This window comes from Escherichia sp. MOD1-EC5950 (assembly GCF_002965345.1).
GTDB lineage: Bacteria > Pseudomonadota > Gammaproteobacteria > Enterobacterales > Enterobacteriaceae > Escherichia > Escherichia marmotae.
On record NZ_PTSR01000003.1, the window covers coordinates 338154 to 383210 of the forward strand.

The following is a 45057-nucleotide window of genomic DNA, read 5'->3' on the forward strand; positions in this document are numbered from 1 at the left end:
CCGGAAAGCTACGAGCAGAAGCGCGGCAATTACAAAGTGAAAGCGTGGCCTGCGCTGGTGGATGAACGTGACAGCGTGGCGATCAAATTGTTTGATAATCCACTGGAGCAGAAGCAAGCAATGTGGAACGGTCTGCGCCGTCTACTGTTGCTGAATATTCCTTCACCGATCAAATATCTGCATGAGAAGTTGCCGAATAAAGCCAAGCTGGGGCTGTACTTTAACCCGTATGGCAAAGTGCTGGAGCTGATCGATGACTGTATCTCCTGCGGTGTGGATAAATTAATCGACGCCAACGGTGGCCCGGTCTGGACGGAAGAGGGTTTTGCTGCGCTACATGAAAAAGTGCGTGCCGAACTGAACGATACCGTGGTGGATATTGCGAAGCAGGTCGAGCAAATCCTCACGGCAGTGTTCAACATCAACAAACGTCTGAAAGGGCGTGTTGATATGACGATGGCGCTGGGGCTTTCTGACATCAAAGCACAAATGGGCGGTCTGGTGTATCGCGGTTTTGTCACCGGTAACGGCTTCAAACGGCTGGGCGATACGCTGCGCTATTTGCAGGCGATTGAAAAACGCCTGGAGAAACTGGCGGTTGATCCGCATCGTGATCGTGCCCAAATGCTGAAAGTCGAAAACGTCCAGCAGGCATGGCAACAATGGTTCAACAAACTGCCGCCAGCGCGTCGTGAGGATGAAGACGTGAAAGAGATCCGTTGGATGATTGAAGAACTGCGCGTCAGTTACTTCGCCCAACAACTTGGTACGCCGTATCCGATATCGGATAAGCGTATTTTGCAGGCGATGGAGCAGATTAGCGGTTAACGGCTGTTATTTGGCTGATGAATCTAAAACCCGGTAAGCGTGTGCTGCCGGGTTTTTTCTTTATAAGATCTGAAGGATTCACTCTATCGCAACATTGAACGATTTTGCTGAATTTTTATCAACAGTCTTTCCTCAAATACAGTATGAGTAAAACAAATATCAGGCTTACGAAGGAGGATAGAGAAAATACAACGTCTTCCTTTCAGAGTGCTCCGCTTCTCATTATTATCTCACGCAGTATTCTTAAGGGAACGAGAAGGAGGGACCATGAACATTAACCCGTTTCCGACGCTTTCAGCGACAACTATAGATGCCATAAACGTTATTGGTCGATGGCTGGCGCAGGATGATTTCTCTGGTGAGATGCCGTATCAGGCTGATTGCGTGATCCTCGCAGGTAACGCTGTTATTCCCACTATCGACGCTGCATGCAAGATTGCCCGCGATCAGCAAATTCCATTACTGATCAGCGGTGGTATCGGTCACTCGACAACCTTTTTATATAGTGCTGTCGCACAGCATCCACATTACAACACCATTCGTACCACGGGCAGGGCAGAAGCCACCATCCTTGCAGATATTGCCCATCAGTTCTGGCATATTCCCCATGAAAAAATCTGGATTGAAGACCAGTCAACGAACTGCGGTGAAAACGCCCGCTTCAGCGTCGCGTTATTGAATCAGGCCACAGAGCGCATTCACACGGCTATCGTTGTGCAGGATCCCACCATGCAGCGGCGCACGATGGCGACGTTCCGCCGTATTACTGCTGATAATCCCGATGCACCTCGCTGGTTAAGTTATCCAGGATTCGTACCACAAGTGGGGAATAACGCAGACAGTGTCGCATTTGTTAATCAACTGGAAGGATTATGGCCAGTTGAACGTTATTTATCGCTACTTACTGGTGAGCTACCACGTTTGCGTGATGATAGCGACGGTTATGGCCCCCGCGGACGTGATTTTATCGTTCACGTTGATTTTCCTGTAGAAGTCGCCCAGGCATGGCAGACGCTGAAACACGACGCTGTACTTATTGAAGCGATGGAAAGTCGTTCGCTACGTTAAAAATTGCCCGTTTGTGAAAAACCGTTGGCAAACGGGCATGATTCTTTACTTTTACTTCTGCCTTTTATTCCTTTCACACCTGTTTTTATGAAGCCCTTCACAGATTCGTCCTTCCACGATGCCGTTTCCGCAATGATTGATGTTTATTAACAATATATTTACCAAATAAAAACACAGTAATCACAGGAGTCGCCCATGTCAGTACCCGTTCAACATCCTATGTATATCGATGGACAGTTTGTTACCTGGCATGGAGATGCATGGATTGATGTTGTAAACCCTGCAACAGAGACGGTTATTTCCCGTATTCCTGATGGCCAGGCTGAGGATGCCCGTAAGGCAATCGATGCTGCAGAACGCGCCCAACCAGAATGGGAAGCATTGCCTGCCATTGAGCGCGCCAGTTGGTTACGCAAAATCGCTGCCGGGATCCGCGAACGCGCCAGTGAAATTAGTGCACTGATTGTCGAGGAAGGGGGCAAAGTCCAGCAACTGGCTGAAGTCGAAGTGGCTTTCACGGCGGACTATATTGATTATATGGCGGAGTGGGCGCGGCGCTACGAGGGTGAGATTATTCAAAGCGATCGCCCGGGAGAGAATATTCTTCTTTTTAAACGTGCGCTTGGCGTGACCACCGGTATTCTGCCGTGGAATTTCCCGTTCTTCCTGATTGCCCGCAAAATGGCACCCGCTCTGCTCACCGGCAATACCATCGTCATTAAACCGAGCGAATTTACACCAAATAACGCAATTGCTTTCGCCAAAATCGTCGATGAAATTGGCCTTCCACGCGGCGTGTTTAACCTTGTGCTGGGGCGCGGTGAAACAGTGGGTCAGGAACTGGCGGGTAACCCGAAGGTCGCAATGGTCAGTATGACGGGCAGCGTCGCCGCCGGGGAGAAAATCATGGCAACTGCGGCGAAAAATATCACCAAAGTGTGTCTGGAACTGGGCGGCAAAGCGCCCGCTATTGTGATGGATGACGCTGATATTGAACTGGCAGTCAAAGCCATCGTTGATTCACGAGTCATTAATAGTGGGCAAGTGTGCAACTGTGCTGAACGTGTTTATGTACAGAAAGGCATTTATGACCAGTTTGTTAACCGACTTGGTGAAGCGATGCAGGCGGTGCAGTTTGGCAATCCTTCTGAACGCAACGACATTGCAATGGGGCCGTTGATTAACGCCGCGGCGTTGGAAAAGGTTGAGCAGAAAGTGGCTCGTGCTGTAGAAGAGGGCGCGAGAGTGGCGCTTGGTGGCAAAGCGGTAGCGGGGAAAGGGTACTATTATCCGCCGACAATATTGCTGGATGTTCGCCAGGAAATGTCAATTATGCACGAAGAAACCTTTGGCCCGGTGCTGCCTGTTGTCGCTTTCGATACGCTGGAACACGCTATCGCCATGGCTAACGACAGCGATTACGGCCTGACCTCGTCGATTTATACTCAAAATCTGAACGTCGCGATGAAAGCCATCAAAGGGTTGAAGTTCGGTGAAACCTACATCAATCGTGAAAACTTTGAAGCGATGCAAGGTTTCCACGCCGGATGGCGTAAGTCGGGTATTGGCGGTGCGGATGGTAAACATGGTTTGCATGAATACCTGCAAACCCAGGTCGTTTATTTACAGTCGTAATGTGTAAAACAGGCGGAGGCATTTCCCTCCGCCTGTATCTGTCAGAGTTTGGCGAATTTTTCCAGGGTGCGAATAAGCTGGGTGACAAAGCCATATTCGTTGTCGTACCAGGCGACTGTTTTTACCAGTTGCAAATCGCCCATGGCGGTAATTTCCGTTTGGGTGGCATCAAACACCGAACCAAAATGGCTACCAATGATATCGGAAGAGACTATTTCTTCATCGGTATAACCAAATGATTCGTTATTGTTTGTCGCCTTTTTAAGTGCATTGTTCACTTCTTCGGCAGTCACTTTTTTACCGAGAATAGACACCAACTCGGTGACAGAACCCGTTTTTACCGGTACACGCTGTGCATGGCCTTTCAGTTTACCGCTCAGTTCCGGGATCACCAGACCAATAGCTTTTGCTGCGCCCGTTGTATGGGGAATAATATTTTCTGCCGCCGCACGTGAAGCGCGTAGATCTTTACCACGCGGACCATCCACCAGTGACTGGGTGCCGGTATAGGCATGAATCGTCGTCATCGTGCCGACTTCTATTCCAAAATTGTCATGGAGTGCTTTGGCCATCGGCGCAAGACAGTTGGTGGTGCAGGACGCCACGGAAACAATGGTGTCGTTGCCATCCAGCGTGTTGTCATTGACGTTATAAACGATGGTTTTCATTTCACCGGCAGGGGCGGAAATTAACACCTTCTTCGCGCCAGCATCCAGATGTGCCTGCGATTTCTCTGCGGATGTATAAAAGCCGGTACATTCAACAATGATTTCTGCACCTTTCGCTTTCCACGGAATATTTTTCGCCTCTTTTTCGGCGTAAACCGCAATACTTTTGCCATCGACAATAAGTGAATCTTCAGTGAAATCAACGCTCCAGGGGAACGGGCCGTAGTTTGAATCGTGTTTTAGCAAGTAGGCGAGAATTTTCGGGGATGTGAGATCATTAATGGCGACAACGTCTATATTGCTTTTGACCTCCAGTAATCGACGCAATACCAGTCGACCGATACGACCAAAACCGTTAATACCAACTTTACTCATGGTTTTCTCCTGTCAGGAACTCGTGGGTGAAAATTAATCCTTTCCAGGCTTAGACCAGGATGGTGGGATGAGCAATCTACATTCTCGCAGTGAAACGTAACCTACTGAAAATGGGTGAACAATATTTAATGAAATTTTGAGAAAAGCTGGTTATGTTAACAATAAATTGTTTTAAATCAGGAAATGTTATGGAAAATAAATACTCAAAGTTACAAATCGGTATTCACTGGCTGGTCTTTTTACTGGTTATCGCAGCTTACTGTGCGATGGAGTTTCGTGGATTTTTCCCGCGAGCCGATCGACCGGTTATTAACATGATCCATGTTTCCTGTGGCATTTCGATTTTCGTACTGATGGTGCTTCGTCTCGTGCTAAGACTGAAATATCCAACGCCACCAATTGTGCCTAAACCAAAGCCAATGATGACGGGGCTTGCGCATCTCGGGCATCTGGTCATTTACTTGCTGTTTATCGCACTGCCGATAATTGGCATGGTGATGATGTATAACCGTGGCAATCCGTGGTTTGCGTTTGGTGTGATGATGCCTCATGCCTCAGAGGCCAATTTCGATCTGGTAGATACCTTAAAATCGTGGCATGAAACGCTGGCAAATCTGGGGTATTTCGTTATTGGGTTGCATGCCGCTGCTGCATTGGCGCACCACTATTTCTGGAAGGACAATACGCTTCTGCGCATGATGCCGCGTAAGCGTTCCTGACAACAGTAAAAGAAAACGCCTGTACTAAACCAGACCCGTGGTACAGGCGAAGAATACGGGTCTACATCGGAAGCACCTATTATATTTATTTGTATGACAAATAAAACCAGAATTCGTGTTTATATGTTTGCCTGGCCAATATTTAATCAAATTATCTTTCTATTAAGAGCGTTACTCAATTTCCCCCAATCCAATCTTTGATCTCCCTAAGTGAAATAAAAACTGTCCGGCGTATAACTTTTGTACCGAACATAAGATTCAGCAAACCATGGAGGTTATATGAAGAAGTTGTCATTTATTTTACTGATAGGATTACTGATGTCTTTTTATGCTGATGCAGGGCGAAAACCTTGTTCCGGTTCGAAAGGGGGGATCTCTCACTGCACTGCTGGCGGCAAATTTGTCTGTAACGATGGTTCTATCAGCGCATCGAAAAAAACGTGCACTAACTGAAAAGTAAAAAGGGGTGCCATGAGAAAATGAACCTGCCAGCCAGATACGCGGGGAAAACTCCCTGCGCTGCCCTTACCTGGACGTGCAGGCCATGAGGGCTGCCACCTCCTTTTCACCGTCCCGGAACCGCAGTTCATAGAGCGTTTGTCGGGTCAGGAGTGTGAATGCCAGTATTGTGAAACAAATAATGAGCAGACACGCCACCAGGGGGCGCTTCATAGCCTTTCTCTTTGCCGGATGGCGGGTAAGAGGCTAACATCCGAATTGTGTGGTTCATTCGTTGGCCTCGGTTGATAGCATTATCGATCGGGGCCTTCGTCCTTCTGATTCCCGGTTTCTTCATTCCGGCGGTAATAATCTCTCATCGCAATAATTGTTGTAAAAATGTGATATGAACAGGTTTTTGGCAGTAAGCAATTACCGTCAATTGCCGATGACCCTCTATCGGGAGTAAACCTGGAAGAGAGACCACGGTCATGAATACAACATCCTCACACCGCTCAGGCTTTTTACATCACATCAGATTGGTTCCGTTATTTGCCTGCATTCTTGGCGGCATATTATTTCTTTTTGCTTTGAGTTCAGCCCTGGCTGGATATTTTCTCTGGCAGGCTGACCGCGATCAGCGAGATGTCACCGCCGAGATCCAGATTCGCACGGGGTTAGCAAATAGCTCTGATTTTTTGCGTTCAGCCCGAATCAATATGATTCAGGCCGGGGCGGCGAGTCGGATCGCAGAAATGGAAGAGATGAAAAAAAATATTGCACAAGCAGAATTGCAGATTAAACAGTCGCAGCAAGGTTATCGCGCTTACCAGAATCGCCGTGTGAAAACACGTGATGATGAAGCTCTGGATGCTGAATTAAATCAACGTTTTCAGGCTTATATAACAGGTCTGCAACCCATGTTGAAATATGCCAAAAATGGCATGTTCGAAGCGATTATTAATCATGAAAGTGAGCAGATCCGATCGCTGGATAATGTTTATAGCCAGATTTTAAACAACGCTGTTGAAATACGTAGCGCCAGAGCAAATCATCTGACGGAGCAGGCGCATCAGCGCACTCGACTGGGGGTGATGTTTATGATTGGTGCGTTTGTGCTTGCCCTGGTCATGACGCTGATGACCTTTATGGTTTTGCGTCGGATAGTGATTCGACCTCTGCAGCATGCTGCGCAACGCATTGAACAAATTGCCAGCGGCAATCTGACAATGGCTGACGAACCTTCTGGGCGCAGTGAAATTGGCCGTTTAAGCCGTTATTTGCAGCAAATGCAGCATTCGCTGGTGATGACTGTCGGGACGGTACGTCAGGGGGCGGAGGAGATTTATCGCGGCACCAGCGAAATTTCCGCTGGCAATGCCGACCTTTCTTCGCGCACTGAAGAACAGGCCGCGGCGATTGAACAAACCGCTGCCAGCATGGAGCAACTCACTGTGACAGTGAAACAGAATGCGGATAATGCCCACTACGCAAGCCGTCTGGCGCAAGAGGCTTCCATTAAAGCCAGCGATGGTGGGCAGACGGTCTCCGGCGTGGTGAAAACGATGGGGGATATCTCCAGCAGTTCAAAGAAAATTTCCGAAATTACCGCCGTGATCAACAGTATTGCCTTCCAGACAAATATTCTGGCGCTCAATGCAGCCGTTGAAGCCGCGCGGGCCGGTGAGCAAGGGCGCGGATTTGCTGTCGTTGCCAGTGAAGTGCGTACACTCGCCAGCCGTAGCGCTCAGGCAGCGAAAGAAATTGAAGGCCTGATCAGTGAATCAGTCAGATTAATTGGGCAAGGAGCTAATGAGGTGACGACAGCAGGGAAAACCATGAGTGCCATAATGGACGCTGTGGCGAGCGTCACGCATATCATGCAGGAAATAGCTGCTGCGTCGGATGAGCAAAGCAGGGGCATAACGCAAGTCAGTCAGGCGATTTCTGAAATGGATAAAGTGACGCAACAGAATGCCTCACTGGTGGAAGAGGCTTCTGCGGCGGCGGTATCCCTTGAAGAGCAGGCGGCGCGATTAACTGAAGCGGTAGATGTATTCCGTCTGACGAAACAATCTGCGCCGGCAGCTCAACGAGTGGCGGGGGATTCAGTTAGTCTGGTAACGGCGTGAAAAGATTAAAGAAGGGATCTCAAGATCCCTTTACCTTTCAGAACGGCATTGATTTCCGAATGGCGTTAATCATTAGCTGACAGCCGGAAGAGAGCGTCGCATCTACGCGTGTTAGTATTCCAATAGGTTCGCCAGCACCCTGTCCCGAAACAGGCAGCGCCACCAGCGTGGCATGACGCAGATCGTCTTTTACTGCGCCAGAAGGGACAAACCATACATAGTCATATTCAACCGTAAGCTGACGTGAAAGAGAGGCTGAAAGCGTTTCGATACAACCCGAAGGAATTTTACAACCCTGGCTCTGTACTAGCGCATCTGAATGTTGGCGTGGTGCAGTGCCTTCCGGTGATACGACAACAGGCCATTCCAGTACCCGACTTAGCGTCACGTTTTCCTGCAGGAGTGGGTGATTAGGCCGGACAACCAGTTTCAGTGATTCGAGAAACAGCAATTCATAATTAAGCCCGGTCATCAGTTCAGGATCTGACATCCGGCCAACACCGATATCGATTTCTCCTGTTTTTAATCCGGCCAGAATCATGGTGTTACTCATGGTGGCGACTTGCAGAGTGGTCTCTTTTTGTTGTTGATGAAACTGACCGATAACGGAAGGCAAGATCCCCAGCGCAGCAGTAGGTAATGCACCAACTCTTACAACATCATTGTTAAGTCCTTCTTTACGATTAAGCGCCTGACCAGCGGTGTTGATGGCGTCAAGCACTCTGACTGCATGGGTTAAAAATTGCTCGCCGGGTAAGGTAAGTTGTGCGCCCTGACGTCCACGGTCAAATAAGCGAGCGCCCGTCAATTGCTCCAGTTCATTCAGTGTCTTAGAGAGCGCAGGTTGGCTCAGATTAAGGGTTTCAGCCGCGCGCCCCAAAGTTCCTTGTTGTGCGACAGCTACGAATGTATGAAGGTGGCGCAAACGGATGCGCTGACTAAACAGACTATTTTTTTCCATAAGCGATGTTAAAAACGAAGCGGTGCCGCTGACAAGTGAAGTTGTTTAATTATGATAACCTGATTGCAAAATATTATTAACATTTAAAGCAATTTTGTTACCTTGGAATGTCCAGCTTTGCTGATTTCGCGGGGAGATCACAGTTTGTAAATTCTTCACACCAGAGTGAATGCAGTTACCTACACTCCAGATTATCGACCACTGGAGGCAGATATTATGGCGAACAGCATCACGGCGGATGAGATTCGGGAACAGTTTTCGCAGGCAATGTCTGCCATGTATCAGCAAGAAGTTCCACAGTACGGTACGTTGCTGGAACTGGTAGCTGATGTAAATCTGGCTGTGCTGGAAAACAATCCCCAATTGCATGAAAAAATGGTTAATGCGGATGAGCTGGCGCGACTTAACGTTGAACGTCATGGCGCGATACGTGTGGGAACTGCGCAGGAGCTTGCTACATTACGGCGGATATTCGCCATTATGGGGATGTATCCGGTGAGCTATTACGATCTCTCGCAGGCGGGCGTGCCGGTACATTCCACGGCATTTCGTCCTATCGATGATGCCTCGCTGGCGCGTAATCCTTTCCGGGTTTTTACCTCATTACTTCGCCTTGAGCTTATCGAAAACGAAACCTTACGCCAGAAGGCGGCGGAGATTTTGCATCAGCGCGATATCTTTACCCCGCGTTGTCGACAACTGTTAGATGAATATGATCAGGAAGGTGGCTTTAGCGAAGCACAGGCGCGGGAGTTTGTGCAGGAAGCTCTGGAGACGTTTCGCTGGCATCAGTCGGCAACGGTGGATGAAGAAACATATCGCGCATTGCATAACGAACATCGACTAATTGCTGATGTGGTCTGTTTTCTCGGCTGCCATATTAACCACCTGACGCCACGTACCCTGGATATCGACAGAGTTCAGTCGATGATGCCCGAATGCGGTATCGAACCCAAAATTCTGATCGAAGGACCGCCGCGCCGCGAGGTGCCGATTTTACTGCGCCAGACCAGCTTTAAGGCGCTGGAAGAGTCGGTCATGTTTGCAGGGCAAAAGCAGGGGACGCATACCGCGCGCTTTGGCGAGATAGAGCAACGCGGTGTGGCGTTAACGCCGAAAGGACGGCAACTGTATGATGTACTTCTGCGTAATGCCGGAACAGGACAGGATAATCTCACTCACCAACTTCATCTGCAGGAAACCTTTAGTGCCTTTCCGGACAGTGAATTTCTGATGCGACAGCATGGATTGGCATGGTTTCGTTATCGCCTGACGCCGTCGGGTGAGGCACATCGTCGGGCGATTCATCCCGGTGATGATCCTCAACCTTTGATCGAACGTGGTTGGGTCGTAGCGCAACCTATTACTTATGAGGATTTTCTGCCGGTTAGTGCTGCGGGGATCTTCCAGTCGAATCTGGGCAATGAAACGCAAATGCGCAGTCGCGGCAATGCCAGCCGGGAAGCTTTTGAACAGGCGCTGGGGTGTCCGGTGTTTGATGAGTTTCAGCTCTATCAGGAAGCGGAAGAACGCAGTAAACGCCGCTGTGGTTTGCTTTAAAATTCGGTGCATCCGACTTTGCAAAAATTTGCCTGATTTTACAAACGAATCAGGCTCTTCCCATCGACAGAAAAAAAATGCCAATTTGTGCAGATTCTCTGTGTCTAACAATTGGATTATTAATAAATATTGTCTAGAGTGAGCGGTTATAAACAAGCATTTTCTTGCCGCTGAATACGACCAGCGCGGGACCATTCACTACACCAGAAGGACTCACTTTCAGGTATGGATCGTAGACGATTTATTAAAGGTTCAATGGCTATGGCCGCCGTGTGCGGGACTAGCGGCATTGCTTCTCTTTTTTCTCAGGCTGCGTTCGCAGCAGAATCGGACATTGCCGACGGGCAAACCCAGCGTTTTGACTTCTCTATTTTACAGTCAATGGCGCATGATTTAGCGCAAAAAACGTGGCGAGGCGCGCCGCGTCCGTTACCCGATACGCTGGCGACAATGACGCCTCAGGCCTATAACAGCATTCAATACGACGCCGAAAAATCGTTATGGCATAACGTTGAAAATCGCCAGCTTGACGCTCAGTTCTTCCATATGGGAATGGGATTCCGTCGCCGCGTGCGCATGTTCTCTGTCGATCCGGCAACTCATCAGGCGCGCGAAATTCACTTCCGCCCGGAGTTATTCAAATACAACGATGCGGGTGTCGATACCAAACAACTGGAAGGGCAAAGCGATCTCGGCTTTGCGGGGTTCCGAGTGTTTAAAGCGCCAGAATTGGCGCGCCGCGACGTAGTTTCTTTCCTCGGTGCCAGTTATTTCCGTGCTGTTGATGACACTTATCAATATGGTTTGTCGGCGCGTGGTCTTGCGATCGACACTTATACCGACAGCAAAGAAGAGTTCCCCGACTTTACCGCTTTCTGGTTCGATACGGTAAAACCGGGTGCAACCACCTTTACCGTTTATGCGTTGCTCGATAGTGCCAGCATTACCGGTGCCTATAAGTTCACCATCCATTGTGAGAAGAGCCAGGTGATTATGGATGTTGAGAATCACCTGTATGCGCGCAAAGACATTAAACAACTGGGCATTGCGCCGATGACCAGCATGTTCAGTTGTGGTACTAACGAACGTCGGATGTGTGACACCATCCATCCGCAAATCCATGACTCCGACCGTCTTTCCATGTGGCGGGGTAATGGTGAGTGGATCTGCCGTCCGCTGAATAACCCGCAAAAATTGCAGTTCAATGCCTATACCGACAACAACCCCAAAGGGTTTGGTTTATTGCAACTGGATCGCGACTTCTCCCATTATCAGGACATCATGGGCTGGTACAACAAACGCCCAAGTCTGTGGGTGGAGCCACGTAACCAGTGGGGGAAAGGCACTATCGGTTTGATGGAGATCCCGACAACAGGGGAAACGCTGGATAACATTGTCTGTTTCTGGCAACCGGAGAAAGCAATTAAAGCGGGCGACGAACTGGCGTTCCAGTATCGTCTGTACTGGAGTGCGCAACCTCCTGTTCATTGTCCATTAGCGCGAGTTATGGCGACGCGTACCGGCATGGGTGGTTTTCCGGAAGGCTGGGCACCAGGTGAACACTATCCGGAAAAATGGGCGCGTCGTTTCGCCGTCGATTTTGTCGGTGGTGATCTGAAAGCAGCAGCGCCGAAAGGGATTGAACCGGTCATCACGCTTTCCAGTGGTGAAGCGAAGCAAATCGAAATTCTCTACATTGAACCAATAGATGGTTACCGTATTCAGTTTGACTGGTATCCGACCTCGGACTCTACCGAACCGGTTGATATGCGGATGTATCTACGTTGTCAGGGCGATGCCATCAGTGAAACATGGCTGTATCAATATTTCCCACCAGCACCGGATAAACGTCAGTATGTTGACGATCGCGTGATGAATTAATCGTCTTTTCTTCGGCACCTTCTTCCGGAGGGTGTCGTCTGGTTAAACACGATCCTGCTCGCATTTTTCCTTACGTTAAATGAGTAATCTGATGGTGTGTATTTCAGATACACCTTGTCAGCCACTAACAGGGAGTGCGTATGTTTCCAGAATACCGAGATTTAATATCCCGTCTGAAAAACGAAAATCCTCGCTTTATGTCCTTGTTCGATAAACACAATAAACTTGATCATGAAATTGCCAGAAAGGAAGGTTCTGACGGTCGAGGGTACAATGCGGAAGTGGTTCGCATGAAAAAACAAAAGTTACAGTTAAAGGATGAGATGCTTAAAATCCTGCAGCAGGAGAGCGTCAAAGAGATGTAAACTTTCTAAGCCGCCAGCAAGGCGGCTTTTTAAACTGATGTAAGGATTATGACCGAGACGATTAAAGTGAGTGAATCACTTGAATTACGTGCCGTTGAAGAAAGGCACGTCACACCGCTGTATCAATTAACCTGTAAAAACAAAACCTGGTTACAACAATCGTTAAACTGGCCGCAGTTTGTGCACAGCGAAGAGGACACGCGAAAAACGGTGCAGGGCAATATGATGTTGCATCAACGCGGCTATGCCAAAATGTTCATGATTTTCAAAGAAGATGAACTCGTCGGCGTTATCTCATTTAATCGTATAGAACCGCTGAATAAAACGGCGGAAATCGGCTACTGGCTGGACGAGTCCCATCAGGGACAGGGGATTATTTCTCAGGCGCTGCAGGCGTTTATTCATCATTATGCCCGGATCGGTGAGCTACGACGCTTCGTGATCAAATGTCGGGTGGACAATCCGCAAAGCAACAAGGTAGCCGTGCGTAATGGTTTTACACTGGAAGGTTGTCTGAAACAGGCTGAATTCCTTAACGATGCTTACGATGATGTGAATATATACGCGCGCATTATCGATTCACAATAATCCCGCCAGAGGCGTTCGTGTAATACGTTCCTCGCCGTTAATAACTTTTGGACCACGTACATGAATAGCGTCGCCATCAAAGGCTTCGACGACGGCGTGGTCGGTTATCTCCACATGGTTTTCAATCATTACCGCGCCTGTAATGCAACTGTCACCTTGTATGATAACGTGCTCGTCGAGCAGAATCGGACCACCACGCACAATGGCGTTACCACCAACCAGAACATGATGCTTTAACACACAATTACCTTCTACCGTGGCATGTTCCGCTACCTGGGAACTGTAGTGAAGGGTGGGAATGGCATCTTCTCCTGTCCCGGCAATCACACGTGCATGACCGTAGACTTTCGCACAGTCGCACAGCCAGACGTTGTTTTCTTCATTGCCTTCAATACGGGCAAAATCAAAAACTTCGGCGCGATGCTCAATAAATGCATACCGGACGACGGCATCGCCATAAATTTGCGCCTGATGGACAACACGCGAGGTGCTAACCCTGGCGCGATCATAAATTTGCAGCAGAAGATGGTGGTCGGGCGTTAGCCCTTGCGTGGCGACGATCATTGAATGTTGATCGATACAGGCATGACCAAAAATTCTACACTGACCACATATTAATGAGTCTTTAATCGTGACGTTGTCACTTATATGTGCACCCTGGCTGATTTCACTATTATCGATCCAGGTGTTATCCGTTGCGTAGACCTCCCCCCGCAGCACGCAACTACCGGTGATACGTGTATTACCGGAAACAACCGTTCCGCCGAAAGCAATGGTATTCTGGTCGTAAATCCAGCAATTTCCCTCCTGTGCCAGCGCCGTTTCGCTATCGATCCAGCCGCCAGCGGTTCCCGTTATCACATCGTTAAAATCGGCTACGGCAATAATCTGCCGTAATAACACACTCTTTTTATCGCCATCTTCCTGATAACTAAAGGCTCGCTGTTCTTCACTGAGACGATATTTGCGCATAGCGTTTTCCCGCAGGTGACTTACTATAACCGTAGCAAATTCTGCGACTCTGGCTATGTTTGAGAAATTTCCATAAAATGCATTTCAAATATACTTTATAAATTAAACAAAATGAGTAAGAAGATACAGAGCGATAAAGTGCTCAATTTACCGGCTGGCTACTTTGGCATTGTGTTGGGAACGATAGGGATGGGGTTTGCCTGGCGCTATGCCAGCCAGGTTTGGCAGGTCAGTCACTGGTTAGGTGATGGTCTGGTGATCCTGGCGATGATCATTTGGGGATTACTGACCACGGCATTTATCACCCGGCTGGTGCGCTTTCCGCACAGTGTGCTGGCAGAAGTGCGCCATCCGGTGATGAGCAGTTTTGTTAGTTTGTTTCCGGCAACGACGATGCTGGTAGCAATTGGTTTCGTGCCGTGGTATCGCCCGTTGGCAGTGTGTCTGTTCAGCGTTGGCGTAGTGATTCAACTGGTTTACGCCGCCTGGCAAACTGCCGGATTATGGCGCGGTTCTCACCCTGAAGAAGCGACGACACCGGGGCTTTATTTGCCGACTGTTGCCAATAACTTTATCAGCGCAATGGCCTGTGGTGCGTTAGGTTACACTGATGCCGGTCTGGTTTTTTTAGGCGCTGGCGTCTTCTCCTGGTTGAGTCTTGAACCGGTGATCCTTCAACGGCTGCGTAGTTCGGGTGAGTTACCCACGGCGCTGCGGACATCGCTCGGTATTCAGCTTGCCCCTGCGCTGGTCGCTTGTAGCGCCTGGTTAAGCGTTAACGGTGGCGAGGGTGACACACTGGCGAAAATGCTTTTCGGTTATGGGCTGCTGCAACTACTGTTCATGTTGCGCCTGATGCCGTGGTATCTCTCGCAACCGTTTAATGCCTCATTCTGGAGTTTCTCGTTCGGCGTATCCGCGTTGGCAACCACCGGTTTGCATCTGGGTAGCGGCAGCGATAATGGTTTTTTCCATACGCTGGCAGTGCCGCTATTTATCTTTACCAATTTTATTATCGCATTACTGCTCATCCGTACTTTCGCGCTTCTGATGCAGGGGAAATTATTAATCAGAACTGAGCGCGCCGTTTTAATGAAATCCGAGGACAAAGAATGATCATTCGTGATGAAAACTACTTTACTGATAAATATGAATTAACCCGCACACATTCCGAAGTTCTGGAAGCCGTGAAAGTGGTTAAACCGGGTAAAACGCTGGATCTGGGCTGTGGCAATGGTCGTAATAGCCTTTACCTTGCAGCTAATGGTTTTGATGTTGACGCATGGGATAAAAATGCTATGAGCATTGCCAACGTTGAGCGCATTAAAACCATTGAAAATCTGGAAAATTTACGTACTCAGGTTGTCGATCTGAATAGCCTCACGTTTGATGGACAATACGATTTTATTCTTTCTACTGTGGTGCTGATGTTCCTGGAGGCGAAAACCATCCCAGGGCTGATTGCGAATATGCAGCGCTGCACAAAACCCGGCGGTTACAACCTGATTGTGGCGGCAATGGATACCGCTGATTTCCCATGTACTGTCGGCTTCCCATTTGCCTTCAAAGAGGGGGAGTTGCGTCGATATTACGAAGGCTGGGAGATGCTGAAATACAATGAAGACGTTGGTGAACTACACCGAACCGACGCCAACGGTAATCGTATTAAACTACGTTTTACTACTATGTTGGCGCGCAAAAAATAATCAGAAAAGGACAATGCGTATGGAAATGCTTCGCGTAGAGATGATTAACGGCTGTTCTTTTCGGTAGGCATGTTTTTTATCAATATGGTGTGAAATAAATCACAAGAAGCGAAGTTTTTTATTAGCTTAACATCCTGAAGATTAACAACTGATGATTGACTCAGCCCCCTTTTCGTCATTGACTATATTGTCAGAAAAGGGGCTGGAAAATTTATTTTCAACAACACTTTTTTTGCCACAACACGAAGCGGCGCTTTTTGCTATAACTTAAAAAGTAATATAATTATCTCAGGAAATTATTCATGCGTACCACATCGATTGCGAAAGTTGCGGCTTTATGCGGTTTGTTGGCTCTGTCTGGTTGTGCCTCTAAAATCACCCAGCCGGATAAATATTCTGGTTTTTTAAACAATTACTCCAACCTTCAAGAAACAACGTCAGCAACGGGCAAACCGGTATTGCGCTGGGTTGATCCAAATTTTGATCAAAGCAAATATGACAGCATTGTCTGGAATCCGATCACCTATTACCCAGTGCCAAAAGCCTCTACCCAGGTAGGGCAGAAAGTTCTGGATAAAATTTTGAGCTATACCAACACCGAAATGAAAGAAGCGATTGCGCAGCGTAAACCACTGGTGACTACCGCTGGCCCACGTAGTCTGATTTTCCGTGGTGCTATTACCGGTGTTGATACCAGCAAAGAAGGGTTACAGTTCTATGAAGTTGTTCCTGTCGCATTAGTTGTTGCGGGGACGCAAATGGCGACGGGTCACCGTACCATGGATACCCGCTTGTACTTTGAAGGCGAGCTGATTGACGCGGCTACCAACAAACCGGTGATTAAAGTGGTTCGCCAGGGCGAAGGTAAAGACCTGAATAACGAAAGTACACCAATGGCTTTCGAAAACATTAAGCAAGTTATTGATGACATGGCGACTGATGCCACCATGTTTGACGTTAACAAAAAGTAATACCAGTCGCGCCATCGTAAGATGGCGCTTCTTATTATCGGTTTCTACCAGCCATTAAATTCAACATCACGTAACAGACGCCACCGGCAATTAATCCCCAAAACGCTGAACCAATCCCAACCAATGTCAGTCCGCTCGCTGTTACCAGAAATGCTACCACAGCAGCGTCGCGCTCACGTTCATTATGCAACGCCTGATACAAACTGCCGCCAATGGTACTTAACAGCGCCAGACCCGCCAGCATCTGGATCCAACTTACGGGCAGGGTAGCCATCATGCCCGTAATGGCACTGCCAAATAAACCCGCCAGTAAATAAAAGACGCCAGCCGCGGCGGCGGCCAGCCAACGGTGATCTTTGTCCGGGTGCGCTTCCGGGCTTTGGCAAATAGCAGCAGTAATTGCCGCAATCCCTACGGAATAAACGCCAAACGGAGAAAATAGAAGTGCCAGTAGTCCAGTAAAGACAATCAGCGGCGAAACGGGAACCGAATATCCAGCCGCTTTCATCGCTGCAATCCCCGGCGCGTTTTGCGACGCCATCGTCACCAGAAAAAGTGGTAGCGCAACACTTAAACTGTGAGAAAACGAAAATTCTGGATCGATATAAGCAGGAAGAACGGGTTTAAAAACAACATTTTTTGTGACAACGTCACCTTGCAGTATTACCACCAAAATTCCGACAACCATAGCCGCGATTACGGCATAACGTGGCGCAAAAGCCTTCGTCGCCAGCCAGACCAGCAACATACTTCCGCACAACGTAAACTGACCATCCAGGCTGGCAAACGCCTGTAAACCAAAGCGTAATAAAATCCCGGCCAGCATCGCTGCTGCAAGAGAATGCGGAATAATGCGCATCAGGCGGGCAAATAATCCCGTCACACCACAGAGGACAATCAACGCGTTCGTGACCATAAAAACGCCGATGGCTTCGTTAAGCGTGAGTCCCTGCAATCCTGTTACTAACAAAGCCGCGCCAGGCGTTGACCATGCGGTCAGAACCGGCACGCGATACCACAATGTCAGGGCAAGAGTACTGAACCCCATTGCCAGTCCCAGTGCCGTCATCCAACCGGAGATTTGCGCAGTGGTGGCACCCGCGACAATCGCTGCCTGCCATATTATTGCCGCCGAACTGGCGTAGCCGATCAATACCGCCAGAAATCCCGCCAGTAATGTAGGTGGAGGAACAGAAAACAGACGCATAATCACCTCGTGCGTTATAGCGGACAGGCACCGTAGCATTTGTCCGTTATAACGCACAAGTGATAAACTCCTGTTTTGCAAGAGGAGTCGCATGGAAAATCTCGCTCACTATTTATCCGCCACGCTTAAATATCTTCGTCAGCAACGAGGCTGGAGTCTTTCTCGACTGGCAGAAGTTACGGGCGTTTCTAAAGCGATGTTAGGGCAGATTGAACGTAATGAATCCAGCCCGACGGTCGCGACATTATGGAAAATCGCCACCGGAATGAACGTGCCGTTTTCGACGTTTATTTCGCCGCCACAGAACGCTATACCATCAGTTTATGATCCACAACAGCAGGCGATGGTGATCACCTCGTTGTTTCCTTATGATCCACAACTCTGCTTTGAACACTTTTCGATCCTGATGGCTCCTGGCGCAATAAGTGAATCGACGCCACACGAAAAGGGGGTGATTGAACATGTCGTCGTCATCGAAGGGCAGCTTGAACTGTGCGTTGATGGCGCGTGGCATAGTCTTAATCGTGGAGAAGGCATCCGTTTTGCCGCCGATGTCGCTCATGCCTATTGCAACCGTGACGAGCAAAGCGTGCATTTTCATTCCCTCATTCATTACCCACGTAGTTAAACAGGAAAACTATTTCGCAACGTCACGCTTGTGGCTAAAATAGCCGCCATTTTTCAGCTACTGGATAAGAAAGTGACCGTATCTTCTCATCGCCTTGAACTGTTAAGCCCGGCACGCGATGCCGCCATTGCCCGCGAAGCTATTTTGCACGGTGCCGATGCTGTTTACATCGGTGGCCCTGGTTTTGGTGCCCGTCATAACGCCAGTAATAGCCTGAAAGATATTGCCGAACTGGTGCCATTTGCTCATCGTTATGGCGCAAAAATTTTCGTCACCCTTAATACCATTTTGCATGACGAAGAACTGGAACCGGCGCAGCGGTTGATTACCGATCTTTATCAGACCGGCGTTGATGCACTGATTGTGCAGGATATGGGGATTCTGGAACTTGATATTCCACCGATTGAACTGCACGCCAGCACGCAGTGTGATATTCGCACGGTGGAAAAAGCGAAGTTCCTCTCTGACGTTGGCTTTACGCAGATCGTGTTGGCGCGTGAGCTTAACCTGGAACAGATCCGCGCGATTCATCAGGCCACAGACGCGACCATTGAGTTCTTTATTCATGGTGCACTGTGCGTGGCATATTCCGGTCAGTGCTACATTTCTCATGCACAAACGGGGCGTAGCGCCAACCGTGGCGATTGCTCACAGGCGTGCCGTTTACCATACACGTTGAAAGACGATCAGGGGCGGGTGGTTTCCTATGAAAAACATCTGCTGTCGATGAAAGATAATGATCAGACTGCCAATCTTGGCGCTCTGATTGATGCTGGTGTGCGCTCCTTCAAGATTGAAGGGCGTTACAAAGATATGAGCTACGTGAAGAATATCACCGCGCATTATCGCCAGAAGCTGGATGCCATTATTGAAGAACGTGGCGATCTGGCACGTGCTTCATCTGGTCGTACCGAGCACTTTTTTGTACCTTCGACGGAAAAAACCTTCCATCGTGGCAGTACAGACTACTTTGTTAACGCGCGTAAAGGCGACATTGGCGCGTTCGATTCCCCGAAATTTATTGGCCTGCCAGTGGGTGAAGTATTGAACGTTGCTAAAGATCATCTCGATGTTGAGGTCACCGAACCGCTGGCTAACGGCGATGGTCTGAACGTAATGATTAAACGTGAAGTCGTCGGCTTTCGTGCCAACACGGTAGAGAAAACGGGGAAAAACCAGTACCGCGTCTGGCCAAATGAGATGCCAGCAGAGCTGCATAAAATTCGTCCACATCATCCGCTTAACCGTAACCTTGACCATAACTGGCAACAGGCGCTGACCAAAACCTCCAGTGAGCGCCGGGTCGCTGTAGATATTGAACTTGGCGGCTGGCAGGAACAACTCATTCTGACGTTAACCAGCGAAGAGGGCGTCAGCATCACTCATACCCTGGATGGGCAATTCGACGAAGCGAATAACGCCGAAAAAGCACTCACCAATCTGAAAGAGGGATTGTCGAAGCTGGGGCAGACTATCTATTACGCTCGTGATGTACAAATTAACTTGCCGGGGGCGCTGTTTGTGCCAAACAGCCTGTTAAATCAGTTCCGTCGTGAAGCCGCCGAAATGCTGGATGCCGCGCGTCTTGCCAGTTACCAGCGCGGCAGTCGTAAACCGGTTGCTGATCCTGCGCCGGTTTATCCGCAAACGCATCTGAGTTTCCTCGCGAATGTTTACAACCAGAAAGCGCGTGAATTTTATCATCGCTATGGTGTGCAACTGATTGATGCGGCGTATGAGGCACATGAAGAGAAGGGCGAGGTTCCGGTGATGATCACCAAGCATTGTCTGCGCTTTGCTTTCAATCTGTGTCCGAAGCAGGCGAAAGGCAATATCAAAAGCTGGAAGGCAACACCAATGCAACTAGTTAACGGCGATGAAGTGTTAACGCTGAAGTTTGATTGCCGTCCATGTGAGATGCACGTCATCGGCAAAATCAAAAATCACATTCTGAAAATGCCGTTACCGGGAAGCGTTGTTGCATCCGTAAGCCCGGATGATCTGCTGAAAACATTGCCGAAGCGGAAAGGATAAACCGCAAGTTTTCAGGGTTATTCACAGCTCATTGAATCTGCATGATATTGTTGGCCGGATAAGGCGTTCACGCCGCATCCGGCAACAAACGACTCAACTCTGACCCGCTTCTGGTTTACGTGATTTTTGCCAGTAAAAATGCTCGCGTAAGCCTTCTGCCGATTCTTCCGCAACGGCGCGCAATTCATCGCTGTCCGCTTCATGGCGCAGTTGATGATCCACATTTTTCACCCATAAAAACTCATGTCCTTTGTGTCCTGCCATTAGTTGCCCGGAGAACAGCGCGCAGGTTAATAAGACTACCGATAACGCCTTCGTAAACATCCCGCCACCTTTTTCTTACCTTTTGCCGCTATGATGCCGACAGTTTCTTGAGGTTATTATTCTGTTTTGCAAATTAGCGCAAAGAAATTCTGGAATCTGCCTTCCTGATTTTGCATTGCATTCTGCCGTTGCGGCGATTAAGTGCTATTTTCGAGCAAATTACACACGGAGGTAAACACTAATGTTTACTTTGTTGATATACTCAGCGGCAGGGAGGCGATGTGAAACAAAGCGAGTTCAGACGTTGGCTCGAATCTCAGGGCGTCGATGTAGCGAATGGCAGCAACCATTTAAAACTCAGGTTTCACGGGAGGCGCAGTGTCATGCCGCGTCACCCCAGCGAAGAGATTAAAGAACCATTGCGTAAAGCAATTCTGAAACAACTCGGTTTGAGTTAATCGCCAATTAAAAAGGTTAATGACATGCGAGAGACAGTCGAAATTATGCGTTATCCCGTCACTCTTACACCCGCGCCGGAAGGTGGTTATATGGTTTCTTTTGTGGATATCCCCGAAGCGTTGACGCAGGGAGAAACGGTCGCTGAAGCGATGGAAGCAGCAAAAGATGCCTTACTGACCGCATTTGATTTTTATTTTGAAGATAACGAACTCATCCCGTTACCTTCGCCATTGAATAACAACGATCACTTTATTGAAGTACCTTTAAGTGTTGCTTCTAAGGTATTGCTGCTAAATGCTTTTTTACAGTCAGAAATCACTCAGCAAGAGTTAGCCAGACGAATTGGCAAACCTAAACAGGAGATTACTCGCCTGTTTAATTTGCACCATGCGACAAAAATCGACGCCGTCCAGCTCGCGGCTAAGGCGCTTGGCAAAGAGTTATCGCTGGTGATGGTTTAATTACAGTTAACACAAAGTTGTCATTTTTAACAACTGATATAGACTGCCGGATCACCTGCACACTATAACGATTCAAAAATGAAAAAATACCAGCAACTGGCGGAACAATTACGCGAGCAAATTGCGTCAGGCATCTGGCAGCCCGGCGATCGTCTGCCTTCGTTACGTGAACAGGTGGCGCTTTCTGGCGTGAGCTTTATGACCGTCAGCCATGCCTACCAGTTGCTCGAAAGTCAGGGACATATTATTGCGCGGCCGCAGTCGGGTTATTACGTTGCGCCACAGACAATAAAAATGCAGAAAGCGCCAGTCATTCCGGTCACACGTGATGAAGCTGTCGATATTAATACCTATATTTTTGACATGTTGCAGGCCAGTCGCGATCCGTCGGTAGTGCCGTTTGCCTCAGCCTTTCCCGATCCGCGGCTTTTCCCACTGCAACAATTGAACCGCTCGCTGGCGCAAGTAAGCAAAACCGCCACGGCAATGAGCGTGATCGAAAACCTACCGCCAGGGAATGCCGAGCTTCGCCAGGCTATTGCTCGCCGCTATGCCTTACAGGGTATCACCATTTCGCCTGATGAAATCGTCATTACCGCCGGTGCATTAGAGGCATTAAATCTCGGTTTGCAAGCAGTCACAGAACCGGGCGATTGGGTGATAGTAGAGAATCCTTGTTTCTACGGCGCGTTGCAGGCGCTGGAACGATTACGGCTGAAAGCGTTATCGGTGGCGACGGATGTTAACGAAGGGATTGACCTTCAGGCGCTGGAACTGGCGTTACAGGAGTATCCGGTGAAAGCGTGTTGGTTAATGACTAACAGCCAGAATCCGCTCGGTTTTACCTTAACGCCGCAGAAAAAAGCGCGGTTGGTAGAGTTGCTCAACCAGTACAACGTGATGCTGATTGAAGATGATGTCTACAGCGAGTTGTACTTTGGGCGGGAAAAACCGCTGCCTGCAAAAGCCTGGGATCAATATGATCGTGTGCTGCATTGCTCATCATTCTCTAAATGCCTGGTGCCAGGTTTTCGTATCGGCTGGGTCGCCGCAGGAAAACATGCGCGTAAAATCCAACGCTTGCAATTGATGAGTACGCTTTCCACCAGCTCACCGATGCAACTTGCGCTGGTGGATTACCTTTCGACACGCCGCTACGATGCCCATCTGCGTCGTCTACGTCGACAGCTTGCGGAACGTAAACAACGCGCCTGGCAGGCGCTGCTGCGTTATCTGCCTGTGGAAGTCAAAATACACCATAACGACAGTGGTTATTTTCTCTGGCTGGAACTTCCCGAACCGTTAGATGCGGGAGAATTAAGTGTTCAGGCACAGGCACATCACATCAGTATTGCGCCTGGTAAAATGTTTTCTACTGGCGAAAACTGGTCACGTTTTTTTCGTTTTAATACTGCATGGCAGTGGGGAGAACGCGAAGAACAAGCGGTAAAACAATTAGGCAAACTTATTCAAGAGCAGTTGAAATAGATTCCAATTTAATTTCCCTCCGGTTGAGCAATAGGAAATTCGAATAGCTCCAGTATTCCTTAACCCCTTGTCTATACTCCAGAAGATAGCCTCTAAAATTGCGTAATGCGCGTTAGCTCACAACCTGACTAAATATTTTCAGGGGCGAAGGTACGCCTGCAATGCGCCGTCTATGGTTAAACAGGGAGATATTTTTACGGCACGGCTGCTGACAATAATGACAACAGGAGTAAGACCTATGAGCAAGACATTTGCCCGCAGCAGCCTGTGTGCGCTAACCATGACTTTAATGACCGCCCACGCCGCCGAACCCCTCACTAATTTAGATAAACCGGAAGGACGACTGGATATTATCGCCTGGCCGGGATACATCGAACGTGGACAAACCGATAAACAATACGACTGGGTTACGCAATTCGAAAAAGAAACAGGTTGCGCGGTAAATGTGAAAACCGCCGCCACTTCCGATGAAATGGTCAGCCTGATGACCAAAGGTGGTTACGATCTGGTCACGGCGTCCGGTGATGCTTCACTGCGTTTGATTATGGGTAAACGTGTGCAGCCGATTAATACCGCACTGATCCCCAACTGGAAAACACTCGACCCACGCGTAGTAAAGGGCGACTGGTTTAACGTTGGCGGCAAAGTTTATGGCACGCCGTATCAGTGGGGGCCGAACCTGCTGATGTACAACACCAAAACCTTTCCGACGCCACCGGATAGCTGGCAGGTTGTCTTTGTGGAACAGGAACTGCCGGACGGTAAGAGCAATAAAGGCCGCGTACAGGCTTATGACGGCCCTATCTATATTGCCGATGCCGCGCTGTTCGTCAAAGCGACTCAGCCGCAGTTGGGCATCAGCGATCCGTACCAACTGACCGAAGATCAATATCAGGCGGTGCTGAAAGTACTTCGCGATCAACATGGTTTGATCCATCGCTACTGGCATGACACCTCTGTACAAATGAGCGATTTCAAAAATGAAGGCGTGGTAGCTTCCAGCGCATGGCCATATCAGGCCAACGCATTGAAAGGCGAAGGACAACCGATCGCCACCGTCTTCCCTAAAGAGGGCGTCACCGGCTGGGCTGATACCACTATGCTGCATAGCGAAGCAAAACATCCGGTTTGTGCCTACAAATGGATGAACTGGTCATTAACACCAAAAGTGCAGGGTGATGTGGCAGCCTGGTTTGGCTCACTGCCTGTGGTGCCGGAAGGCTGTAAAGCCAGTCCGTTGCTGGGCGATAAAGGCTGTGAAACTAATGGATTTAACTATTTCGACAAAATCGCCTTCTGGAAAACGCCCATCGCAGAAGGGGGAAAATTTGTCCCATATAGCCGCTGGACGCAGGATTACATTGCCATTATGGGCGGCCGCTAACTTCGCTGGGGTGTTTTATGACGTACGCAGTGGAGTTTGACAACGTTTCTCGGTTGTACGGTGACGTGCGCGCGGTAGATGGCGTCAGTATTGCGATAAAAGATGGTGAGTTCTTTTCAATGCTGGGGCCGTCCGGCTCCGGAAAAACCACCTGTCTGCGGCTAATCGCTGGATTCGAACAGCTTTCTGGCGGGGCAATTACTATTTTTGGTAAACCCGCCAGCAATCTGCCACCGTGGGAGCGGGATGTTAATACCGTTTTCCAGGACTACGCGCTGTTTCCCCATATGTCGATTCTCGATAACGTGGCCTACGGGTTGATGGTCAAAGGCGTTGAGAAAAAACAGCGTTACATCATGGCGCAAGAGGCGCTGGAAAAAGTGGCGCTTGGTTTCGTGCTGCAACGTAAGCCGTCACAGCTTTCCGGTGGTCAACGCCAGAGGGTCGCCATCGCCAGAGCGTTAGTGAACGAACCGCGCGTGTTGCTACTGGATGAGCCGCTCGGCGCACTGGATCTTAAGCTGCGCGAGCAGATGCAACTGGAGCTGAAAAAGCTGCAACAATCCCTCGGAATCACTTTTATCTTTGTCACCCACGATCAGGGCGAAGCATTATCGATGTCCGATCGCGTGGCGGTTTTCAATAATGGACGTATTGAGCAGGTTGATTCACCGCGCGATCTCTATATGCGTCCGCGTACGCCATTTGTCGCGGGATTTGTCGGGACATCCAACGTTTTTGCGCCGCTGATTGCGGAGAAACTTTGCGGCATGATGGGGAGCTTCGCATTGCGCCCGGAACATATCCGTCTCAATACACCTGGCGAAGTGCAGGCCAATGGCACGATCCAGGCGGTGCAATATCAGGGGGCGACGACTCGTTTTGAACTGAAACTTAGCGGCGGTGAAAAACTGCTGGTCAGTCTGGGCAACATGACGGGCGAAGAACTACCCGCCACGCTCACGCCTGGTCAACAGGTGATGGTTTCCTGGTCCCGCGATGTGATGGTGCCTCTGGTTGAGGAGAGGTGAATGGCGATGAACGTATTGCAGTCACCTGCGCGCCCCGGCATGGGGAAGATGTCGGGTTTTTTCTGGCGTAAACCGGGGCTTGGATTGTTTTTACTGCTGCTTGGCCCGTTGATGTGGTTTGGCATCGTCTATTTCGGCTCGCTGCTGACACTGTTATGGCAGGGGTTTTATACCTTTGATGATTTCACTATGTCGGTAACGCCGGAACTGACGCTGGCGAATATACGCGCACTGTTTAACCCGGCTAATTACGACATCATCATCCGCACACTGACGATGGCAGTGGCGGTGACCATCGCCAGCGCTATTCTGGCCTTTCCGATGGCGTGGTACATGGCGCGCTACACCAGCGGCAAAATGAAAGCGTTTTTTTATATTGCGGTGATGTTACCGATGTGGGCGAGCTACATTGTTAAAGCCTATGCCTGGACGTTATTGCTGGCGAAAGATGGCGTAGCGCAGTGGTTTTTGCAACATCTGGGGCTGGAGCCACTGCTGACAGCGTTCCTGACACTTCCGGCTGTGGGCGGCAATACACTGTCTACTTCCGGGCTGGGGCGTTTTCTGGTGTTTCTTTATATCTGGCTGCCGTTCATGATCCTGCCTGTGCAGGCAGCGCTGGAGCGTTTACCCCCGTCACTGCTGCAGGCATCGGCAGATCTCGGCGCGCGCCCACGGCAAACTTTCCGCTATGTGGTGTTACCGCTGGCGATCCCGGGTATTGCCGCAGGTTCTATCTTTACCTTCTCGCTAACGCTGGGCGACTTTATCGTTCCGCAATTGGTGGGGCCGCCGGGGTATTTTATCGGCAACATGGTCTACTCCCAGCAAGGGGCGATTGGCAATATGCCGATGGCTGCAGCTTTCACTCTGGTGCCGATTGTTCTTATCGCACTGTATCTGGCGTTCGTGAAACGCATGGGGGCGTTCGATGCACTCTGAACGCGCACCGTTGTTCCTCAAACTGGCGGCCTGGGGCGGCGTGCTTTTTCTCCATTTTCCCATCTTGATTATCGCCGCCTATGCGTTTAACACCGAGGAAGCCGCATTTAGTTTTCCACCACAAGGCTTGACGCTGCGCTGGTTCAGCATAGCAGCACAGCGTAGCGATATTCTTGATGCCGTGACACTGTCACTTAAAGTGGCGACGCTGGCGACATTCATCGCGCTGGTGTTAGGAACACTGGCGGCCGCGGCGCTCTGGCGGCGTGACTTTTTCGGCAAAAGCGCCATTTCACTGTTACTGCTGTTACCCATTGCATTGCCTGGCATTGTCACTGGTCTCGCACTATTAACAGCCTTTAAAACGATCAATCTGGAGCCAGGCTTTTTCACTATCGTGGTTGGTCATGCGACTTTTTGCGTGGTGGTCGTCTTCAACAATGTCATCGCCCGTTTTCGCCGTACCTCGTGGAGTCTGGTGGAAGCGTCAATGGATCTTGGAGCCAATGGCTGGCAAACCTTCCGCTACGTGGTGTTGCCGAATCTCAGTTCGGCGTTACTGGCGGGGGGAATGCTGGCGTTTGCCTTGTCGTTCGATGAAATCATCGTGACGACTTTTACCGCGGGTCACGAACGGACGTTACCACTGTGGTTGCTCAATCAGCTTGGGCGACCGCGTGATGTACCGGTAACCAACGTTGTGGCACTGCTGGTTATGTTGGTAACAACCTTGCCGATCCTGGGGGCCTGGTGGCTAACCCGTGAAGGCGACAAGGGTCAATAACCACTGAAATGGGAATATGCTATGCAACATAAGTTACTGATTAACGGAGAACTGGTCAGCGGCGAAGGGGAAAAACAGCCTGTCTATAATCCGGCAACGGGAGAAGTATTACTGGAGATTGCCGAGGCAACCGCAGAGCAGGTTGATGCCGCTGTTCGCGCGGCAGATGCCGCATTTGTCGGGTGGGGGCAAACCACGCCGAAAATGCGTGCGGAATGCCTGCTGAAACTGGCGGATGTTATCGAAGAGAACGGTCAGTTTTTTGCCGAACTGGAGTCCCGTAACTGTGGCAAACCGCTGCATAGTGCTTTTAATGATGAGATTCCGGCGATTGTCGATGTCTTTCGCTTTTTCGCCGGCGCTGCGCGCTGCCTGAATGGTCTGGCGGCGGGTGAATATCTTGAAGGTCATACATCAATGATTCGCCGCGATCCATTAGGTGTTGTGGCCTCTATCGCCCCCTGGAACTACCCTTTGATGATGGCAGCGTGGAAACTGGCTCCGGCGCTGGCGGCGGGGAACTGCGTAGTGCTTAAACCATCAGAAATTACACCGCTGACTGCGTTGAAACTGGCAGAACTGGCGAAAGATATCTTCCCGCCAGGCGTGATCAACGTACTGTTTGGCAGAGGTAAAACGGTGGGTGATCCGCTGACCGGACATCCAAAAGTGCGCATGGTGTCGCTGACGGGGTCTATCGCTACCGGTGAGCACATCATCAGCCATACAGCACCATCCATAAAGCGCACCCACATGGAACTGGGCGGTAAAGCACCAGTGATTGTCTTTGATGATGCAGATATTGAAGCAGTGGTCGAAGGTGTGCGCACCTTTGGCTATTACAATGCCGGACAAGATTGCACTGCTGCCTGTCGTATCTACGCGCAAAAAGGTATTTACGACGCGCTGGTGGAAAAACTCGGTGCCGCAGTGGCAACGTTAAAATCTGGCGCACCGGATGATGGGGCCACAGAGCTGGGGCCGTTAAGCTCACTGGCACATCTCGAACGCGTCAGCAGGGCGGTGGAAGAGGCGAAGGCGACGGGACACATTAAGGTGATCACCGGCGGTGAAAAACGGCAGGGTAACGGTTATTATTATGCGCCTACACTGCTGGCCGGTGCGTTACAAGAAGATGCCATCGTTCAAAGAGAGGTATTTGGCCCGGTAGTGAGCGTGACGGCCTTCGACAACGAAGAGCAAGTGGTTAACTGGGCGAATGACAGTCAGTACGGGTTGGCCTCTTCGGTGTGGACGAAAGATGTCGGTCGGGCGCATCGTGTGAGCGCTCGTCTGCAATATGGCTGCACCTGGGTCAATACCCACTTCATGCTGGTCAGTGAAATGCCGCACGGCGGGCAGAAACTTTCAGGTTATGGCAAAGATATGTCACTTTATGGGCTGGAAGATTACACCGTAGTACGCCACGTAATGGTTAAGCATTAAGGATAGTGTTGTAAATCTGGAGAGTGTGAGAGGATCTAACCTACTGTCAGAGAGTTGATTTCTCTCTGACAGTACGTGCTGCGTGCAATATCGCTACATCAAATAAACCAACCAAATCTCATAGAGATAAGAGTAAACAACCCAACAGCAGCAAAGAGATTTATCAGCACTACAGTTTTACTGGAAACGTTCATTTTTGCCACCTTTTGTCATAGCCCCTATGTGTATAGTACGGGTTGGGAAAATCCGCAATCATACACATTCTGAAGATGGACAAGAGCATGCCGTAGGTTATTGAATTTATCTTAAATGGATTGAAAACTTGATGCGCATCAAGAAATGACGCATATTTGCGCGCGTTTTATTCACCTGGCTGGATGCCTGTACATGTCTCTTTTTCAATGTTTGCTTGTTTTTTATGCTGTTATGGCAGTAATCGCCTTTCTTATTACCTGGTTTCTTTCCCACGATAAGAAGAGCATTCGCTTTCTGAGCGCCTTTCTGGTGGGGATCACATGGCCGATGAGTTTTCCAGTGGCGCTACTGTTTTCACTGTTTTAAATCTTACTCGCTGGCTTGACGGCACAACGCAGACTTATATCATTTGAGTGAATCGATAAATTTCACAAGTGGCTAAGGAGAAAGTATGTCGCACCTGGATGAGGTCATCGCGCGCGTGGATGCCGCGATTGAGGAGAGCGTCATTGCCCATATGAACGAATTGTTAATCGCCCTGAGCGATGACGCAGAGTTAAGCCGGGAAGATCGCTACACCCAGCAACAGCGTTTGCGCACAGCAATCGCCCATCACGGACGCAAGCATAAAGAAGATATGGAAGCGCGCCACGAACAGTTAACGAAAGGTGGCACCATCCTCTGATTAAAACGTGCGTCTGGCCACCAACCAGGCGCCAACTACCAATAAAACCGCTCCGCAAATTGGACCAATCAACGCCCGAAGTGGCACGCCATGACTGCGGAAAATATCCAGTACCAGACCTCCAATAAGTTGGCTGGCGACCAGTACTGCAATGGTCGTTGCCGCCCCCACATTTTGATACCCGCTGATACTGGCGAAGACAAAAAATGATCCCAGCAAACCAGGGATTAGAGTCCACCAACGCACGCTGGACACCAGTTCGCCAAACCCTGCCATCCCTTGTTTAAACCACAAAATAGACACGAACAGCACAATTCCCACCAGTGAGTTCAGTAGCATGGCGATGAGAATGGTGGAGGAGGTCTGAGTGATGCGCACCATCAATGTGTTTTGCACCACCAGGCCAATCCCGGCGGCGATCAAAAAGGCAAGGGTAAGCGACTGATTCATCCGATAGCGTCCGGTTCACTGCGTTCGTCGAGTTGCAACTGCATAAAGGTGAGATCCAGCCAGCGACCAAATTTAGTGCCTACCTGCGGCATTTGTGCGGTGACGACAAATCCCAGCGACTGGTGTAGATGCAGCGAGGCCTGATTTTGCGACTCGATCCCGGCAACCATGACATGCTTCCCGCAATCCCGCGCTTCATCAATCAACCGGCTTAACAATTTGCGCCCAAGACCTTTGCCCTGATGATCCGGATGAACATATACCGAATGTTCCACTGTATGGCGAAAACCGTCGAAACTACGCCAGTCACCAAATGAGGCATACCCCGTGACAACGCCATTTTCTTCGCTCACCAGCACCGGATAACCGGATAATGTTCGCGCTTCAAACCAGGCGATTCGGTTATCTGCATCCACCGTTTGGTCGTTCCAGATAGCCGCCGTATACAACACGGCGTGGTTATAAATTTCTGCAATTGCAGCACAATCGGCTTTGCGGGCAAAACGGATGGACATGTCGAGCCTCTATAAAACATCGAATAGTAATGATGCTATCAATACTATCGAAAACAGCCGGAAGCAACGCAATCTATAATGAAATTATTGTGTGTTGCTGGACGAATGTGATGCATACAAACACATCTCACCACGTGAGCCTGCTACCATTGATGGATTCATGCCAAAAGCACAGGAGATCATTATGGGGCAACAAAAGCAGCGTAACCGCCGTTGGGTTCTGGCCTCGCGTCCGCATGGAGCGCCGGTTCCGGAGAATTTCCGTCTGGAAGAAGATGACGTTGCCACGCCAGGTGAAGGTCAGGTGTTACTGCGCACAGTTTATCTGTCGCTGGACCCGTATATGCGCGGGCGCATGAGCGATGAGCCATCCTATTCACCACCGGTTGATATTGGTGGCGTGATGGTTGGCGGCACGGTGAGCCGGGTGGTGGAATCAAATCATCCGGACTACCAGCCTGGCGACTGGGTGCTGGGCTACAGCGGCTGGCAGGACTACGACATATCCAGTGGTGATGAACTGGTGAAACTTGGCGATCAGCCACAAAACCCTTCGTGGTCGCTGGGTGTGCTGGGGATGCCTGGTTTTACCGCTTATATGGGCTTGCTGGATATCGGTCAACCTAAAAAGGGGGAAACGCTGGTGGTTGCTGCTGCAACCGGCCCTGTTGGCGCAACGGTGGGGCAAATCGGCAAACTGAAAGGCTGTCGGGTGGTGGGTGTTGCCGGTGGCGCTGAAAAATGCCGCCATGCTACTGATGTACTGGGTTTCGATGTTTGCCTTGATCACCATGCGGATGATTTTGCTGAGCAACTGACGAAGGCGTGTCCGAAAGGTGTTGATATCTATTATGAAAATGTGGGCGGTAAAGTGTTTGATGCCGTGTTGCCGTTGCTCAATACATCCGCGCGCATTCCTGTCTGCGGCTTAGTGAGCGGCTATAATGCGACGGAATTGCCATCTGGTCCGGATCGTTTACCGTTGCTGATGGCCACGGTGCTGAAAAAACGTATTCGTCTGCAAGGCTTTATTATCAGCCAGGATTATGGGCACCGGATCCATGAGTTCCAGCAGGAGATGGGGCAATGGGTGAAAGAGGGGAAAATCCATTATCGCGAGCAAATGACCGACGGTTTAGAAAATGCCCCACAGACTTTTATTGGCCTGTTAGAAGGTAAAAACTTCGGCAAAGTCGTTATTCGTGTGGCGGATGACAATTAACAAAACAGGTGGCGGTGTTATACCGCCACCACGTAATATTATTCAAACCGCCATGCGAGATTTACGCCAATACCATAATTCCGTCCAGGTGCTGGCTCGTAATATCGGCCATTGGATTCATTAACAATCACCGATCCGACATATTCTTTATCGAATAAATTATCGACCCGGCCAAATAAATCCACCGTCATATTGCGGTAATTATATTTATAGCCGGTAAACAAACCAACGAGAGTATAAGAGGGCGCTTTTGCCGTGTTTTCGTCATCAGCCATAATATCGCCCATATATCGCGCTTCTGTACCGGCATACCAGCCTTCTTCTGGTACGTAACCTAAAGACGCAAAGCCCATATTGCGGGCGATCCCTGGCATCCGGTTACCATTACAGTTCTGATCGTTACAAACGTTGCTGCGATATGTTGCATCAAGCCAGGTCCACGACGCTTTTACGCGGAAATCTCCGGCGAAACGTTGATCCCACGCCAGCTCGGCTCCCTGACGACGCGTCTTCCCGGCATTTTTATAAGTGGTACGCCCACCGCTACTGCTATCGACAACGATTTCATCATGAGTATCGGTCTGGAACACTGCGAGGCTAAACAGACCATCGCCAATACGCGTTTTACTGCCGATTTCGATTGTATCGTTGGTGGACGGTTTTAAACCAAAGTTCATCCCGCTTTGCCCATCGGCACGGTATGAAAGTTCATTAATGGTCGGCGTTTCAAAGCCGCGTCCCGCTGCCAGATAGATATTCCAGGCATCGGTGATGGCGTATTTTAACGATCCGGCTGGCAGCCATTTGTGATAACTGGCATCTCCGCTGTCATCGCCGTTACCGGGAGTAATGTAATAATCGTTGGAATCAAACCATACTGAGCTATAGCGCACGCCAGCATCCAGTGACAGTTTGTCAGTCAGTTGCCACTGGGTCTGTAAATAGGGATCGACGTTCCACATCAGATTACGCTCGTCGCGGCGCAAATCACCTTTTTGCCCGTATTCTGGTATGCCGTAACTCAAGCGGAAGTTATTGTAGCCCTTGCGGTTTTCACTCATGTTTTCATAGTTTAAACCGGTGGTTAAAGTGAACGGAACACCCAGTTCGCCGCGGTGTGTCCAGCGACTGTCTATTCCCTGATAATGGCGTTGCAGCGTAATCACGCCGCCTGCGTGTGACGGGGTAAGTTGTGGTGCCATCGGGATTGACTGGTACTGGGTCGTTTCACGCTCACCCGCGTACATCATCACGCTCATCTCATCGCTGGCGCTAAGACTACGCTCATAACGCACTCCAGCCTGAGTTTGCTTGATGGTTTTCCGTGTATCGTACTGTTCAGCGCGAGGAGCTTGTTGCGGATCCGCTTTCCATTCTGCTTCGGTCAACCCACCGGGGTCGTTTGCTTTGATATCCACACTATTAAAAATCAGGCTTAATTTGCTGGCATCATCAATACGTACGCCCAATTTGGCATTGGCTAAATTTTTCTGTGCACCACTATGGTCACGGTAGCCGTGGGTCGTAAAACGTGTGGTCGAAACGGTGTAATCGACATCGCCAGCCTGTGTGCCGTCACCCATTGCTCCCGTTGCCTTCAACCCGTAACGCCAGCTACCAAAACTGCCATAGTAACTGCTGGCTTCAATGCCTGACGGTTGTTGCCCCGTTTGTGTGGTGACATTCATCACCCCACCGGAAGCGTTGCCATAGAGGGCGGAAAAGGGGCCACGCAGTACTTCCACGTTTTGCACGCTACTTAAATCGATATTAGACGTTTGTCCTTGCCCGTCGGGCATGGTGGCGGGAATGCCGTCCACATACAGGCGAATCCCGCGGATCCCGTAAGTAGAGCGGGAACCAAATCCACGAATCGACAACTGTAAATCCTGCGCATAGTTCTGCCGGTTTTGTACCTGTAAACCAGGCACGCTGGTCAGTGATTCAGACAAGTTAATGCGCGGTGTTGCCAGGCGCATCTCTTCGCCATCAACCACACTGACCGCCGCTGGGGTATCCAGCTCTGAAACCACCTGTGGTGTGGCACTCACAATCATGGTTTGTTCATTAGCGGCAAAAACGGATGGGGAAAGGACAATCAGCGCAGATAAAACAGTCTGTCGGACGGAAAAAATCTTCATGAAAAAAGCCAGGTTAAGAATGGAAAAACATCGCTATGGTAATGAATTTGTAAATTCATAGAAAACAAAACGGCACGATACGTTAACCAATTGAGAAAATTGTAGTCGTAACAGCAAGAAATACTCCACATTTGAGAAAATAATGATTACCATTCCCATTTATAACAAGGGTGTAACGAAGATTACGCTCAGCGAAGCATTGTGAAGCAGCAAAAATATCGGTTCATCAAAGGGAGTCGTCATGCATTTACGTCATCTGTTCTCATCGCGTCTGCGTGGTTCATTACTGTTAGGTTCATTGCTCGTTGCTTCATCGTTCAGCACGCAGGCAGCGGAAGAAATGCTGCGTAAAGCGGTAGGTAAAGGCGCTTACGAAATGGCTTATAGCCAGCAGGAAAATGCGCTGTGGCTCGCTACATCGCAAAGCCGCAAACTGGATAAAGGCGGGGTGGTTTATCGTCTCGATCCGGTCACTCTGGAAGTGACTCAGGTGATTCATAATGATCTCAAACCGTTTGGCGCCACCATTAACAATGCCACCCAGACGTTGTGGTTTGGTAACACCGTAAACAGCGCGGTCACGGCGATCGATGCCAAAACGGGCGAAGTGAAAGGGCGTCTGGTGCTGGATGATCGTAAGCGCACGGAAGAGGTGCGCCCGCTGCAGCCGCGTGAACTGGTAGCAGATGATGCCACGAATACCGTTTACATCAGCGGTATTGGGAAGGAGAGCGTGATCTGGGTGATTGACGGTGAGAATATCAAACTGAAAACTGCCATCCAGAACACCGGTAAAATGAGCACTGGCCTGGCGTTGGATAGCAAAGGCAAACGTCTCTATACCACCAACGCTGACGGTGAATTGATTACTATCGACACCACCGACAACAAAATTTTGAGCCGTAAAAAGTTGCTGGATGATGGCAAAGAGCACTTCTTTATCAACATTAGTCTCGATACCGCCAACCAGCGTGCGTTTATCACCGACTCCAAAGCTGCGGAAGTGCTGGTGGTTGATACTCGTGAAGGCAATATTCTGGCGAAGGTAGCGGCACCGGAATCACTGGCTGTGCTGTTTAACCCGGCGCGTAATGAAGCCTATGTGACACATCGTCAGGCAGGTAAAGTCAGTGTGATTGACGCGAAAACCTACAAGGTAGTGAAAACGTTCGATACGCCGACCCATCCGAACAGCCTGGCGCTGTCTGCCGATGGCAAAACGCTGTATGTCAGTGTTAAACAAAAATCCACTAAACAGCAGGAAGCTACCCAGCCGGACGATGTGATTCGTATTGCGCTGTAATCGACACAGGGGAGTTTGTCTTTCGTAGGCCTGATAAGGCGCTAGCGCCGCATCCGGCAAGCGGAGCACAATGCCTGATGCAACGCTGTCGCGTCTTATCAGGCCTACAACACGCATAATTATTTGATTTATTTGGAGTTTGTTGGCCGGATAAGGCATTTACGCCGCATCCGGCTTTAAACCGGGCAATTTTGCAATTAACTCGCCGTTTCAGGCTTAAACACAATTTCCTGTTTTTCTTCATCTTCCTCGATGACTGGCGCAGTGCTGTGAACTTCGGCAACGCGTTTACGCACACCAAACCAACCCACAACCAGCAGAATACCGATAACCGGCAGTGCCGCGATGGTATAAGTCCCGTTCGGATAATCGAACGCCATCAGCACCAGGACGCACAGCAAAAACAGTAAAGTCAGCCAGGAAGTGAAGGGCGCGCCGGGGAGTTTAAAACTGACTTCCTGCGCTTTACCTTCTTTAATCGCTTTACGCAGGCGCATCTGGCAAACAACGATAAACGCCCACGAAGCGATAATTCCCAGCGACGCAAAGTTCAACACAATCTCAAAAACGCGCGACGGCACCAGATAATTGAGGAATACGCCGACAACATACACGACCAGCGTCGCCAGAATCCCGGCATACGGAACATGCTGGCGACTCATTTTCGCCATAAAACTTGGTGCAGAACCGCCCATTGCCATTGAGCGTAAAATACGTCCGGTGCAGTACAGGCCAGAGTTCAGGCTGGAGAGTGCGGCGGTCAGCACCACGATATTCATAATGCTGCCGATGTACGGCACGCCAAGTTTAGAGAAGAACGTCACAAACGGACTTTGCCCCGCCTGATACGCACTCCACGGCAATAACATCACCAGCAACAACACGGAACCGACATAAAACAGACCAATACGCCAAATCACGCTGTTAATGGCTTTAGGCACCATGGTCTGCGGATCTTTACATTCTCCGGCGGCAGTTCCCACCATCTCAATGGAAGCGAAAGCAAATACTACGCCCTGAATCAACACCAGTGCAGGCAATAAACCGTGGGGGAAGATACCGCCATTATCGGTAATTAAATGAAATCCTGTGGTGTTGCCATCCAGTGGCTGACCGCTACCGAGGAACACTGTACCCACGACCAGAAAGGTAACAATGGCGAGAACTTTAATCAGCGCAAACCAGAACTCCATCTCTGCAAACCATTTTACACCTATCATATTCATGGTGCCGACGATGGTTAATGCCCCGAGCGCAAATACCCATTGTGGAATATCGCCAAACGCGCCCCAGTAATGCATATACAGTGCAACTGCAGTAATATCGACAATCCCGGTCATTGCCCAGTTGATGAAGTACATCCAGCCAGCAACATAAGCGGCTTTCTCACCCAAAAACTCACGGGCATATGAGACAAAACTTCCACTGGAAGGGCGATGTAATACCAACTCACCCAACGCACGCAAAATAAAAAACGAAAACAAGCCGCAGATTAAATAAACCAGTGCCAGTGCTGGTCCCGCCATTTGCAGTCGGGCACCTGCGCCTAAAAACAAACCAGTACCAATCGCGCCACCAATGGCGATCATCTGCACCTGGCGATTACCCATCGCTTTGTGATAGCCCTCTTCGTGGGCATTAAGCCAGCGGCGTTTCGCGGCGTGTTGATCTGAAGTATCTGTGTCGTGTTTACTCATTGCGCTCCCTGAGTTTCTCGCTAAAAGGTTATATATGACACCACATGGTTTGTTTATTCACCGTGGCAATGACAGCCTTCACCATTATTCTTTATGGGTATAACTGTCGGCGCAGAATCCTACCTGTTATCGTGTAACGATGCAAAATGATCCCGCTCTAAATGTATGGGTATAAAAGCGACTGACGACAAAATAGCAATCTGGTGAAATTATGACTGATACAACTATTGTTGCGTTGAGGGTACTCGATTGCAGACCAGATCTTTTGTTCCTCGTTCGTCGCTCTGAACGCCCGTGGTTTCAGTGGTCACTAGTGTGGTTGGTCGCCAACATATCCCTTCGCTGATTATCACTGAACAGTGAGGGACTGGCGTATGACTGGTTTCAGGGGAATACAACTCTTAAAACATTACTTCAATATAATTTTAATATGTATATCATTCTCGATATTAATTTATGAAGTGAATTTGATATATTCCGAATTCATGATTTACATTACTAATGTATGGAGCATCACGTTAAGATAGCCACGTGCAGATCATGATATCAGGGTGGGGCGGTAGCGTTTACAGATATTAATTAATTGATGAGGATTATGTTATCCGTGCAATCATTTGCATCAACTATTGATATTGAAGATAGATAAACAAAGATACTGAGAGTTAATGTTAAGTAATCGTAATGGGAAACTTTGATAACTTGCTTTGATTTCATTGTCTATGAAGATGATGTCATCAACACTGCATAAAGTGGAAATGTTGAACATCAAAGAGAATCCTATTTAATAAATAATAAAAGAACGTTTGTTTTTTATCTGAAAAATATTATTTCCAGAAGGAATGAGATGTCATTAAGGAGAATGACATCTGGTGAATTAACATTAGCCAGATCGATTTTTGAGAATACAATTGATTATAACAAGGTATGGAACCACAATGAAAAACCCTTGCCAGGTCAAGGGGAAAGAACAGCGATGACCCCAAACGGGGAAATGTATTATCCTGATGTTGTTTATAGTTCAGATTTTTCATCGCAAGCAATGCCTGGCGATCGTGAAACAGTAGCTGGTGCTTCTCACTTGTTTATTCATGAAATGATGCATGTTTGGCAATATCAGAAAGGGTATTCAGTTAAGTTGCGTGGTTTGTTTTCCTGGGCGGCAAATTATCATTACGATCTTAATTTACAGTCAATTGCTTCTTATTCAATGGAACAACAAGCATCTATAGTTGCTGATTATTGGCTATTGATTAACTATGGATTGGTAGCTGATTTGGCAAATGTTAACTATGTAGGAGATACAACTGAATCAGTGAATACTCTATCGGAAAAATACAAAAAGGTGCTTAATTTATTTCCTGCGGGCGTCATGTGAAGAGATTCTTTTTGTTGCTCTTTTTATCGGGATGCACTGTTGGTGATTATGTTCGTCCATTGTTGCCCGGTAATATATATTTACAAGACGCACGGGTTTGTTCAAAACCAGACGATGGGAATATGATTTCAAATTATATTTTATATGAAGGTAAATATGGTAATGCAATAAAACTGAAAAGAGTGACTGGTCAGTTCGATCCCGTATGTATTGACATAAGTGAGCTATCTTCAGATGTTATTTATATCGGAAAATATATGCTCTCTTCCGGAAGTAAAAAAGAATACTATGGTTTTAGCATAATTAGATCAGGGGAGTGTATTTTAAGACTTGATGATAATCATATCAAATGACAAGTTAAATAATTTCACTGGTTTTATTAATGTGCTTCAGGTGAATATTTTCACCAGGGTAACATGACTGTGCATTCTTCATGGTATATATGGTTGATAGTGCCTTCAGTAGCACTCATAAGTATTGAGGTGTTTTATGCCAACGACGAATATTTTATATATTTTCTTCTCTGTAAGATTTCTTATTAGCACTTAGCCATTCCTAGTTAAAAGGATTAATTATGAGTTTTACAGCTACAGATTACCCATCCGGCACACTAATTGGATCGGGTAAGCATAACGTGACTTTGAGCGGCAGCGCTGTTCCTGATGGAATGTTACTGTTCGCAAGCTTAGGTGGTACAGAAACAGTAGGGGAACTATTTACTTATTCTATTAAATTAAAAACTCCTGACACCCTGAACATAGGCTATGTTTCCCCCGCAGCCAACCTGCAGCTCAAATCGATGGTAGGCAAAGATCTGTGCGTCCATATCGAATTGGATGGCGGCGGAAAACGGTATATCAGCGGGCTGGTGACGGCGGCGCGCGTGGCTGGTCATCAAGGACGTTCGGTGGTGTATGAACTGCGGATCGAACCGTGGTTAAAAATATTGACCCACACGAGTGACTACAAAGCGTTTCAGAATAAAAACGTGGTGGACATCCTCGATGAGGTGCTGGATGAGTACCCCTGGCCAGTGGAAAAACGACTGGTGGAAAATTATCCGACTCGCACCTGGCAGGTGCAGTACGGTGAAACAGATTTTGATTTTATTCAGCGCCTGATGCAGGAGTGGGGTATCTACTGGTGGTTTGAGCACAGCGAGAACAGTCACACGTTAGTGCTGGCTGATGCCATTAATGTCCACAAGACATGCGCAGATTCGCCGCTGGTGTGTTATTACCAGAAAGGGCTGAAACTGGACAAGGAGTTTATCCATACCATCACAGCAAATGAAAGCCTGCGCAGCGGACAGTGGGTGCTGAATGATTTCGACTTTATGAAGCCGCGTTCACTGCTGAAGAGCACCGTGGCTAATCCACGTGAAACCGGCCTTGCTGAATATGAGCACTACGAATGGCCGGGAGACTACTTCACAAAGAGTGAAGGTGAAATGCTGACACGCATCCGCATGGAAGAACAGCGTAGCCCCGGTAGTCGGGTACAGGGCAGTGGCAATATTCGTACCCTGATGACAGGTTTTACCTTCACCCTGGAAAACTATCCAACAGCCGAAGTGAACCGGGAATATCTGCTGGCACAGACCACACTATTTATACAGGACAATGCGCAACACAGCGGCCAGGAGCAGCACTTCTCTTACTCAACCAGCTTTGAGTTGCATCCCACCAATGAAGTTTACCGTCCGCAGCGAACTCTGAGCAAACCCCATACCAAAGGCCCGCAGAGCGCCATCGTGACTGGCCCGGCGGGGCAGGAAATCTGGACGGATAAATATGGCCGGGTGAAAGTTCAGTTTGGCTGGGATCGTTACGGTAAGAATGACGAAAACAGCTCCTGCTGGATCCGTGTCAGTTATCCGTGGGCGGGTAAAGGATTCGGTGGCATTCAGATCCCGCGCATTGGTCAGGAAGTTCTAGTGGATTTCAAAAACGGTGACCCGGATTTACCCATTATCGTGGGGCGGACATACAACCAGGACACCATGCCTCCGTGGGGACTACCGGGCGCAGCGACGCAAAGCGGGTTTTACAGCCACACCATCGGCGGCGGCCCAACCAATGCTAACGCCCTGCGTTTTGAGGATAAAACTGGCGGAGAAGAAGTCTGGTTGCATGCCGAGAAAGATCAACGCATTGAAGTAAATAATAATGAAAGCCATTGGGTGGGCAATAATCGCCTTAAAGTTATTGATAAAACAGAAACTGCGATTATTGGTGAGAAACGTTCTCTAACAGTTCAGACAGATGATATCTCTCTCGCCGGAGGGGATAAAACAATTCAGACAGTGCAGAATTTACACCTTGCTGCGGGAGATTCCATTATTCTTAGCTGCGGAGAAACTATCCTGCAAATGACCAGTGACGGAATATTTAATATAACCTGTAAGAATTTTAATATTACAGCAACAGAGAACGGAAAAATAAATACACAATCAGGGCAGCTTGATTTAAACATGAATGACAGAGCGGCAAATATACCTCCGCCTGGAGCATTAGAGAAAACAGCCCTTCAGACGGCAATAGACGTCACCTTCATGACTAAAAAATAAATAAAAACCCATCAAAAAATAATTCGTTTATTAAAAAGGACTCATGCCATTATGACGGAATATTACCTCAATGAGACAGTTATAACTTTCACCGGGAATATTATTCAGGACAGTACCATTAATATGTTGCGGCTCAGCAATCCCGACGCCGCACTCATTATCAGCCGGGGTCAGATGCAGGAAGGAGACGAATTAGCCTCTCAGGTTGAACAGCAAATGAAAAAGTTAGAAAAGCAGGTCAGGGAACTGCACCACACGCCCGTGCAGGTGACCCGCGTGGGGATTAATGACGCTGAGGAAGGGCTGGAGATACAGAGCCAGTTTCTCCGGGGTAACGAGCAGGTGTATCAGTGTCAGGTGGCATTTGTATTGCCGGGTGAGCGGGTCATGATGGCCTTCACTTACGCCAGAACCACACCGCTGACCCCGGCAGACATGACGCGCTGGGCTGAAATTAAAAAGAATCTGCGCTTCAGGATACGGCAGGAAACCAGGACGCATTAATCACACAGGGAACGGGACATGGAAGATGCATTCTGGGCGGCAAGACAGGGTGATGCCCTGCTGCATACGTCGTTTATGGCAGATGTGCTGGGGGCGGTGCTGGAAGTGGCCGCAAATGTCGTTATTGATGCCCTCATTGTCGGCGCAACCTCGTTACTGGCGGCGTCAGTAGGGATCACGATGGGGTGCACGGCTGTCGTGCTGACCGGTTTTGTGGCGGGTGTGGCGATGGTGTACACCGGCGTGACAGAAACGGTCAGCGAAGCCTGTTCAGACCTCGCAGATATGCTTTTCCCGCCTCAGATTGAAGGTTACATCCTCACCGGCTCTGGTGACACATTGATCAACAGCAAACCTGCCGCGCGGGCAGCGGCCACAGCGGCATCGCGGCAGGAGATTGAGGCACAGGAAGCGCAGGCGAAGGCGGAACAGGAAGAAGCGCAGCGTCAGGAGGACGCCAGAAGGTTCCGGGATGTGGCCGGGGAATATCTGGAAATGGCGGGGGCAATAGCCCTGGCGGTTCATCCGGTGACTGGACCTGTTCTGATGTCCCGGGCGCTGCACGACCAGCTCAGTACGGAAGAAGGGCGTTCTGAGATGGTGGATGGCGTGACACATTTTGTGTCGGAACTATGGCAGCCCACCGTGGCCAGTGCGGCACCTGGCTCCACCCCGACCCCTGACGATAAAATCGACTGCCATAAACATCCTTCCTCACTGACTCAGTTACTCGCACAAAAAAAAGCCGCCTTTCTGGATGACCCTCTGGGAACGGCCCTTAACCTGTTGAGTCCGGACGGTCTGCTGGAAACCGCCTTTCAGGGAGTGAATGCGGTTATTGGTAGTATCAGTAATCTGTTCAAAGGTGATGACGAACCGCCCGCGGCGGAATATATCGCGGAAGGTGCGCGGGATGTGCGTGTCAACAGTCAGCCAGCGGCACGCAGCGGGGCACGCTGTACCTGCGAGGCCAGGGTGGTGAATGCGCCGGGGGACGGGGCGTTTGTGTCACCGGATGTCCGCATTGGCGGTCCGTTACTGGTGGTCAGGGATATCAGAAGCGGCAGGTCGCAGATAACCCTGGTGGCAACTGTGGCGCTGATGTTTCTTCGCCCGGGCAAAATGCTTTCTAAAATCGCCTGTTTTGCTGCCGGTATCGGGATGAGCATGATGACGCAGAAGGCCATCAGCGCCCTCCCGCATCCGGTCAACGCCGCCACCGGGGCCAAATACCTGGCTGATGATGATGACTTCGATTTCAGCCTGCCGGGCCACTTTCCGCTGGACTGGCAGCGTGTGTACAGCAGTCGTGACGAACGCACGGATGGGATGTTCGGTCAGGGCTGGAGCGTGATGTATGAAGTCAGCCTCGTGCGCACACCGGGTAACGCGGACGAAAACTGCATGACCTTTGTGTCGGGTATGGGGCGACGGCTGGATATGGAAGCCGTGCTGCCGGGGAGCGGGTTTTACAGCCCCGGTGAAGGACTGGCAGTACGGCGTGGTGAGCAGGGGCACTGGCTTATCAGCAGCGATGATGGACATTTTTTTCTGTTTGAAGCCGACCCGCATCACCCGCAGCGCCAGCGGCTGAAAATGCTGGGCGACCGTAACAGCAACTGTCTGAATCTGTACTACGACGACCGGGGGCGCATCACTGAAATTCGCGGCGAACAGCAGCGTCCGTGCATCCGTCTGTATTACGAACTGGCGGCGCATCCCCGGCGGGTGACACAGATTTATCAGCATTTCCCTGATACTGCACCTTTACTGCTGCGTCGTTACAACTATGACGAGGCTGGCCACCTGAACGGCGTGCACGACAGCACGGGGCACCTGTTGCGTGAGTTTGCTTACGACGAAAACAACTGCATGACGCTGCACCGGCAGCCCGGCGGCGAAGGGTATTATTACCAGTGGGGCTGGTATGAAGGGCCGGATGATGCAGGCTGGCGCGTGACGGGCCACCATACCGACAGTGGCGCACGATACCGTCTGGACTGGCGGATGGCTGAACGTGTGGTATGTGTGACAGACGGGGCGGACCGGACACGCTTTCATCAGTGGGATGCGCAGAATCAGGTGACGGCGTACCAGGACGAAGCCGGGCAGGTGATGACGTTCCGCTGGAGCGACGAAGAACGACTGCTGCTGGGGATGACCGACGCTCAGGGCGGCAAATGGCGCTATGTGTATGACCGCCTGGGGCATATCACGGAGACGCACGACCCGCTGGGGCGGGTGGCACAGACACAGTGGCACCCGGTATGGCACGAACCGGAAACGGAAGTGGATGCGACGGGGAACAGTTGGCGCTGTGAGTACGATGAACGCGGCAATCTTCTTACCGTGACCGACCCGTTGCAACAAAACACCCGGTATCAGTATGACCGCCACGGCCAGGTGGTACAGATAACCGATGCCCGTGGGGGGAATAAATACCTTCAGTGGAACGAAGACGGGCAGCTCACGCGGCATACGGATTGTTCCGGCTCGCAGACGACCTGGTTCTACGACGAACGCACGCGGCTGATACGGGTGACAGACGCGCAGAGCCACAGCACGCGCTACGGGTATGACGACAGCGGTCACCTGGTGGAGGTGATTCTGGCGGACGGCCGCACGGCGCATTACCAGCCGGATGCGGCGGGCAGGCTGGTAAAGTACACCAGCCCGATGGGGAGGATAACGCGCTGGCAACGCGACGGGCAGGGCCGGGTGCGCAGCCGGACGGACGCGATGGGGCGCAGGACGGCATTCGGGTACGACGCCTACGGGCGGCTGACCCGGCTGACAAACGAGAACGGAGAAAGCTATCAGTTCCGCCACGATGTGCTGGACCGTCTGGCGGAGCAGATAAACCCGGATGGCTGTCGCCAGGCGTACCGTTACAACGCGCTGAACGCGGTCACGGAAGTGGTGTTCACCGGGGAGCGGGGCGGTGAAATCCGTCACCGGCTGGCGCGTGATGCGGCGGGCCGGCTCACGGCAAAAGAGACAGCAGAAAGCCGTACAGAATACATCTATGATGCGGCAGACCAGCTACTGGAAATCCGCCGCCAGCGGTCGGATGCCGGGGAAACGGATGCACCGGAGATTATCCGCTTCAGTTACGACAGACTGGGACGGATGCTGACCGAGGAGACGGCGCAGGGCATCTTAACCCATCAGTACGATGAACTCAGCAACCGGACAGCCACCACCTTTCCGGACGGCAGAACGCAGCGCCATCTGTACTACGGCAGCGGTCATCTCCAGCAGATAAATCTGGACCGGGAGGTTATCAGTGAGTTCACGCGTGACGCCCTGCACCGTGAGGTGCTCAGAAGTCAGGGGCGGCTGAGCACGCGGCAGCTTTACGACCCTGCCGGGCGACTGAAGCGCAGGGAGACATACAGCGGGATGC

44 protein-coding genes (1 of these 44 cut by a window edge) are annotated in these 45057 nt (G+C 49.8%); 32 read left to right on the forward strand and 12 right to left on the reverse strand.

The window, feature by feature from the left end; all coding sequences use genetic code 11:
- The 3 genes from hrpA to aldA form a co-directional block, all read left to right on the forward strand.
- Positions 1-828: the 3' end of an ATP-dependent RNA helicase HrpA gene (gene hrpA, locus BEA93_RS06445; protein WP_105224572.1), read on the forward strand. The gene continues 3075 nt to the left of window position 1, outside the view; 828 of the gene's 3903 nt are visible here — the last part of the coding sequence; the start codon falls outside the window, past its left edge; it ends in the stop codon at positions 826-828.
- Between the two features lie 267 nt (positions 829-1095).
- Complete coding sequence (gene ydcF, locus BEA93_RS06450; RefSeq protein WP_105224571.1) at positions 1096-1896, forward strand: DUF218 domain-containing protein YdcF; 801 nt, start codon at positions 1096-1098, stop codon at positions 1894-1896.
- 195 nt (positions 1897-2091) lie between these two features.
- Entirely contained in the window at positions 2092-3531 is a 1440-nt protein-coding gene (aldA, locus tag BEA93_RS06455) for an aldehyde dehydrogenase (RefSeq protein WP_001516431.1), read from the forward strand.
- A 41-nt stretch (positions 3532-3572) separates the two neighbouring features.
- On the opposite strand, the gene gap is transcribed toward aldA, so the two are convergent.
- Positions 3573-4574 carry a type I glyceraldehyde-3-phosphate dehydrogenase gene (gene gap, locus BEA93_RS06460; RefSeq protein ID WP_105224570.1) on the reverse strand — a complete coding sequence of 334 codons (1002 nt, stop codon included), beginning with the start codon at positions 4572-4574 and terminating at the stop codon, positions 3573-3575.
- A 188-nt stretch (positions 4575-4762) separates the two neighbouring features.
- Between gap and cybB the strand changes: the two genes are divergently transcribed.
- Together cybB and BEA93_RS06470 are read left to right on the forward strand one after the other, a co-directional pair.
- Positions 4763-5293: a cytochrome b561 gene (gene cybB / locus BEA93_RS06465; protein ID WP_000428995.1), complete on the forward strand. Its 531-nt coding sequence runs from the start codon at positions 4763-4765 to the stop codon at positions 5291-5293.
- A 279-nt stretch (positions 5294-5572) separates the two neighbouring features.
- A complete protein-coding gene (locus tag BEA93_RS06470; RefSeq protein ID WP_000736410.1) occupies positions 5573-5746 on the forward strand; it encodes a hypothetical protein in 174 nt (57 codons plus the stop codon).
- Positions 5747-5818: 72 nt separating this feature from the next.
- On the opposite strand, the gene BEA93_RS06475 is transcribed toward BEA93_RS06470, so the two are convergent.
- Together BEA93_RS06475 and BEA93_RS25605 are read right to left on the reverse strand one after the other, a co-directional pair.
- On the reverse strand, positions 5819-5935 hold the full coding sequence (locus tag BEA93_RS06475; protein WP_233476860.1) for a Hok/Gef family protein: 117 nt from the start codon (positions 5933-5935) through the stop codon (positions 5819-5821).
- The gene (locus BEA93_RS25605; protein ID WP_228929205.1) at positions 5880-6023 is read right to left on the reverse strand and encodes a hypothetical protein; all 144 of its coding nucleotides are present in this window, start codon (positions 6021-6023) and stop codon (positions 5880-5882) included. The genes BEA93_RS06475 and BEA93_RS25605 overlap by 56 nt, the downstream gene beginning before the upstream one ends.
- 199 nt (positions 6024-6222) lie before the next feature.
- Between BEA93_RS25605 and BEA93_RS06480 the strand changes: the two genes are divergently transcribed.
- Complete coding sequence (locus BEA93_RS06480; RefSeq protein ID WP_105224569.1) at positions 6223-7863, forward strand: methyl-accepting chemotaxis protein; 1641 nt, start codon at positions 6223-6225, stop codon at positions 7861-7863.
- A 37-nt stretch (positions 7864-7900) separates the two neighbouring features.
- On the opposite strand, the gene BEA93_RS06485 is transcribed toward BEA93_RS06480, so the two are convergent.
- Positions 7901-8824 (reverse strand): LysR substrate-binding domain-containing protein, encoded by a 924-nt coding sequence (locus BEA93_RS06485; protein ID WP_000414559.1) that lies wholly within the window; start codon positions 8822-8824, stop codon positions 7901-7903.
- A 216-nt stretch (positions 8825-9040) separates the two neighbouring features.
- On the opposite strand from BEA93_RS06485, the gene hglS reads away from it, so the two are divergent.
- From hglS to rimL, 4 genes are all read left to right on the forward strand, one after another.
- Positions 9041-10384 carry a 2-oxoadipate dioxygenase/decarboxylase HglS gene (gene hglS / locus BEA93_RS06490; RefSeq protein WP_105224568.1) on the forward strand — a complete coding sequence of 448 codons (1344 nt, stop codon included), beginning with the start codon at positions 9041-9043 and terminating at the stop codon, positions 10382-10384.
- A 225-nt stretch (positions 10385-10609) separates the two neighbouring features.
- Complete coding sequence (gene opgD, locus BEA93_RS06500; RefSeq protein WP_105224567.1) at positions 10610-12265, forward strand: glucan biosynthesis protein OpgD; 1656 nt, start codon at positions 10610-10612, stop codon at positions 12263-12265.
- 140 nt (positions 12266-12405) lie between these two features.
- The gene (locus BEA93_RS06510; RefSeq protein ID WP_001516426.1) at positions 12406-12630 is read left to right on the forward strand and encodes a YdcH family protein; all 225 of its coding nucleotides are present in this window, start codon (positions 12406-12408) and stop codon (positions 12628-12630) included.
- 48 nt (positions 12631-12678) lie between these two features.
- Positions 12679-13218, forward strand: a complete 540-nt coding sequence (rimL, locus tag BEA93_RS06515) for a 50S ribosomal protein L7/L12-serine acetyltransferase (RefSeq protein ID WP_001516425.1) — start codon at positions 12679-12681, stop codon at positions 13216-13218.
- Here the strand turns inward: rimL and ydcK are convergent.
- Positions 13210-14190 carry a YdcK family protein gene (gene ydcK, locus BEA93_RS06520; RefSeq protein WP_105224566.1) on the reverse strand — a complete coding sequence of 327 codons (981 nt, stop codon included), beginning with the start codon at positions 14188-14190 and terminating at the stop codon, positions 13210-13212. The genes rimL and ydcK overlap by 9 nt on opposite strands.
- Positions 14191-14313: 123 nt before the next feature.
- On the opposite strand from ydcK, the gene tehA reads away from it, so the two are divergent.
- The 3 genes from tehA to BEA93_RS06535 all read left to right on the forward strand — a co-directional run bounded on the left by tehA (position 14314) and on the right by BEA93_RS06535 (position 16867).
- Entirely contained in the window at positions 14314-15306 is a 993-nt protein-coding gene (gene tehA, locus BEA93_RS06525) for a dicarboxylate transporter/tellurite-resistance protein TehA (protein ID WP_024191883.1), read from the forward strand.
- Positions 15303-15896, forward strand: coding sequence for a tellurite resistance methyltransferase TehB (tehB, locus tag BEA93_RS06530; protein WP_105224565.1), 594 nt, complete (start codon positions 15303-15305; stop codon positions 15894-15896). The genes tehA and tehB overlap by 4 nt, the downstream gene beginning before the upstream one ends.
- Before the next feature lie 302 nt (positions 15897-16198).
- Positions 16199-16867: a DUF3313 domain-containing protein gene (locus BEA93_RS06535; protein ID WP_001261035.1), complete on the forward strand. Its 669-nt coding sequence runs from the start codon at positions 16199-16201 to the stop codon at positions 16865-16867.
- A gap of 34 nt (positions 16868-16901) precedes the next feature.
- Here BEA93_RS06535 and BEA93_RS06540 read toward each other — a convergent pair whose 3' ends face one another.
- Complete coding sequence (locus BEA93_RS06540; RefSeq protein WP_071990339.1) at positions 16902-18113, reverse strand: benzoate/H(+) symporter BenE family transporter; 1212 nt, start codon at positions 18111-18113, stop codon at positions 16902-16904.
- A 52-nt stretch (positions 18114-18165) separates the two neighbouring features.
- Here BEA93_RS06540 and BEA93_RS06545 point away from each other — a divergent pair, with 52 nt between their 5' ends.
- Positions 18166-18702 (forward strand): helix-turn-helix domain-containing protein, encoded by a 537-nt coding sequence (locus BEA93_RS06545; protein WP_000429073.1) that lies wholly within the window; start codon positions 18166-18168, stop codon positions 18700-18702.
- Positions 18703-18774: 72 nt separating this feature from the next.
- Positions 18775-20736 (forward strand): 23S rRNA 5-hydroxycytidine C2501 synthase, encoded by a 1962-nt coding sequence (gene rlhA, locus BEA93_RS06550; protein WP_105224594.1) that lies wholly within the window; start codon positions 18775-18777, stop codon positions 20734-20736.
- Between the two features lie 93 nt (positions 20737-20829).
- Here rlhA and BEA93_RS06555 read toward each other — a convergent pair whose 3' ends face one another.
- Positions 20830-21060 (reverse strand): DUF2554 family protein, encoded by a 231-nt coding sequence (locus BEA93_RS06555; protein WP_000494240.1) that lies wholly within the window; start codon positions 21058-21060, stop codon positions 20830-20832.
- A 221-nt stretch (positions 21061-21281) separates the two neighbouring features.
- On the opposite strand from BEA93_RS06555, the gene hicA reads away from it, so the two are divergent.
- The 8 genes from hicA to patD all read left to right on the forward strand — a co-directional run bounded on the left by hicA (position 21282) and on the right by patD (position 28995).
- Positions 21282-21458, forward strand: coding sequence for a type II toxin-antitoxin system mRNA interferase toxin HicA (gene hicA / locus BEA93_RS06560; RefSeq protein ID WP_000813795.1), 177 nt, complete (start codon positions 21282-21284; stop codon positions 21456-21458).
- A gap of 45 nt (positions 21459-21503) precedes the next feature.
- Positions 21504-21920: a type II toxin-antitoxin system antitoxin HicB gene (gene hicB / locus BEA93_RS06565; protein WP_077627724.1), complete on the forward strand. Its 417-nt coding sequence runs from the start codon at positions 21504-21506 to the stop codon at positions 21918-21920.
- Positions 21921-21998: 78 nt separating this feature from the next.
- The gene (locus BEA93_RS06570) at positions 21999-23408 is read left to right on the forward strand and encodes an aminotransferase-like domain-containing protein (protein WP_105224564.1); all 1410 of its coding nucleotides are present in this window, start codon (positions 21999-22001) and stop codon (positions 23406-23408) included.
- Positions 23409-23646: 238 nt separating this feature from the next.
- Positions 23647-24792, forward strand: a complete 1146-nt coding sequence (ydcS, locus tag BEA93_RS06575; protein ID WP_000047463.1) for a putative ABC transporter substrate-binding protein YdcS — start codon at positions 23647-23649, stop codon at positions 24790-24792.
- A 17-nt stretch (positions 24793-24809) separates the two neighbouring features.
- Complete coding sequence (locus tag BEA93_RS06580; RefSeq protein WP_016248715.1) at positions 24810-25823, forward strand: ABC transporter ATP-binding protein; 1014 nt, start codon at positions 24810-24812, stop codon at positions 25821-25823.
- Complete coding sequence (locus tag BEA93_RS06585; RefSeq protein ID WP_001516417.1) at positions 25824-26765, forward strand: ABC transporter permease; 942 nt, start codon at positions 25824-25826, stop codon at positions 26763-26765.
- Positions 26755-27549: an ABC transporter permease gene (locus BEA93_RS06590; RefSeq protein ID WP_000555487.1), complete on the forward strand. Its 795-nt coding sequence runs from the start codon at positions 26755-26757 to the stop codon at positions 27547-27549. Before BEA93_RS06585 ends, BEA93_RS06590 begins: the two co-directional genes overlap by 11 nt.
- A 21-nt stretch (positions 27550-27570) precedes the next feature.
- Complete coding sequence (patD, locus tag BEA93_RS06595; RefSeq protein WP_105224563.1) at positions 27571-28995, forward strand: aminobutyraldehyde dehydrogenase; 1425 nt, start codon at positions 27571-27573, stop codon at positions 28993-28995.
- Between the two features lie 98 nt (positions 28996-29093).
- Here patD and yncL read toward each other — a convergent pair whose 3' ends face one another.
- Positions 29094-29189 carry a stress response membrane protein YncL gene (gene yncL / locus BEA93_RS06600; protein ID WP_071985532.1) on the reverse strand — a complete coding sequence of 32 codons (96 nt, stop codon included), beginning with the start codon at positions 29187-29189 and terminating at the stop codon, positions 29094-29096.
- Positions 29190-29382: 193 nt separating this feature from the next.
- On the opposite strand from yncL, the gene BEA93_RS06605 reads away from it, so the two are divergent.
- A complete protein-coding gene (locus BEA93_RS06605; protein WP_001516416.1) occupies positions 29383-29556 on the forward strand; it encodes a GhoT/OrtT family toxin in 174 nt (57 codons plus the stop codon).
- Positions 29557-29641: 85 nt separating this feature from the next.
- Positions 29642-29875, forward strand: coding sequence for a DUF2526 family protein YdcY (ydcY, locus tag BEA93_RS06610; protein ID WP_000018633.1), 234 nt, complete (start codon positions 29642-29644; stop codon positions 29873-29875).
- Here the strand turns inward: ydcY and BEA93_RS06615 are convergent, their stop codons facing one another.
- Together BEA93_RS06615 and BEA93_RS06620 are read right to left on the reverse strand one after the other, a co-directional pair.
- Complete coding sequence (locus BEA93_RS06615; RefSeq protein ID WP_001076542.1) at positions 29876-30325, reverse strand: DMT family transporter; 450 nt, start codon at positions 30323-30325, stop codon at positions 29876-29878. It abuts the gene before it with no gap.
- Positions 30322-30840 carry a GNAT family N-acetyltransferase gene (locus BEA93_RS06620; protein ID WP_001516415.1) on the reverse strand — a complete coding sequence of 173 codons (519 nt, stop codon included), beginning with the start codon at positions 30838-30840 and terminating at the stop codon, positions 30322-30324. The genes BEA93_RS06615 and BEA93_RS06620 overlap by 4 nt, the downstream gene beginning before the upstream one ends.
- 184 nt (positions 30841-31024) lie before the next feature.
- Between BEA93_RS06620 and curA the strand changes: the two genes are divergently transcribed.
- Positions 31025-32062, forward strand: coding sequence for an NADPH-dependent curcumin/dihydrocurcumin reductase (gene curA, locus BEA93_RS06625; RefSeq protein WP_016248713.1), 1038 nt, complete (start codon positions 31025-31027; stop codon positions 32060-32062).
- Positions 32063-32100: 38 nt separating this feature from the next.
- Here the strand turns inward: curA and pqqU are convergent, their stop codons facing one another.
- The gene (gene pqqU / locus BEA93_RS06630) at positions 32101-34203 is read right to left on the reverse strand and encodes a TonB-dependent receptor PqqU (protein ID WP_105224562.1); all 2103 of its coding nucleotides are present in this window, start codon (positions 34201-34203) and stop codon (positions 32101-32103) included.
- Positions 34204-34444: 241 nt separating this feature from the next.
- On the opposite strand from pqqU, the gene yncE reads away from it, so the two are divergent.
- Positions 34445-35506: a 7-bladed beta-propeller protein YncE gene (yncE, locus tag BEA93_RS06640; RefSeq protein WP_000550691.1), complete on the forward strand. Its 1062-nt coding sequence runs from the start codon at positions 34445-34447 to the stop codon at positions 35504-35506.
- A 197-nt stretch (positions 35507-35703) separates the two neighbouring features.
- Here yncE and ansP read toward each other — a convergent pair whose 3' ends face one another.
- Positions 35704-37203, reverse strand: a complete 1500-nt coding sequence (gene ansP, locus BEA93_RS06645) for an L-asparagine permease (RefSeq protein ID WP_105224560.1) — start codon at positions 37201-37203, stop codon at positions 35704-35706.
- 844 nt (positions 37204-38047) lie between these two features.
- Between ansP and BEA93_RS06655 the strand changes: the two genes are divergently transcribed.
- The 5 genes from BEA93_RS06655 to BEA93_RS06675 all read left to right on the forward strand — a co-directional run.
- Positions 38048-38578 (forward strand): type IV secretion protein Rhs, encoded by a 531-nt coding sequence (locus BEA93_RS06655; RefSeq protein ID WP_105224559.1) that lies wholly within the window; start codon positions 38048-38050, stop codon positions 38576-38578.
- Entirely contained in the window at positions 38575-38931 is a 357-nt protein-coding gene (locus BEA93_RS06660) for a hypothetical protein (RefSeq protein ID WP_105224558.1), read from the forward strand. Before BEA93_RS06655 ends, BEA93_RS06660 begins: the two co-directional genes overlap by 4 nt.
- A 221-nt stretch (positions 38932-39152) precedes the next feature.
- Positions 39153-41147, forward strand: coding sequence for a type VI secretion system Vgr family protein (locus BEA93_RS06665; protein WP_105224557.1), 1995 nt, complete (start codon positions 39153-39155; stop codon positions 41145-41147).
- Positions 41148-41198: 51 nt separating this feature from the next.
- Complete coding sequence (locus tag BEA93_RS06670) at positions 41199-41651, forward strand: DcrB-related protein (protein ID WP_000141610.1); 453 nt, start codon at positions 41199-41201, stop codon at positions 41649-41651.
- Between the two features lie 18 nt (positions 41652-41669).
- On the forward strand, positions 41670-45057 hold a 3388-nt coding region (locus BEA93_RS06675; RefSeq protein WP_105267623.1), incomplete at its 3' end, for a DUF6531 domain-containing protein.

Coding starts and splice junctions, on each gene's coding strand:
- BEA93_RS06555 (WP_000494240.1), bottom strand. CDS start 21,060: ATGTTTACGAAGGCGTTATCGGTAGTCTTATTAACCTGCGCGCTGTTC.
- curA (WP_016248713.1), top strand. CDS start 31,025: ATGGGGCAACAAAAGCAGCGTAACCGCCGTTGGGTTCTGGCCTCGCGT.
- rimL (WP_001516425.1), top strand. CDS start 12,679: ATGACCGAGACGATTAAAGTGAGTGAATCACTTGAATTACGTGCCGTT.
- BEA93_RS06570 (WP_105224564.1), top strand. CDS start 21,999: ATGAAAAAATACCAGCAACTGGCGGAACAATTACGCGAGCAAATTGCG.
- ydcY (WP_000018633.1), top strand. CDS start 29,642: ATGTCGCACCTGGATGAGGTCATCGCGCGCGTGGATGCCGCGATTGAG.
- BEA93_RS06655 (WP_105224559.1), top strand. CDS start 38,048: ATGTCATTAAGGAGAATGACATCTGGTGAATTAACATTAGCCAGATCG.
- BEA93_RS06605 (WP_001516416.1), top strand. CDS start 29,383: ATGTCTCTTTTTCAATGTTTGCTTGTTTTTTATGCTGTTATGGCAGTA.
- pqqU (WP_105224562.1), bottom strand. CDS start 34,203: ATGAAGATTTTTTCCGTCCGACAGACTGTTTTATCTGCGCTGATTGTC.
- hicB (WP_077627724.1), top strand. CDS start 21,504: ATGCGTTATCCCGTCACTCTTACACCCGCGCCGGAAGGTGGTTATATG.
- BEA93_RS06580 (WP_016248715.1), top strand. CDS start 24,810: ATGACGTACGCAGTGGAGTTTGACAACGTTTCTCGGTTGTACGGTGAC.
- opgD (WP_105224567.1), top strand. CDS start 10,610: ATGGATCGTAGACGATTTATTAAAGGTTCAATGGCTATGGCCGCCGTG.
- ydcS (WP_000047463.1), top strand. CDS start 23,647: ATGAGCAAGACATTTGCCCGCAGCAGCCTGTGTGCGCTAACCATGACT.
- BEA93_RS06545 (WP_000429073.1), top strand. CDS start 18,166: ATGGAAAATCTCGCTCACTATTTATCCGCCACGCTTAAATATCTTCGT.
- BEA93_RS06670 (WP_000141610.1), top strand. CDS start 41,199: ATGACGGAATATTACCTCAATGAGACAGTTATAACTTTCACCGGGAAT.
- ydcK (WP_105224566.1), bottom strand. CDS start 14,190: ATGCGCAAATATCGTCTCAGTGAAGAACAGCGAGCCTTTAGTTATCAG.
- hglS (WP_105224568.1), top strand. CDS start 9,041: ATGGCGAACAGCATCACGGCGGATGAGATTCGGGAACAGTTTTCGCAG.
- patD (WP_105224563.1), top strand. CDS start 27,571: ATGCAACATAAGTTACTGATTAACGGAGAACTGGTCAGCGGCGAAGGG.
- ansP (WP_105224560.1), bottom strand. CDS start 37,203: ATGAGTAAACACGACACAGATACTTCAGATCAACACGCCGCGAAACGC.
- cybB (WP_000428995.1), top strand. CDS start 4,763: ATGGAAAATAAATACTCAAAGTTACAAATCGGTATTCACTGGCTGGTC.
- tehB (WP_105224565.1), top strand. CDS start 15,303: ATGATCATTCGTGATGAAAACTACTTTACTGATAAATATGAATTAACC.
- yncL (WP_071985532.1), bottom strand. CDS start 29,189: ATGAACGTTTCCAGTAAAACTGTAGTGCTGATAAATCTCTTTGCTGCT.
- yncE (WP_000550691.1), top strand. CDS start 34,445: ATGCATTTACGTCATCTGTTCTCATCGCGTCTGCGTGGTTCATTACTG.
- aldA (WP_001516431.1), top strand. CDS start 2,092: ATGTCAGTACCCGTTCAACATCCTATGTATATCGATGGACAGTTTGTT.
- BEA93_RS06665 (WP_105224557.1), top strand. CDS start 39,153: ATGAGTTTTACAGCTACAGATTACCCATCCGGCACACTAATTGGATCG.
- BEA93_RS06535 (WP_001261035.1), top strand. CDS start 16,199: ATGCGTACCACATCGATTGCGAAAGTTGCGGCTTTATGCGGTTTGTTG.
- ydcF (WP_105224571.1), top strand. CDS start 1,096: ATGAACATTAACCCGTTTCCGACGCTTTCAGCGACAACTATAGATGCC.
- gap (WP_105224570.1), bottom strand. CDS start 4,574: ATGAGTAAAGTTGGTATTAACGGTTTTGGTCGTATCGGTCGACTGGTA.
- BEA93_RS06585 (WP_001516417.1), top strand. CDS start 25,824: ATGGCGATGAACGTATTGCAGTCACCTGCGCGCCCCGGCATGGGGAAG.
- BEA93_RS06485 (WP_000414559.1), bottom strand. CDS start 8,824: ATGGAAAAAAATAGTCTGTTTAGTCAGCGCATCCGTTTGCGCCACCTT.
- BEA93_RS06540 (WP_071990339.1), bottom strand. CDS start 18,113: ATGCTACGGTGCCTGTCCGCTATAACGCACGAGGTGATTATGCGTCTG.
- BEA93_RS06510 (WP_001516426.1), top strand. CDS start 12,406: ATGTTTCCAGAATACCGAGATTTAATATCCCGTCTGAAAAACGAAAAT.
- BEA93_RS06470 (WP_000736410.1), top strand. CDS start 5,573: ATGAAGAAGTTGTCATTTATTTTACTGATAGGATTACTGATGTCTTTT.
- BEA93_RS06590 (WP_000555487.1), top strand. CDS start 26,755: ATGCACTCTGAACGCGCACCGTTGTTCCTCAAACTGGCGGCCTGGGGC.
- BEA93_RS25605 (WP_228929205.1), bottom strand. CDS start 6,023: ATGAACCACACAATTCGGATGTTAGCCTCTTACCCGCCATCCGGCAAA.
- BEA93_RS06620 (WP_001516415.1), bottom strand. CDS start 30,840: ATGTCCATCCGTTTTGCCCGCAAAGCCGATTGTGCTGCAATTGCAGAA.
- BEA93_RS06615 (WP_001076542.1), bottom strand. CDS start 30,325: ATGAATCAGTCGCTTACCCTTGCCTTTTTGATCGCCGCCGGGATTGGC.
- BEA93_RS06480 (WP_105224569.1), top strand. CDS start 6,223: ATGAATACAACATCCTCACACCGCTCAGGCTTTTTACATCACATCAGA.